The organism is Nocardioides sediminis (assembly GCF_003047295.1).
GTDB lineage: Bacteria > Actinomycetota > Actinomycetes > Propionibacteriales > Nocardioidaceae > Nocardioides > Nocardioides sediminis.
The window spans coordinates 956,779-1,004,883 of sequence record NZ_PZYZ01000001.1 but is presented as its reverse complement, the minus strand read 5'-3'; the positions used below and the strand labels follow the sequence as shown (position 1 = coordinate 1,004,883).

Below are 48,105 nucleotides of genomic sequence, written 5' to 3'. Positions count from 1 at the left end.
GCGTGTGCGATCGGCGCACCACTACACACCAGGTTGAAGAACTCCTCCTCGGTCTCAAACGAGATCCACTTCGGCATCCGCAACGCTCCTCAAAAATCAGCGTTGCTTCGACCGATCGACTACGCCCGGCCAGCAAGCGCCAGAATCACCGCTGAAGCGGTGATCGCGACACGGGGCTCCGGTCCCTCCGTCCGGACCCGGCAGGCGTCAGCCGCGCACGACCGACGCGACGTGCGCGACCGCGTCGGCCACGGGCACCTCGACGCGCTCGTCGGTGGCCCGGTCGCGGACCTCGACCACGCCGTCGGCCAGCCCGCGGCCGACGGTGACGATGGTGGGCACCCCGATCAGCTCGGCGTCCTTGAACTTCACGCCCGGGCTCACCTTGCCGGCACGGTCGTCGAACAGCACGTCGATGCCCTGCTTCGACAGCGCCGCGACCAGCTCCTCGGCGGCCTCGAAGATCGCCGCGTCCTTGCCGGCGGCCACGACGTGGACGTCGGCCGGGGCGACGTCGCGCGGCCAGCACAGGCCGCTGTCGTCCAGCGTCCCCTCGGCGATGGCGGCCACGGCACGCGAGGGACCGATGCCGTAGGAGCCCATCGTGACGGTGACCAGCTTGCCGTTCTCGTCGAGGACCTTGAGGTCGAGCGCCTCGGCGTACTTGCGGCCGAGCTGGAAGATGTGGCCCATCTCGACGCCGCGCGCCGACTCCAGCGTGCCCTCGTCACAGCTGGGGCAGGCGTCGCCGTCGCGCACGTCGGCCGCCTCGATGGTGCCGTCCGGGGTGAAGTCCCGGCCGACGACGAGGTCGAGGACGTGCGAGCCGGGGGTGTTGGCCCCGGTCACCCAGCGGGTGCCCTCGACCACGCGCGGGTCGACGAGGAAGCGGATGCCCGACTTGGAGTCCTCGCCCAGCACCTCGGGGCCGATGTAGCCCTTGACCAGCGCCGGGTGCTTGGCCATCTCGGCCTCGTCCATCGCCTCCACCTCGATGGGGTCCAGCTGGCCCTCCAGGCGCTTCTGGTCGACCTCGCGATCGCCGGGGACGCCGATGGCGAGGGGCTCGCGGGTGCCGTCGGGGTGCTTGAGGACCACGAGGACGTTCTTGAGGGTGTCCCCCGCCTCCCAGGGGCGGTCGTCACGCGGGTACGCCGCGTTGAGGTGGTCGACCAGCGTCTCGATGGTGGGCGTGTCGGGGGTGTCCTCGGCGTGGGCCGCGGGCGCGTCGTCGTACGGCGCGGGGGCGGGCGGGCGCACGGCGACGGCCTCGACGTTGGCGGCGTAGTCGCAGTGCGTGCAGCGGACGTAGGTGTCCTCGCCGACGTCGGCCTTGGCGAGGAACTCCTCGCTCGCCGAGCCGCCCATCGCGCCGGAGGTGGCCTTGACGATGACGTACTCGAAGCCGAGGCGGTCGAAGATCCGCACGTAGGCGTCGCGGTGCTTGGCGTACGACGCCTCGAGGCCGGCGTCGTCGATGTCGAAGGAGTAGGAGTCCTTCATCACGAACTCGCGACCGCGCAGCAGGCCGGCGCGGGGGCGCGCCTCGTCGCGGTACTTGTTCTGGATCTGGTAGATCGAGAGCGGCAGGTCCTTGTAGGAGCTGTAGAGGTCCTTGACGACGAGGGTGAACATCTCCTCGTGCGTGGGGCCGAGGAGGTAGTCGGCGCCCTTGCGGTCCTTGATCCGGAAGATGCTGTCGCCGTAGTCCGTCCAGCGGCCGCTCGCCTCGTAGGGCTCCTTGGGCAGCAGCGCGGGGAACAGCAGCTCCTGGGCGCCGATGGCGTCCATCTCGTCGCGGATGATGTTCTCGACGCGACGCAGGACCCGCAGGCCCAGTGGGAGCCAGGTGTAGATGCCCGGAGCGCTGCGACGGATGTAGCCCGCCCGGACCAGCAGCCGGTGGCTCGGGACCTCCGCGTCGTTGGGGTCGTCTCGGAGCGTGCGGACGAACAGGCTCGACATGCGCAGGATCATGGGCGAAGGCTACTGGCGTGCCCGCCGGCCTCGCGAACCAGATTGCTGCAACGCGACGGCCGGTCCGCGCGTCCATGTCATGAGGAGTGCGCTCGCACCCCACCACCGCCCGGAGGCGCCCGATGTCACGCAGGTCAGCCAGGTCCCGCAGGTTCCGATCCCTCACGCTCGCCCTCGCCCTGGGCACGACGGCGGCACTGCTGGCCGGTGCCCCGGCCGGCGCAAGCGTCCCCGTCACCGACCTCGACCCGGCCGACCTGCCGCGCGGCGCGGACATCGCGATCCCCCACGTCGACGGGACGACCTTCGTGGACGGGGACCGCCGGGTCCGGATCGACGCCGAGCAGGTGACACTCCTCGGCAGGTCGGGGCGGGCGTTCATCCTCGGCACCACCGACGAGGACGGCGTGGGCTCGCCACGCGTCGTACGGCTGCGTCCCGACGGCACGACGCGGACCCTGCTGCGGTCCAGCCCGTGGAGCATCACGGTCTCCGAGGACGGGCGCAAGCTGGTCAGGCTGCGCACCGGGACCCGCCGCAGCTCCCCGGTCTCCGTCCACTCGGCACGCAGCGGTCGCCGCACGGCCGAGCGCGGCTTCCGCGACTACCCCAGCGTCCTGGGCATGCGGGGCGGGCGCGTGCTCCTGACGACGTGGGAGCGCGGCGTCTTCTGGTGGAGCACCGGGACAGGGCGCACCACCACCGTCACCCGCCGTCCGGCCGGCCGGGCCGACCTCGGGAACGACCTGCTCTCGACCTACACCGCCGACCCCTACCTCGACGGCTGCACGGTGCTGAGCCGCCTCTCCCGTCCCGGCCGGGTGCTGTGGCGGTCGTGCACCGAGCGGGTGGACAGCGTCAACACCGACGGCACCCGGATCGCGACCGTGCACATCCTCAGCGACGGCGTCGGCCCGCGGGACATCACCGTGCGTGACGTCCGGGGCGAGCGGCTGGCCCGCTACCGCGCCACGCAGTGGTTCGGCACGATCCGCTGGGAGGACCCCGCGACCGTGCTCCTCGACACCAACGCCACGGAGTACGCCACAGTCCGTTGCGACCTCGCCGACTGCGAGAACGCGACCGACCCCGAACCCCCGCTCGTGCTCAGAACATCAGCGTCGAGAACCGCGCCGACTCGGTGAACCCGACGCGGTCGTAGGCCGCCCGGGCCGGGGTGTTCCACTCGTTCACGTACAGCGAGACGGTCGGCGCGATCCGCTGGCGCACCAGCTGGACGACCGCCGCCATCCCGGCGACCGAGAGCCCCTCCCCGCGCCGCTCGGGGTCGACGTAGACGCCCTGGACCTGGGCGGCGTACGGCGTCGCGCACGCCACCTCGGCCTTGAAGACGACCTGCCCGTGCTCGTCGAAGCGGGCGAAGGACCAGCCGCGGGAGATGAGCTGCTGGACGCGGGCGCGGTAGTAGTCCTTGCCGCCGCCGGCCTCGGGCGAGACCCCCACCTCCTCGGTGTACATCGCCACGCAGGCCGGGTAGAGCGCCGGGAGGTCGTCCCTCGTCGTCACGCGCACGAGCGGGTCGGGACGCACGGCCGGGTCGCTGCTGGTCTGGAGGTGGGGCTGGCGCCAGCGTGCCTCCCGGGGCTTGCCCCAGCGGTCGCCGACCTCGTCCCACAGGGCCGAGACCGGCTCGTGCGGTCCCACGATGGTGGCCGTCGAACGGACGCGGGACATCGCCTTGTCGGCGAAGGCCCGCATGTCCTCCGGCGTGCACTCCACCGGGACGAGGTTGGCCCCCATGTGGCAGCCGGCCACCAGGGTCGACCCTCGGAACCGGCCCCAGACCTCGCCGCCGAGCCAGCGCGGCTCGAGGTTGGTCACCCGAGCGCGGTAGTCGGCGAAGACGTTGACCACCGGGTCGCGGCCGGCGAGGGCGAGGAACTGGTCACGGTCCTCGGGCCCGAGCAGGCGCACCTGCGCGCTGTCCGTCCGGCTGCCCGTGCCCTGCTCGGTGACCACGTCCGCGAGCCTCCCACAGATCGGTCCCGCCTCGCTCCGCCGTCAGGGGCGGTAGGGGCCCGGACGCGGGGCCTCAGCTGACGCTGACGCTGGCCTCCGCGCCCTCGACCGGCTCCATGCCCTCCGCGATGCGCATGGCCTCCTCGATCAGGGTCTCCACGATCTGCGACTCGGGCACGGTCTTGATGACCTCGCCCTTGACGAAGATCTGGCCCTTGCCGTTGCCCGACGCGACGCCGAGGTCGGCCTCCCGGGCCTCGCCGGGGCCGTTGACGACGCAGCCCATGACGGCCACGCGCAGCGGCACCTCGAGGCCGTCGAGCCCTGCAGTGACCTCCTCGGCCAGCTTGTAGACGTCGACCTGGGCACGTCCGCACGAGGGGCAGGACACGATCTCGAGGCGGCGCGGCTTGAGGTTGAGCGACTCCAGGATCTGGAGGCCGACCTTGACCTCCTCGACCGGCGGCGCGCTGAGCGAGACGCGGATGGTGTCGCCGATGCCCTGGCCGAGGAGGTGGCCGAAGGCGACGGCCGACTTGATCGTGCCCTGGAAGGCCGGGCCGGCCTCGGTCACGCCGAGGTGCAGCGGCCAGTCGCCGGCCTCCGCGAGCAGCTCGTAGGCCCGCACCATGACCACCGGGTCGTTGTGCTTGACCGAGATCTTGAAGTCGTGGAAGTCGTGCTCCTCGAACAGGCCGGCCTCCCACACCGCGGACTCGACGAGTGCCTCGGGCGTCGCCTTGCCGTACTTGTCCAGGATCCGCTTGTCGAGCGAGCCGGCGTTGACGCCGATGCGGATCGACGTGCCGCGGTCCTTGGCGGCCCGGGCGATCTCCTTGACCTGGTCGTCGAACTTGCGGATGTTGCCCGGGTTGACGCGCACGGCCGCGCAGCCGGCGTCGATGGCCGCGAAGACGTACTTGGGCTGGAAGTGGATGTCGGCGATGACGGGTATCTGCGAGTGCTGGGCGATCTCGGGCAGCGCGTCGGCGTCGTCCTGGCTCGGGCACGCCACGCGCACGATGTCGCAGCCGGTGGCGGTGAGCTCGGCGATCTGCTGCAGGGTCGAGTTGACGTCGGAGGTCAGCGTCGTCGTCATCGACTGCACCGAGATGGGGCTCTCGCTGCCGACCCCCACCGAGCCGACCTTGATCTGGCGGGTGGGGCGCCTCGGGCTGAGGACCGGAGGGGGAAGTGCGGGCATGCCCAGACCGATGGACGTCATGGCCGTCAGCCTACTGGGACGCCCGTGGCCACCCGGACGGTGCCGTCGAGCGGGTCGCCCGGTCCCCTGCTCGGACCCCGCTCAGACGAGGGAGAGGGGCACGACGAGGTCGCCGACGATGAGCACGACGCCCATCACCAGCATCGCGGCGCCCACGACGTAGGCCACCGGCAGGAGCCGGGCGACGTCGACGTACCCCGGGTCGGGACGACCGCGCAGGCGCGCGAAGCCGCGGCGGACGGCCTCCCACAGCGCGCCGGCGATGTGGCCGCCGTCGAGCGGGAGGAGCGGGATGAAGTTGAACATCCCGATGAAGAAGTTGAAGCCCGCGACGAGCATGACCAGCGAGACGACCTTGTCCTGGAGCGGGAAGGTCTCGTGCGAGGCCACCTCGCCGGCGAGCCGGCCGCCGCCGACCACGCTGACCGGGCCGTTGGGGTCGCGCTCCTCGAGGCCGACGATGGCCTGCGCGACGTCCCACACCTTCATCGGCAGCGAGGCGAGCGCCTGGAGGGTGTCGACGGCCATGCCGCCCATCTGCTGCAGCGTGTAGACGGGACCGCCGGTCTCGTAGACGGGGGTGGCCACCGGCATCACGCCGAGGAAGCCGACCGGGGTGAGCTCCTCGGGCGACTCGGCGTCGAGGGGCCGCGGCTGGACCTGCGTGGTGGCCTGGAGCTCGACCTGCTCGCCGTCGCGCTCGACGACCATCGTGGCGGTGCGGTCGCCGTTGTCACGGATGGCCTGCTGGACCTGGTCCCAGTCGGTCACGGCGGTGCCGTTGAAGCTGACGAACCGGTCCCCCGGCTCGAGGCCGGCCGCCGCGGCCGGGCTCGGGTTGTCGCGCAGCTCCTCGGCCGTGCAGGCGCGACCGTCCTCGTCGGCCGGCACGATGCACGGGACGACCTCCGCCACGACCGGCTCGGGCTCGGCGTCCACGACCTGGCCGACGGTGGCGAACACGCCCCAGAAGAGGAAGAACGCGATGGCGATGTTGACCATCGGGCCGCCGGCCATCACCACGACCTTCTGCCACCAGCGGAACTTGTAGAACAGCCGGTCGGAGTCCTCGGGCCGGACGTGCTCCCACTCCGCCGCGCGCGCGTCGGAGATGAGCTGGGTGAACATCCCGGTGTTGGACTGGCGCACCCGGGTCTGGCCGTCCTCGTCGACGACCGTCTCCTCGCCCTGGCCGGGCGGCAGCATGCCGACGATCTTGACGTAGCCGCCGAGCGGGATCCCCTTGACGCCGTACTCGGTCTCGCCGATCCGACGGCTGAACACCGTCGGGCCGAAGCCCACGAACCACTGGGTGACCTTGCCGCCGAACTTCTTGGCGGGGATGAGGTGCCCGAACTCGTGCAGGCCGATCGACGCGAGGATCGCGACGACGAAGATCAGCACGCCGAGCGTGTAGTAGAGCGCGGTCACGGTTCTCCGTTGCGGGTCGGGCTGGTGGTGACGATGGTGCGGGCCGCCTCGTCGCGCGCCCAGGCGTCGGCCGCCAGGACGTCGTCCACGGTGAGGTGCTCCTTCGAGGGTACGTCGTGGCGGGCGAGCACGCGGCCAACCGTGTCGACGATCTCGGTGAACCCGATCCGTCCGTCGTGGAAGGCCTCGACGCACACCTCGTTGGCGGCGTTGTAGACCGCGGGGGCTGTAGAGCCGCGCTCGCCCGCCTCGCGGGCCAGCCGGACGGCCGGGAACACGTCGTCGTCCAGCGGCTCGAAGCGCCAGTCCGCGGCTCGGGTCCAGTCGATGGGGGTCTCGGCGTCGGGCACCCGGTCCGGCCAGCCCATGCCCAGGGCGATCGGGACGAGCATGGTGGGCAGCCCGAGTTGGGCCACCACGGCGCCGTCGACGAACTCGACCATCGAGTGGATGAGCTGCTGCGGGTGCACGACCACGTCGATCCGCTCGAAGGGCACGTCGAAGAGGAGGTGCGCCTCGATGACCTCGAGACCCTTGTTGACCAGGGTCGCGGAGTTGGTGGTGATCACCTTGCCCATGGCGAAGTTGGGGTGGGCGAGCGCCTGCTGCGGGGTCACCTCGGCCAGCTCGTCACGCGACCGGCCGCGGAACGGTCCGCCGCTCGCGGTCAGCACCAGGCGGCGTACCTCGTCGGCGGAGCCGGCCCGCAGGCTCTGCGCGATCGCGCTGTGCTCGGAGTCGACCGGCACGATCTGGCCCGGGCGCGCCCGGTCGCGGACAAGCGGTCCCCCGATGATGAGCGACTCCTTGTTGGCGAGCGCCAGCGTCGTGCCGGCGTCGAGGGCGGCCAGGGTCGGGCGCAGGCCGACCGCGCCGGTGATGCCGTTGAGGACGACGTCGCACTCCATCCCGGCGGCCTCGGTGGAGGCGTCCTCGCCCAGGCCGGAGTACGCCGGGGCGAGCTCGGCGACCTGCTGCTCGAAGAGCTCGGGGTTGGACCCACCGGCGGTGAGGCCCACGACCCGGAAGCGGTCCGGGTGGGCGCGCACCAGGTCGAGGGCCTGGGTGCCGATCGAGCCGGTGGAGCCGAGGACGACGACGTCACGGCGCTCGCTCACCGCTCGCCTCCCCCGTCGCGGACCCACAGGCTCAGTCCGCCCACCTCGAGCAGGGAGGCGCCCGCGGGCACGGGGACCTCGCCGGGCTCGAGCGCCGCCAGCACGCGCAGCTCGGTGGCGCCCCAGCGGGTGAGCACCGCGTCGCCGGTGACGTCGGCGCAGCCTGCGGGGTCGGTCCGGCCGGCTCGCATCACCATCGACCAGGACAGCTCGGTGCTGTCGTCGACCGTGACCACGGGCACGTCGCCGGTGTCGAGGCCCGGGTCGGTCGGGGCCACCAGCACCCGCGCGGTGGCGACGTGGGCCGCCAGGTCGTCGGTGTGCTCGACGACGGCTCCGACGCGGGCCGCCGCCAACGTCACCACGAGGCCCTCGAGCACGGGCAGGATGCCCACCGCCACCGTGTCGCCCACGGCGGTCCCGAAGGCACGCAGCACCCCCGCCAGGGCGCCCACCTCGGCCAGCAGCTCGGCGTACGTCCAGGTGCTCGCGTCCAGGGTGAGGGCGACGTCGTCGGCGCCGCCCCGGATCACGTGGCGGTCCAGGGCGTTGTAGCAGGCGTTGAGCGTGCCGTCGGCCGGTGAGTCGACGGGCTTGCGGAACCAGTCGATCGTGGTGCTGTGGTTCATGCGGGGTCCCCGCGGCGTTGTTCAGGGGAGCAGAGCGGAGGAGAAGAACGTCGTGGGGTGCTCATGCCAGTCCGTTGTCCGCGGTGCGAGCGGGCTTGGCGGGGGTCCGGAGCCAGGCGGTGAAGAACGACGTCAGGTCCTGCCCGCTGATCGAGGAGGCCAGCGCCTCGAAGTCCTGGGTCGTGGCGTTGCCGCCCGCCTCCTGCTGGAGCCAGGTGCGCAGCAGCCGCCAGAAGGGCTCCTCACCGATCCGCTGGCGCAGCGCCTGCATCGTCATCGCCCCGCGCTCGTAGACGGCGTTGTCGAAGATCCGGTCCTTGCCCGGGTCGCCGATCGTGAGGCGCCAGAAGGGGTCGCCGGCCGCGATGGTGTCGTAGGAGTCGCGCAGGATGTCGGCGGCGGTCCGGGTGCCCTTGCGCTCGGTCCAGCGCCACTCCATGAAGGTGGCAGCCCCCTCGTTGAGCCAGATGTCGCTCCATCGCGCGACGGCCACGTCGTCGCCGAACCACTGGTGGGCCAGCTCGTGGACGACGAGGCTCTCCGCCGGCCCGCCGAGCGTGGGGTAGGTCGGCCGGGTCTGGTTCTCCAGCGCGAAGCCGACCGAGAGGCCGGTGCTGATGCCCCCGGTGACCTCGAACGGGTAGGGCCCCAGGTCCTGCTCGAGGCCGCGCACCACGGCGGCGCTGGTGCGCAGCGCGCGCATCGACCCCACCCGCGTCCGCGGGTCCTGCAACCGGGACACGGCGTTGACCCACGGCAGCCCCTGCGTGGTGCCGCGCTCGACCTCGAAGTCGCCGGCGGCGAAGAACGCGAGGTAGGTCGCCATCGGGTCCTGCGCGCGCCAGCGCCAGGTGACCGTCCTGCGCGTCTTCTCCTTGCTGACCAGGACGCCGTTGCCGATGACCTCGCGACCCCTCTCGACGGTGGTGGAGACGTCGAAGGTCGCCTTGTCGCTGGGGTGGTCGTTGCCGGGGAACCACCAAGGCGCCATGTGCGGCTGGTTCATGGCCACGACCTCCCGGTCGTTGGCCAGCCAGTTGCGCTCCCCGGCGTAGGACTTGGTGCCCGGGTTGCCGGCGTAGTGGACGACCACCCGGTGCGTCGAGCCCGCCGCGAGCGGGGCGTCGGGGGTGATCCGGAGCTCGTGCTTGTCGGGGCGGGAGTGCTCGGCCCGCCGGCCGTCGACGATCACCTTCGACGCCTTGAGCAGGAAGTCGAGGTTGAAGCTGCTCAGGTCGCTGGTGGCGGTGAGAGTCAGGACCGTGCGGCCCTCGAGCCGCTGGGTGGGCAGGTCGTAGCGGTTCTTGATCCGGTACGACGCCACGTCGATGCCGCCGTTGCCGTCCAGCGGCCAGTAGGGGTCGCCGACCCCGCTGCTGCCGGCCGGCGCCGACTGCTCGCCCGAGGCGGCCTGGGCGATCAGGACGGGCGCGACCACGACGGCGGCGAGCAGCGCGGCCGAGGTGCGGCGGAGGGTTCGGGTCACGTCCAGCAAGGTACCGGCCGGCGCGGAAAACCGCTTGCTCACCGGTGACCCCGTCGATGAGGATCGGCGGCGAGGTGCCCGCGTCCGGCGGGTGCGCCGTCCGAGAGGAGCCGTGACATGACGACCACTGTCCTCGGCCTGTCCCCAGACCGACCCCCTCTCACACGGAGCACAGATGACGCACGACTTTCCTCCGGGGTTCCTCGACCCCACCACCCCTGACCCCCTCGTCGACCTCGACGAGCGGTTCGTCTTCGACTACACCGGCTACGACGACCTCGCGCCCGGCCAGCGCTGGTCCCCCTGGGACGACCTCGAGGCCCTGATGAAGGGCCCCGAGCCGCGTCCGGACTGGGTCGTCACCTCCAGCGGTGCCATCGACACCGAGCTCGGCATCCTCAAGACCGGCAAGGAGGCCGACGTCTTCCTCGTCGAGCGCGCCGACCCGCACCGGCCCGGGTCCGGGGTGGTGATGGCCGCCAAGCGCTACCGCGACACCGACCACCGCACCTTCCACCGGGCGGCGTCCTACACCGAGGGCCGCTCGATGAAGCGGTCCCGCGACAACCGCGCCCTCAAGCGCAAGTCGACGTGGGGGCGCATCGTGGCCGCGGGCGAGTGGGCGACCTCGGAGTGGGGCGCCCTGCGCCGCCTCTGGGAGCTCGGGGTGCCGGTCCCCTACCCGGTCCAGATCGACGAGACCGAGATCATGATGGAGTGGATCACCCACACCGTCGACGGCGAGGTCGAGACCGCGCCCCGGCTCGCCCAGGTCCGCCCCGACCGGGACCTGCTCCGCTCCTACTACGAGCAGCTGCGTGACGCGCTGGGCACGATGGCGCAGGCCGGGGTCGTGCACGGCGACCTCTCGCCGTACAACACGCTCGCCGCCGGCGACCGGCTCGTGGTCATCGACCTTCCGCAGATCGTCGACCTGGTCGGCAACCCGCAGGGCATGGACTTCCTGCTCCGCGACTGCGCCAACATGTGCCGGTGGTTCCGTGGCCGGGGGCTCGAGGTCGACGAGCAGGAGCTGTTCGCGGACCTGATGGCGCACGCCTTCTGACGGCACCCGCGTCTGGTTGGGTGGACCCGTGAGGCACACCCACGGGCGCATCGTCGACATCACCACCCTCTCCGACCTCGACGCCCGGCTGGCCGCGGGCGCGCGGTCGCTGGAGGGCTGGCGGGTGGTCGGGCTGGACCTCACCGGGCGCGGCAGCGTGCTGCTGTCGCGCTCGGTGGCCTCGGCCCTGTTCCTCGGCTGCGAGTTCGCCGAGGGCGACGAGGAGGAGGTACGCCGCCGCGGCGCCGTCGTGCTGCCCGACCTGCCCGGCAGCCCCGTCGACACCTACCGCACGACGCTCTACGCCCCCCGGGACCTCTACGACCGGCAGCCGTACGCCGCCTCGCTGGACGCCCGCGCCTACGCGTGGTCACAGCGGCACCCAGCCCAGGACGCGGCCTCGCAGGACGAGGTGCTGGCCCAGGCCCTCCACGACCACGCCATCGACCGGGCCCTGGTCGCCTGGGTCGCGGGACGCCGGGCGGTGGGCGTGATGGGCGGGCACGCGCTGGAGCGCGGCTCGAACGCCTACGCCGACGCGGCCCGCCTCGGCCACGCGGTCGGGTCGTCCCTCACCGTCGCCACCGGCGGCGGGCCGGGCGCGATGGAGGCCGCCAACCTGGGCGCCCTGCACTCGGCCACGGACGTCGCCGCGCTCGACGCGGCGCTCGACGTCCTCGCGACGGTGCCGTCCTTCACCCCGAGCATCGGCGCGTGGGCCGACACGGCACTGGCCGTGGTGGATGCGGTCGACCGGCCCGTGGAGTCGCTCGGGATCCCGACCTGGCACTACGGGCACGAGCCGCCCAACCCGTTCGCGACCGCGATCGCGAAGTACTTCCGCAACGCCACCCGCGAGGCCATCCTCCTCGAGGTCTGCACCGGCGGCATCGTGTTCCTCCCCGGAGCGGGCGGCACCGTCCAGGAGGTCTTCCAGGACGCGTGCGAGAACTACTACGCCGACGAGTCCTCGGTGGCGCCGATGGTGCTCGTCGGGCGGCGGCACTGGACCGAGGTGCTGCCCGCCTGGCCGCTGCTCCACGCCCTGGCGCGCGGGCGCGCGATGGAGGAGCACGTGCACCTCGTGGACTCGGTGGCCGAGGCGGCCGAGGTCGTGGCGTCGTACGCGTAGGCCACGATCAGCCGGCGCGGCGCTGCGCCGACCCGAGCCCGACGACGTCGCGGTAGTGCTCGACCAGCGTGTCGTTGACCGCCGCCCAGGTGCGGCCCTGCACGCTGCGCACGGCTGCGGCCGAGACCCGGGCCCGGAGGTCGTCGTCGCCGACCAGCCGGGTGACGTACGACGCGAGGTCGTCGCCATCGCCCGGCCGGTAGAGGAAGCCGGCCGTGCCGTCGTCCACGACGTCGATCGGGCCGCCGGCGCGCGGGGCCACGACCGGCACCCCCGAGGCGAGGGCCTCCTGGGCCGCCTGGCAGTAGGTCTCGTGGCGACCGGTGTGCACGAAGACGTCCAGGGTGGCGTAGGCCCGACCGAGGTCCTGCCCGTGCAGCACCCCGAGGAAGGCGGCGCCCGGCAGCAGCGCGCGCAGCCGCTCCTCCTCCGGGCCGCCGCCGACGACCACCACCCGCACCCCGGGGAGCCGGTCCACGTGGGCCAGCAGCCCGAGCTCCTTCTCGGGGGCGAGGCGGCCGACGTACCCGACCAGCCGCTCCCCCGCGGGCGCCAGCTCGCGGTGCACGGCCTCGTCGCGCAGGGCCGGCGAGAAGGCCTCCAGGTCCACGCCACGGGGCCAGTGCCCGAGCCCCGGGACGCCCATCTCCTCCAGCTGCGCCAGCGAGGCGGTCGAGGGGGCGAGGGTGCGGTCCACGCCGGTGTGGATGCGTCGGGTGAGCCGGGTCATCGCGGCCGCGCCGCCGGCGATGCCGTAGCGCTCGGCGAACCCGACCAGGTCCGTCTGGTAGATCGCCACGGTCGGGATCCCGAGCTCACGCGCCGCCCGTGCCGCCTGGTGGCCCAGCGTGGCCGGCGAGGCGATGTGCACCACGTCGGGCTGGAAGCGCAGCATCACCGCCCGCAGCCGTCGCCGCGTCTCCAGCCCGATCCGGAAGTCGCGGTAGAACGGCAGGCTCGCGCCCCGCGCGAGCGTCACCGGGAACCCGGCGTACCTCGCGGGGCCGGTCGGCGCCACCAGCTCGGCGACGTGTCCGCTGTCGGCCAGGTGCTCCAGGACCCGACGTACGGAGTTGGTGACCCCGTTGACCTGCGGGAGGAACGACTCGCTCACGACGAGCACGCGGAGCCGGTCCGGGTCGGTCCGAAGCCGCTGGATCGGGGTGACTCGACTGGGAGCGGGACGACGCCGCTGCACGGTGGCCATGACCCGCACGGTGCGCGCGGCACGGCAACGGGCCGGGCGTCCGGCACGGACGACACGTGAACTCTGGCCGACCGCTCGCGGACCGCGTCCACCCTCCCGTCACGCAGGGTTCAGCGTGTGCTCCGTGCGCTCAGGCTTCGGCGGCGGTTGCGAGGGCCACCTCGCACCTCGCCCACTCCGCTGGCGCTCCGTGCGCTCAGGCTTCGGCGGCGGTTGCGAGGGCCACCTCGCACCTCGCCCACTCCGCTGGCGCTCCGTGCGCTCAGGCTTCGGCGGCGAGCTGCCCGCAGGCGCCGACGATCTCGCGCCCCCGCGTGTCCCGGACCGTGGTCGGGATGCCCTTGGCCTCGAGCCGGCGGACGAACTCGCGCTCGTCCTTGGGGTCGCTGGCCGTCCACTTCGAGCCGGGCGTCGGGTTGAGCGGGATGAGGTTGACGTGGACCCAGCCCCAGTCGCCGTAGGAGTTGAGGACGTCGCCCAGCAGGTCGGCGCGCTCGGCCTGGTCGTTGATGCCGCGCATCATGGCGTACTCGATGGAGACGCGGCGCTTGGTGACGCGCGCGTAGTCCCACGCCGCCTCGACCGTCTCGGCGACCGAGAACCGGGTGTTGATCGGCACCAGCTCGTTGCGCAGCTCGTCGTCGGGCGCGTGCAGGCTCAGCGCCAGCGTGACCGGGATGCCCTCCTCGGTCAGCTGCCTGATGCGCGGCACGAGTCCCACGGTCGACACGGTGACGCCACGGGCGCTCATGCCGAGCCCGGCCGGCGACGCGTCGGTGAGGCGGCGCACGGCGCCGATGACGGCCTTGTAGTTGGCCAGCGGCTCGCCCATCCCCATGAAGACGACGTTGGAGACGCGACCGGGACCGCCGGGGACCTCGCCGCGGGCCATCGACCGCGCCCCGGCGACCACCTGCTCGACGATCTCGGCGGTGGACATGTTGCGCTGCAGGCCGCCCTGTCCGGTGGCGCAGAACGGGCAGGCCATGCCGCAGCCGGCCTGGCTGGAGACGCAGACCGTGGCGCGGTCGGGGTAGCGCATCAGCACCGACTCGACCAGGGCCCCGTCGAAGAGCTTCCACAGCGTCTTGCGGGTGGTGCCCCGGTCGGCCTCCTGCGTGCGCAGCGGGGTCATCAGCTCGGGCAGGAGGGCCGCGACCAGCTCGTCGCGCTGGCCGGCCGGGAGGTCGGTCATCTCGGCGGGGTCGTCGACGAGCCGGCCGAAGTAGTGGGTCGAGAGCTGCTTGGCCCGGAAGCCGGGCAGGCCCATCTCGGTGAGGAGGTCCTTGCGTCCCGCCTCGTCGAGGTCGGCGAGGTGCCGCGGCGGCTTCTTGCGGCCGCGCGGCTCGTTGAACACGAGGGGCAGGGTCTTGACGGGTTCGGTCTCCGGAGGCATCAGGCCGCCAGTCTCCCACCGGGCGGGTGGCCGCGGCCAATGCGCGACGACCGCCCGCGCGGATCAGGTGAGCGGCACCACGTCGGGCGCACCGAGTCGCGCGGCGTCGGCCGTCTCGTCGTCGGGCTGCTCCTGGCTCTCCCGCTCGGCGGTCACCCGGGCCCGGTAGTGCTCGATCTCGAGCTTGACCTGCCCCTCGCTCCACCCGAGGACGGGCCCCATCAGGGCGGCCGCCTCCTCCATCGCTCCGAGCCCACGGTCGAAGGTCTCGATGGAGATGCGCGTACGCCGGGTGAGGACGTCGTCGAGGTGCCGCGCGCCCTCGTGGCTGGCGGCGTACACCACCTCCACGCGCAGGTACTCGTCCGCACCGGTCAGGGGTTCGCCGAGCGACGGGTCCTCCTCGACCATCGCGAGCAGCTCGTGGACGAGCGTCCCGTAGCGCCGCAGGAGGTGCTCGATGCGCACCACGTGGAGCCCGGAGTCGCCGGCCAGCCGGTGCCGGGAGTTCCACAGGGCCTGGTAGCCGTCCGCGCCGAGCAGCGGCACCTTCTCGGTGGTCGACGGCGGGACGCGGCGGTCGAGGTCCTGGAGCCCGAAGACCGCCTCGTCGACCACGTCCTTGGCCATGACCCGGTACGTCGTGTACTTGCCGCCCGCCACCACCACGAGGCCCGGGGCGGGATGGCCCACGGCGTGCTCGCGGGAGAGCTTGGAGGTGGCCTCGGACTCGCCCTGGAGCAGCGGGCGCAGGCCGGCGTACACGCCCTCCACGTCCGCGCGGGTCAGGGGGACCTCGAGCACGTCGTTGACGTGGTCGAGCAGGTAGTCGATGTCGGCCTCGCTGGCCGCCGGGTGCGCCTTGTCCAGCTCCCAGTCGGTGTCGGTGGTGCCGATGATCCAGTGGCGACCCCACGGGATCACGAACAGGACCGACTTCTCCGTGCGCAGGATCAGGCCGGTCTCGGAGCGGATGCGGTCCTTGGGCACGACCAGGTGCACCCCCTTGCTCGCGCGCACCTTGAAGTCCCCGCGCTGGCCCGCCAACGCCTGCGTCTCGTCGGTCCACACGCCCGTGGCGTTGATGACCTGCCTGGCCCGCACGGTGATGGTGGTGCCGCTCTCGAGGTCGCGGATCACCGCGCCGGTGACCCGCTCCCCCTCGCGGGTCAGCTCCACGACCCGCGCCCGCGACGCCACGTGCGCGCCGTACGCCGCGGCGGTGCGCGACAGGAACATCGTGTGCCGGGCGTCGTCGACCTGCGCGTCGTAGTACTGCAGCGCGCCGACGAGCGCGTCCTTGCGGAGGGCCGGCACCAGGCGCCGGGCACCGCGCCGGGTGAGGTGCCGGTGGAGCGGCACCCCGGCCCGGCCGGACACCCGGGACATCGCGTCGTACAGCGCGACCCCGGCCCCGGCGTACAGGCGCTCCCACCCGCGGTGCCGCAACGGGTAGAGGAACGGGACCGGCCGCACCAGGTGCGGAGCGAGCTCCTGGATCAGCAGGCCCCGCTCCTTGAGCGCCTCCGCCACCAGGCCGAAGTCGAGCATCTCGAGGTAGCGGAGCCCGCCGTGGACGAGCTTGCTCGACCTGCTCGAGGTGCCCGAGGCGAAGTCCCGGGCCTCCACCAGGCCGACGCGCAGGCCTCTCGTCGCCGCGTCGAGCGCGGCCCCGCCGCCGACGACGCCGCCGCCGACCACCAGGACGTCGAGGTGCTCGGTGGCCATCGCGTCGAGGGACGCCTGACGGGACTGGGGGGACAACGGGACGGATCGCATGGGGGTGCCTCTCTGGGGGAGCGGGGGGAGCCGGGGTCGCGGGACGGGCCCTAGTCGACGTCCACCCAGTCCAGCGTCCGGGTGACGGCCTTCGTCCACTGTGCATGACCGGTGGAGCGCTGCTCGTCGTCCCACTGCGGGGACCAGCGCTTCCCCTCGTTCCAGTTCTGGCGCAGCTCGTCGGTGTCCTTCCAGAACCCGACCGCCAGGCCGGCCGCGTACGCCGCACCGAGGCACGTGGTCTCCGCCAGCACCGGACGGCTGACGTCCACGCCGAGGACGTCGGCCTGGATCTGCATGCACAGCTCGTTGGCGGTCACTCCCCCGTCCACCTTCAGCACCTCGAGCCGGACGCCCGAGTCCTGCTCCATCGCGTCGGCGACGTCCTTGCTCTGGTAGCAGATCGCCTCCAGGGTGGCCCGGGCCACGTGGGCGTTGGTGTTGTAGCGCGAGAGCCCGACGATCGCCCCCCGCGCGTCCGAGCGCCAGTGGGGCGCGAAGAGGCCGGAGAAGGCGGGCACGAAGTAGACGCCGCCGTTGTCCTCGACCTGGCGGGCGAGCGACTCGCTCTGCGACGCCCCGGAGATGATGCCGAGCTGGTCGCGCAGCCACTGGACGGCCGACCCGGTGACGGCGATCGAGCCCTCGAGGGCGTAGACCGGGGCGTCGTCGCCGAACCGGTAGCAGACGGTGGTCAGCAGCCCGTTCTTGGAGCGGACGAGCTCCGTGCCGGTGTTGAGCAGCATGAAGTTGCCGGTGCCGTACGTGTTCTTGGCCTCGCCCGGCTCGAAGCAGACCTGCCCGACGGTGGCCGCCTGCTGGTCGCCGAGGATGCCGGTCAGCGGCACCTCGCCGCGGAACGGCCCGTCGGCGCGGGTCGTGCCGTAGCCCTCGGGACAGCTCGACGACTTGATCTCGGGGAGCATGGCGCGCGGGACGTCGAAGAGGGCGAGCAGCTCGTCGTCCCACTCGCACGTCTCGAGGTCCATCAGCATGGTGCGGCTGGCGTTGGTCACGTCGGTGACGTGGACGCCCCCGTCGACGCCACCGGTGAGGTTCCAGATCAGCCACGAGTCGGTGGTGCCGAAGACGGCGTCCCCGTTCTCGGCGGCCTCGCGGGCGCCGTCGACGTTCTCCAAGATCCACTGGATCTTGCCGCCGGAGAAGTACGTCGCGGGCGGCAGGCCGGCGCGCTCGCGGATCAGGTCGCCGTGGCCGTCGCGCTCCAGCTTGGACGCGATCCGGTCGGTGCGGGTGTCCTGCCAGACGATCGCGTTGTAGAGGGGCCTGCCGGTGCGCCGGTCCCACACCACGGTCGTCTCGCGCTGGTTGGTGATGCCGACCGCGGCGAGGTCCTCGTGGGTCAGCCCGGCCTTGCGCAGCGCGGTCTGGATCACCGAGCTGGTCCGCTCCCAGATCTCGACCGGGTCGTGCTCGACCCACCCGGCCTGGGGCATGACCTGCTCGTGCTCGAGCTGGTGGCGCGCCACCTCCTCCCCCGCGTGGTCGAAGATCATGAAGCGGGTGCTGGTCGTTCCCTGGTCTACTGCTCCGACGTAGGTGGACATGTGCTTCTCCTCTGTGGTGCTCGGTGGTCGTGGGGTGTGCTCGGGTCGGATGGTCAGGCTCGCGGCTCCTGCGCGACGGGCTCGCTCACGACGACCTCGGGCTCGGGCTCGTCGGTCGGCGTGAGGTGCATGCCGATGAGCACCTTGAACAGCGCACCGCCGACGAGGCCGCCGATGATCGGCGCCACGATGGGGAGCCAGAAGTACAAGTTGCCGTTCTGGTCGCTCATGGCGCCGCCGTAGCCGGTGATCAGTGACGCCATCCGGGGCCCGAAGTCACGGGCCGGGTTGATCGCGTAGCCGGCGTTGGCGCCCCAGGCCATCCCGATGGCGACGACCAGCAGTCCCACGACGACCGGTCCGAGGTTGGCCAAGGGCGGGTTGTTCCACGCCGAGGTCAGCGCGAAGATCACGAAGACGAGGATCGCCGTGCCGACCACCTGGTCGAAGAAGGCCGTCTGGATGCTGACGTCGGCACCGCCGTTGCCGGGCAGCGTGGAGAAGATGCCCTGGGTCGCGATGGTGTGGCCCGGGTCGACCGCGGAGATCAGGTCGTCGTAGCCCACCCGGACGACGAGGGCGGCGACGAAGGCGCCGGCGGTCTGGGCCACCGAGTACGGCAGGACCTTGCGCCACTCGAAGTCGGTGAAGGCGGCGAGCGCGACCGTCACCGCCGGGTTGAGGTGGGCGCCCGACAGCCGAGCCGCGACGTAGACGCCGAGGGTCACGCCGAGCCCCCAGGCCCAGGCGATGGAGTCGTGGTCGCCGAGGCTGCCGTCCTCGCTCGTGACGACCTGGGCGACGACGCCGACGCCGAAGAGGATCAGGATCATCGTCCCGGCGAACTCGGCGCACAGCTCGCCCACGAGCTGTCTGTTCCTGGTGGTCATGCGACTCCTCCTGAGAAAGGAACGCGCCACGGGTGTGGCACCCGTCACAGGCTGGTGGAGCAGGTCGCCGTAGGCCACCCCGACCGTTCGGCCATGGCGAACGGAGGCACGACGATGTCGAACGCAGCCTCCCGGGGGCACTGGACAGGGCTCATAGCCTGTCGCACGTGCCCCGAGCCATCCAGTCCATCGAGCGTGCCGCCGCTGCCCTGCACGTCCTCGGCGCGGTGGCCGAGCCCGTCCCGCTCGGCGAGCTCGCACGGATCCTGGACCTCCCCAAGACCACGACCCACGGCATCGTGCGCACCCTGTGCGACGTGGGCTTCGTCGAGCAGCAGCCCGAGACCGGCGCCTACTCGCTCGGGACCGGGCTCTCGGCGCTCGGCCGGCACCTCGACCCCCACCTGCTCCGGTCCCGGGTGACCAACTGGGCCGACGGCCTCGCGGCCCGCACCGGCCTCGAGGTGCAGGTCGGCGTGCTCCGTGGACCCTCCGTGGAGCTCATCGCCCACGTCTTCCGGCCCGACGGCTCCCCGCAGAGGCTGCGGGTCGGCGAGCTGCAGCCGGCTCACGCCACCGCCCTGGGACACGCCCTGCTCGCCTGGTCCCCCAGCGCCGCCCGCATCCACGAGCTCGAGCTCACGGCGTACACGCCGAGCACGCCCACCACGGGCGTCGCGCTGGCGCGTGCGATGCGCCAGGCACGCCGGCTGGGGTGGGCGGGGGTCGACGGCGCCCTCACCCCCGGGACCGCCGGGGTCGCGGCTCCGATCTGCCAGCACGCCGGGATCGGGGTGGGGGCCATCGCCGTCGTCGGCCCCCGGGACCGCGTCCTGCAGGCCTCCGGCGCGCCCCACGACGGGCTGGTCGAGCAGGTCGTCGGCGCGGCACAGGCGACCGCCGGCACGCTGCGGGACGTGCTGTGAGCGGTCGCAGCCGCTACGTCGCGGCCCTCGACCAGGGCACCACGTCCACGCGCTGCCTGGTCTTCGACCACGGCGGCCGGATGGTCTCGGTCGCCCAGCACGAGCACGCCCAGCTCTACCCCGAGCCGGGCTGGGCCGAGCACGACCCCACCGAGATCTGGGCCAACACCCTCCGCGTGCTCCCCGAGGCCCTGGACGTGGCCGGGCTCGAGGTCGGGGACGTGGCGAGCCTGGGCATCGCCAACCAGCGGGAGACCACGATCGTGTGGGACCGGTCCACGGGACGCCCCGTCGCCCCGGCCATCACCTGGCAGGACACCCGGACCGCCGACATCGTCAGCCAGCTGCAGCACAGCCCGCAGGCCGGGCTGTTCCAGGAGGTGTGCGGCCTCGAGCCCGCCGGCTACTTCGCCGCGCCGCGGCTGCGGTGGCTGCTGGACCACGTCCCGGGCCTGCAGCGGCGCGCCCGCACCGGCGAGCTGGCCTTCGGCACCGTCGAGAGCTGGCTGATCTGGAACCTGACGGGCGGTCCCGACGGCGGCGTGCACGTCACCGACGTCACCAACGCCAGCCGCACCCTGCTGATGGACATCCACACCCTGGAGTGGGACCGCAGGCTGCTCGACGTGCTGGACATCCCCGAGGAGCTGCTGCCGGAGATCCGGCCCAACGCACAGGTCTATGGCACCTGCACCGTCGGCCTGCCGGGCGTGCCCATCGGGGGCGCCTTCGGCGACCAGCAGGCGGCGCTCTTCGGACAGACCTGCTTCGCCGAGGGCGAGGCCAAGTGCACCTACGGGACCGGCGCGTTCCTCCTGATGAACACCGGCAGCACGATCGCCCCCTCCTCCCGCGGCCTGATCTCCACCGTCGCGTTCGCGCTCGACGACCAGCCGGCGCAGTACGCCACCGAGGGGTCCATCGCGGTCGCCGGGGCGCTCGTCCAGTGGTTCCGGGACGCGCTGGAGATGATCAGCTCCGCACCGGAGATCGAGACGCTGGCGCGTCGGGTCGACGACAACGGCGGCTGCTACATCGTGCCGGCCTTCGCCGGCCTCTTCGCCCCGCACTGGCAGCCGGACGCCCGCGGCGTCGTGGTGGGGCTGACGTCGTACGTCACCCGCGCGCACCTGGCCCGCGCCGTCCTCGAGGCGACCGCCTGGCAGAGCGCGGAGGTCGTGGAGGCGATGGTGGCGGACTCCGGGATGGACTTCGCGACGTTGCGCGTGGACGGCGGGATGACGTCCAACCACCTGCTCATGCAGATGGTGGCCGACGTGCTGGACGTGCCCGTCGAGCGGCCGCTGGTCTCCGAGTCGGTCTCCCTCGGGGCGGCGTACGCCGCGGGGCTGGCGGTCGGCTACTGGCCAGACCTCGAGGGGCTGCGGGCCAACTGGCGCCGGGCCGCGATGTGGGAGCCCACGATGAGCGAGGGCTCGCGCCGCCGGGGACGGGCGGAGTGGGACCGGGCGGTGGCGCGGACGCTGGACTGGGCCGCGGAGGCCTGAGCCCCCGGGCGCTCACTCGACGTCGTACTGGACCATGAACCAGACGACCAGCGAGGCGACGCCCAGCACGACCAGCGCGGTGATCACCATGCCGATGACCATGAAGATGCCGAACCGACGGGTCTTGCGCTTGACGAGCAGCACCGCCGGCAGGACCAGGGCGACCAGCACGAAGGGGAACAGCCGCGCGGCGCGCTCGTCGGAGACGAACAGCCTCAGCAGGCCGGCGAACCCGCCGGGGAGGGCGGTCACGAACAGCATGCCTGCGAAGAAGCCGGTGATCCCGGCGAAGGTGGGGTGGCTGCGGTGCCACCAGCCGCGCTCGTCGGTCGGCTCGACCCGGTCCTGGGTCTCGGTCGTGTCCGGCGTGCTCATGGCCTCATCGTAGGACCGCGGGGACCTCGATCAGGTCGGGCATGCCGAGTGACGCCCACCTCACCAGGTCAGGCTCCCGCCCTGTCAGCTCGGACACCAGCAGCGTCCACGCAGTGCCGTGCCCGACCAGCACGACGTCCTGCGTCGCCGGGTGCACGTCGAGGATGCGGCGCACGGCGGGGAGGAGGCGCCCGCGCGTCGCGTCCAGGGGCTCCCACCCGGCAGCCGCCGGGACCGACGGGTCGGCGAACGCGGCCCGCACCCGGTCGCCGAAGTCACCGAGCCAGCCCGCTGCCCGCTCGTGCTCCCGCAGCTCGTCCACGATGCCGACCTGCCCGTCGGTGAGCAGCTGGGAGGTCTGCTGTGCCTTGGGCTCCGGCGAGGAGAACCACGCCGCGGCGGCGGGCAGGCGTCCGGACTCTCGCAGCTCCCAGACCGCGTCGAAGCCCGCCGGGTCGAGCTCCCACTCGCTGGCGGGACGGGTGGCGTCGACGAGCGAACGCCCGTGGCGTACGAGGAACAGCGTCATGGCAGGAACTCCCGGGCGCCGCGCAGGCGCGTCTCGAGGACCGACGCGGCCAGCGACGAGTCCAGGCGTACGTCGACGGGTCCGGCGGCCTTGGCGAGCGCGCGGGTGGTGCCGCGCAGGGCGGCGGCGTCCAGCCCGTCCCGCGCCGCGACGAGGCGTCCCAGCTCGAGCCGGCTCATGGCGTCGGCACCGGCCACGTGCAGCACCCCGGCCACCTCGTTGCCGGCGAGCTCCACCAGGGCGGCCGCGAGGTCGGCGACGTGGACCGGGCAGCGGCGCTCGTCCTCGAAGAGGGCTCCGTCGGCGCCTCGGGCGAGCTCGTGCACGAGCCGCTCGTGCTGGGAGCGACCGTCGCCCAGGACCAGCGAGGTGCGGGCCACCACCGCGTCCGGGCAGACGGCCAGCACGACCGTCTCGGCGGCCGCCTTGGCTGCCCCGTAGGGAGTGATCGGGTCGGGCGGGGCGGACTCGGCGTACACCCGGTCGGCACCGGAGAAGACGACGTCGCTCGAGACGAGCACCGTCCGCACCCCGTGCCGGGCCGCGGCGACGGCGAGGTGGGCGCTGCCGGTCGCGGTGACGTGCCAGTCGGACTGGACGTAGGCGGTGTGCACGACCGCGTCGGGCCGGACGGCGGCCACCATCGCGTCGACCGCGGCGGCGTCGCGCAGGTCCGCGTCCGCGGACCCCACCGGTACGACGTCGTGGCCGGCCGCCCGGGCCGCGCCGACGACGTGGCCGCCGAGGTAGCCGTGGCGGCCACCGGTGACGAGGAGGCGCACGGCGCTAGAAGACCAGGTAGTGCAGCAGCAGCCAGATGGGCGCGATGGTCGCCAGCAGCGAGTCGAGCCGGTCCATCAGCCCGCCGTGGCCGGGGATGACGTGGCTCATGTCCTTGATGCCCAGGTCGCGCTTGATGACCGACTCGCACAGGTCGCCCAGCGTGGCCATGACCACCGCGATGAGCCCCAGCGCGACGCCGACCCACCAGTCGCCGTCGAGGAGGTAGACGACCAGCGCGACGCCGGCGGCCACGCAGAAGACGAGGGAGCCGGCGAAGCCCTCCCACGACTTCTTGGGCGAGATGACGGGCGCCATGGGGTGCTTGCCGAACAGCACGCCGGCGACGTACCCCCCGATGTCGGAGGCGATGGTGACGAGGATGAAGGTGATGATCCCCTTGACGCCCTCGTCGAACCGCTCGAAGCCGGTGGCGCCGCCCTCGGCGAGCATCAGGGCGACGAACGAGCCGAGGAACGGCACGTAGACCAGGGTGAAGACCGAGGCGGTCGCGTTCTTGACGTAGCCCTCGATGCCGCGCCGCAGCAGCCACAGCATGATCACCAGCGCGGTGACCGCCGTGGCCGTCACCAGCGCCGGGGCCCCCCAGAAGTAGGCGACGACGACCATGACCACGCCGCCGACCATGAGCGGCTGCTCCGGCAGGTCGATGTCCTTGGCGAGCATCCCCTTGCGCAGCTCCCAGACCGCCACGACGACGGCGGCCGCGACGATGGCCATGAAGGCGGTCTTCCAGACCGCGAGGGACGCCGCGATGGCCCCGAGGAGGACGACCGCCGAGGCGATCGCGGCCGGCAGGTTGCGGCCGGCACGGCCGTGGTCCTTCTGCGGACCCGGGGGTGCGGGCGTGGTCGGGGACGCCATCAGACCTCGAGCAGCTCGGCTTCCTTGTTCTTGAGCATCTCGTCGATCGCGTCGGTGTGCTTCTTGGTGGTGGCGTCGAGCTTCTTCTCGGCGCCGGTGACGTCGTCCTTGCCGACCTCGCCGTCCTTCTCGAGCCTCTCGAGGCCCTGCTTGGCCGTGCGCCGCAGGTTGCGGACCGCGACGCGCCCGTCCTCGGCCTTGCCGCGCGCGAGCTTGATGTACTCCTTGCGACGCTCCTCGGTCAGCTCCGGGAAGCCGCAGCGCAGCACCTTGCCGTCGTTGGCCGGGTTGACCCCGAGGTCGGAGTCGCGGATGGCCTTCTCGATGTTGGCCATCGCACCCATGTCGTAGGGCGAGATGAGGATGGTGCGCGCGTCCTGGGAGGTGAACGACGCCAGCTGCTGGATGGGCGTCGGCGTGCCGTAGTAGTCGACCACGACCTTGTTGAACATGCTCGGGTGGGCCCGGCCGGCGCGGATCGCGGCGAACTCCTCCCGGGTCGCCTCGACCGACTTGTCCATCTTCTGGTCGGCCTCGTTGAGGACGTCGTTGATCACGTGCTTGCTCCTACCGTGTCGATGCGCTGGGTCTGGGTCACGCTGGGTCTGGTGGCCGGGCGGGTGCGGCTCGGGCCGGGTGGCGCGGGTGCGGTCAGCCGTCGCGGCTCACGAGCGTGCCAATCTTCTCACCCTGCACGGACCGGGCGATCGTGCCGGGCGTGGAGAGGTTGAAGAACACCATGGACATGTTGTTGTCGCGGGCCAGGCTGATGGCCGTCGCGTCGGCGACCTTGAGGTTGCGCGCGAGGTACTCGTCGTAGCTCAGGTCGTCGAACTTCACGGCGTCGGGGTTGTCCTTGGGGTCGGAGTCGTAGACGCCGTCCACGCCCTGCTTGCCCATGAGGATGACCTCGCACCGCGTCTCAAGGGCACGCTGCGCGGCCACCGTGTCGGTGGAGAAGAACGGCATGCCCGCACCGGCACCGAAGATCACGACGCGACCCTTCTCCATGTGCCGGATGGCCCGCCGCGGGATGTAGGGCTCGGCGACCTGACCCATCGTGATGGCGGTCTGCACGCGGGTCTCGACACCCTGCTGCTCGATCAGGTCCTGCAGCGCGAGGCAGTTCATCACCGTGCCGAGCATGCCCATGTAGTCGGCCCGGGCGCGCTCCATGCCGCGCTGCTGCAGCTCGGCGCCGCGGAAGAAGTTGCCGCCACCCACCACGATGGCGACCTGGACGCCGCTGCGGGCGACCTCGGCGATCTCCTTGGCGATCGCGCTGATCACGTCGAGGTCGAGCCCGACCTGTCCGCCTCCGAAGACCTCTCCCGAGAGCTTGAGCAGGACACGGCGGTAGGCGGTCACAGGTGTTCCCTTCGACGAGAGGTGGGTCGGGGCCAACCTACCGGTGAGTCACCCGTACCCGCGAACGAGGTGGGTGCCCCGGTGGCCGTCCTCCGTCTGGTCGCCGGGCAGCGGGGCTGCACGGGCGTCGTACGACGACGGGGCCGGTACGACGTCCGTCGTACCGGCCCCGTCGGGGTGCCGTGGGGCAGGGTGCCTGGATCAGGCGCCGACCTCGAAGCGGGCGAACCGCTTCACGGTGGTGCCGGCCTCGTCCAGGACGGCCTTGACCGACTTCTTGGACTCGGTGACCGACTCCTGCTCGAGCAGGACGATCTCCTTGAAGAACCCACCGAGGCGACCCTCGACGATCTTGGCGATCGCCTGCTCGGGCTTGCCCTCCTCGCGGGTCTTCTGCTCGGCGATCGAGCGCTCGGACTCGACGACGTCGGCCGGGACCTCGTCGCGGGTGAGGTACTGGGCCTTCATCGCCGCGATCTGCATCGCGGCGGCGCGGGCGGCAGCCTCGTCACCCTCGAACTCGACGAGCACGCCGACGGCGGGCGGCAGGTCGGCGGCACGACGGTGCATGTAGGTGACCGTGTTGCCCTCGAAGTAGGCGACCTCGCCCAGCTCGATCTTCTCGCCGATGGTGATGGCCAGGTCCTCGACGACCTCGCCGACGGTCTTGCCGTCGAGCTCGGCGGCCTTGAGGGCCTCGGTGTCGGCGGCCTTGACGGAGTCGGCGACCTCGGCGATCTGCTGCGCCTTGGCGATGAACTCCTCGTTCTTGGCGACGAAGTCGGTCTCGCTCTTGAGCTCGACCAGGGCGTTGCCCGCGGTGGCGACGAGGCCGGCAGCGGTCTCGCGCTCGGCACCGCGGGCGGCGGCCTTGGCGGCGCCCTTCACGCGGAGCAGCTCGACGGCCTTGTCGAAGTCGCCGTCCGTCTCGGTCAGCGCCTTCTTGCAGTCCATCATCCCGGCCTGGGTCAGCTCACGGAGCTTCTTGACGTCGGCGGCGGTGAAGTTGGCCATGGTCCTTCTTCCTGGAAGTAGAAGTGGGTGGTTGCCGGAGAGGAGGAGGTCAGTCCTTGGTCTCGGCGTTGACGAAGCCGGCGGCCTCGGCGGCCTCGGCGGTGCGGAACCACACGTCGGCGTTGGTGCGCTCGAACCAGGGGCTGGTGGACGCGTGGAACTTCTTGGAGTTCTCGTTGCCCTTGATCTCGAAGCCCTCGGGAGCCGAGCCGTCCTCACGCGCGGCGGCCGAGTCGGCGCCGTAGGGGGCCTCGGACTTCTCGTCGGACTTCTCCTCGGCCTTCTCCTCGGTCGCGGCCTCGGCAGGAGCCTCGGTCTTGGCCTCGGCAGCGGCGTCGGCGGCGGGCGCCTCGGACGCGGCACCGGTGGCCTCGGCAGCCGGGGTGTCGTCGGTCTTGGCGTCGCCACCGGTGGCCTCGACGGCCGCCTTCTCGGCGTCACCGGCGAGGAGCTCGCGCTCCCACTCGGCGAGCGGCTCGGCGTCGGTCGACTCGGTCGAGCCGGTCTTGGCGCCGGAGCGGGAGATGAGGCCCTCGGCGACGGCGTCGGCGACCACGCGGGTCAGCAGGCCGACGGCGCGGATGGCGTCGTCGTTGCCCGGGATCGGGAAGTCGACGAGGTCGGGGTCGCAGTTGGAGTCGAGGATGCCGATGATCGGGATCCGCAGCTTGCGGGCCTCCTCGACGGCCAGGTGCTCCTTGTTGGTGTCGACGATCCACACGGCGGAGGGCACCTTGGACATCTCGCGGATGCCGCCGAGGGTCTTGTCGAGCTTGTCGCGCTCGCGCTTGAGCTGCAGCAGCTCCTTCTTGGTGCGACCCGAGCCGGCGACGTTGTCGAAGTCGAGCTCGTCGAGCTCCTTGAGGCGGTTGATCCGCTGGTGCACGGTCTGGAAGTTGGTGAGCATGCCGCCGAGCCAGCGCTGGTTGACGTAGGGCATCCCGACGCGGGTCGCCTGCTCGGCGATGGCCTCCTGGGCCTGCTTCTTGGTGCCGACGAACATCACGACACCGCCCTTGGCGACGGTCTCCTTGACGAAGGCGTAGGACCGGTCGATGTAGGCCAGCGACTGCTGCAGGTCGATGATGTAGATGCCGTTGCGCTCGGTCATGATGAAGCGCTTCATCTTGGGGTTCCAGCGACGGGTCTGGTGACCGAAGTGGACGCCGCTCTCGAGCAGCTGGCGCATGGTGACGACTGCCATGTGATTCTCCTGTGTGGTGGAGGCGCTCACCGTGTGCCCGACCTTGTGGCAGGCCGGACCGGGATCGCTCTCCGATTGATTTCCAGTTGATGCGGCCGACGGGTGCCGGTCGCCCTGACGCTCGCGCGCGATCCGATCCGACCGGGTGGTGCTGGTGCGGAACCGAGGAGTCGCGCCCACGGGTGATCGGTCTCCACGGAGAGAGTCCGTCGCGGTCTGTGAGCGTGCGAAGTCAGCCCATGGGTGGATCCGGGTGGTGCCGGGCTGCTCCGCGAATCGTAGGCCACCCGTGGCGCGGCGAGCCAATCGAGGTGACGACGAGTCCGCGAGGACTCCACAGGGCCTTGCCCCGGTCGTCTCGTCCACAGCCTGCGACGGACCGGTCGTGCCCGGTCCGCGTCCGGCGGACCCTCGGTCCCATGACCTCGCGCGCCCCGTCCTCCCCCGCTCCCCGGAGCGAGCCATCGACCGCGCCCGGGACCGTTCCCGGACGGGGTCCGGGATCGGTCGGGTCGCCGGTCCGCGGGGTGTCGCCGGCGTGCGTGCCCCTGACGCAGACGCTCCTGGCCCTGGCGGTCCTGGCCTCGGCGGTCCTGGCCCCGGTGGTCCTGGCCCCGGTGATCCCGGCCTCGGCGGTCCCGGCGCCGGCCGCCGCCCAGCCGGACGACACTCCGCAGGGAGAGTGGCCGCTGGACCCGCGTCCGGAGGTGGAGGCAGCCTTCGACCCGCCCGACGACCCGTGGGGGGCCGGGCACCGGGGTGTCGACCTCGCCGGCCGGATCGGTCAGCCGGTGCGCTCGGCCCTGCCGGGCGAGGTGCGCTTCGCCGGCCGGATCGCCGGCAAGCCGGTGGTGACCGTCGCGCACGGCGACACCCGGACGACCTACGAGCCGGTGGTCGCCACCGTCGAGGTGGGGACCAGGGTCTCGGCGGGCGGCGTCATCGGCGCGCTCGACCTGCCCGGCAGCCACTGCTTCCCCCGGGCCTGCCTGCACTGGGGCTGGCTGCGCGGTGACACCTACCTCGATCCCCTGGACCTGGTCGGCGGCGGTCCGGTCCGGCTGCTGCCGCTGTGGCGCGACGAGCCCGTCGCGGCCGGCGGCTGGCGACCTCCGGTGCACCCCTACGCCGCGTGGCTGCCGCCGCTCCCCGCTCCGCCGGTTCCGGCGCCTGTGGTCTCGGCTCCCCCGTCAGCGGGTGGCCGCCCGGTCGGCTCGCTCCCCTGACCTGCTCCGACGTCATACGCCGCTACACCTATCGGTCACCTCCCACATGACCTCCGAGCGAACGTCGTACGTGGGTGCACGCACCGGTCGCGTCACGCATGACGTCCGACGGGACGTCGTACGCCGGCGCACCCCTGGGTCGCTCGACGTATGACGTCCCGGCGTCCGGGAGCCGGCCGGGCGCTCAGGCGCGCGGGTGCGCCTGCCGGTACGCCGCGCGCAACCGGTCGGTGGTGACGTGCGTGTAGAGCTGGGTGGTGGCCAGCGAGGCGTGGCCGAGCAGCTCCTGCACCGATCGCAGGTCGGCACCGCCCTCGAGCAGGTGGGTGGCGGCGGTGTGACGCAGGCCGTGCGGCCCGATGTCAGGGGCACCGGGCACGTCGGCGATGCGCCGGTGCACGAGCTCGCGGACCACCCGCTGGTCGATGCGTCGACCCCGGGCGCCGAGGAAGAGCGCCGGCCCCGCGCCCTGGACGACCAGGCCGGGACGGCCGAGCTCGAGCCAGAACTTCAGGGCCCGGGCCGCCGGCCGGCCGTAGGGAACGGCACGCTCCTTGCGTCCCTTGCCGAAGACCCTCACGACCTGGCGGTCGCGGTCGAGGTCGTCCACGTCGAGGCCGACGAGCTCGCCGACCCGGATGCCCGTGGCGTAGAGCAGCTCGAGCATGGCGACGTCACGCAGCCCGACCGGGCTGCCGTCGTCGGCCAGCTCGGCGGCGGCGCGGATCAGGTCGGCCGCCTCGTCGGCGCGCAGCACCGGCGGCAGGGTCTTGTGCTGCTTGGGCGATCCCAGCGAGGCGCCGGCGTCGGCCGGCGCCCGGCCGGTGCGGTGCAGCCAGGCCGTGAACACCCGCGCCGCCGTGGCGCGCCGGGCCAGGGTCGTGCGCGACTTGCCCAGCGTCTGCTGCTTGGCCAGCCAGGAGCGCAGCGCGCGCAGGTCGAGGTCGGCCAGGTCCTCGAAGCCGAGCCGATGAGCGTGGTCGAGCAGCGAGGACACGTCACCGAGGTAGGCGCGCACCGTGTGTGGGGTGAGGTCCCGCTCGGAGACGAGGTGCCGCTCGTAGTCGCCCAGCAGGCGGGCGAACCCCTCGGGGAGCCCCTCGGGCTCGGGCACGTCGACGGACTCACTCACCCACCGATCGTAGGTCGGGCGCCGGGTCCGGCCCGTGAGGCTCGTCGCGGGCCAGTCGCCAGCCCTGCTCGGTGCGGCACACCCAGCCCCCGGACGCGAGCCGCTCGAGCGCGCCCTGGACGTGCTGGAGGGCGATGCCCGCGGCGACCGCGATGCTGTCCGCGCCGGCGGGACGGCCGACCGGGACCGCGTCGAGCACCCGGCGGTCCCGGACAGGGAGGCGATCCCGCGGACGGGTCGGGGCGCGGCGCACGTCGAGGAGGTGCTCGCCCGCCGCGCCGACCAGCTCGAGCACGTCGGCGCCCTGGGTCACCAGGTGCATCGACCCCGCGCGGATCTTCTCGTGGACACCTTGCGAGGTTTCGCTGGTGACCGGGCCCGGGACGCCCATCACCACCCGGTTGAGCCCGACGGCCCACCCGGCGGAGCTGAGGGCACCGCTGCGCAGGGCGGCCTCGACCACGACGGTGCCGACCGACAGCGCCGCGATGAGCCGGTTGCGCCCCAGGAACCTCGAGCGCAGGGGTGCGCTGCCCGGCGGCACCTCGGAGACGACGAGACCCGTGGCGACGATGTGGTCGATCAGCGGTCGGTTGGCCGCGGGGTAGGCGCGCTCGGGACCGCAGGCGAGCACCGCCACCGTCGAGCCGCCGGCCGCCAGCGCCCCCCGGTGGGCGGCCTGGTCGATGCCGGCGGCGGCGCCCGAGACGACGACCATGCCGGCGCGGGCCACCGCCCCGGAGAGATCGGCGGCCACCCGCTCGCCGTAGGTCGTGGACGACCGGGCGCCGACCACCGCCACCATCGGGGGCAGCTGGTCGAGCCGCAGCGGGCCACGCAGCCAGAGGCCGACCGGGACCCCGCCGAGCCCGGACTGGTGGGCGGCTTCGGTGGCGAGGTCGTCGAGCGCCCCCGGCCACTCCGGGTCGCCGGGGACGACGAAGCGGATCCCCAGCCGTTCGGCCCGCTCGAGCTCGCGCACGGGATCCACCGACCCGAGGCGCTGGGCCAGGTCGCGCTGGGCGTCGTCCAGGGTCGCCTGGCCCAGCAGCCCGTCGAGGACCGCCGCGGCTCCGAGGTCGCGGACCAACCCGCACAGCCGCGGGTCCCCCGGCTCACCGATGCGACTCAGCACGACCCGGACGAGCCGGTCCGGCAGGCCGCTCATCCGGCCCGCCTCACGTCGGCGCCGGACAGCGGCTCGGCGGTGCGCAGGCGCAGGGCCACGTCCACCTCGTCCACTCCCGGTCTCTCGACCTCGCGGAGGTCGGCCACGGTCCACGACAGTCGCTGGACCCGGGTGACCCCGCGCCGGGTGAGGGTCCCGGCCCGCAGACGGTCCTCGAGCAGCTGCTGCCCGGCGTCCTCGAGCGGCCACTCACGAGCCAGGACCGGCCCCGGGACGAGGCCGTTGAGCAGCCAGGACCGGCCGGCGTACCGGAGTGCCTGGGCACGTCGCGCCCGCTCCACCCTGGCCCGCACCGTGGCCGAGTCGACCCGCGGGGCGAACCGGTCGTGCGCCGCCCCGGCGCTCACCGGCTCGACATCGCGCCAGATGTCGATGCGGTCGACGATCGGCCCCACCAGCTTGCGCCGGTAGCCGGCGCGCACGGGCTCGGAGCAGGTGCAGGCCACGTTGACGGAGGCGCTGAAGTTTCCGCACGGGCACGGGTTGGCCGCCAGCACGACCATGGAGCGGGCGGGGAAGGTCGCGGACTCCTCTCCCCGCGCCAGCGTCACCTCGCCGCTCTCCAGCGGCTGCCTCAGGGCGTCGATGAGGTCGGCGCGGAACAGGGGGAACTCGTCGAGGAACAGCACGCCGTGGTGGGCGCGGCTGATGCCACCGGGACGGACCCGCCCGGTGCCGCCGCCGAGCACGCTGGCCTTGCTGGCGTCGTGGTGCGGCGCGAAGTAGGGCGGGCGGCGCACCAGGCCGTCGCCGTCCCGCAGCAGCCCGGCCAGCGAGTGCAGGGCCGTCACCTCCAGGGCCTGCTCGGTGGTGAGGTCGGGAAGGATGGTCGGCAGCCGCTCGGCCAGGCTGGTCTTGCCCGCCCCGCGGGGTCCGTTGAGCATCAGGTGGTGGCCGCCGGCCGCCGCCACCTCGAGGGCGTACTTGGCGTCCTCCATCCCGTCGAGGTCGTCGAGGTCGAGCAGGTCGACCGCACCCCGCCCCGGTGGCAGCAGCGACGACCTCACCGGACCCGCGACCGGCGCCGCCTCCGGCACCTCGTCCCCGTTGAGCTGGGCGACGACCTGGGCGAGGGAGCGCATCCCGAAGACCTCCATGCCCGGGACCATCGCGGCCTCCCGGGCCTGCGACTCCGGCACGAAGACCCGGGTGATCCCCCGCGCCGAGGCGGCGATGACCATGGGCAGCACGCCGGTGACCGGACGCAGGCTGCCGGACAGGCTGAGCTCGCCGATGAAGACCGTGTCGGCCAGCGCCGCCGCGGGCACCGCACCGCAGGCGGCCCGGACGCCGACGGCGATGGCGAGGTCGAAGTGCGTGCCCGACTTGGGCAGGTCGGCCGGCGCCAGGAGCACGGTCACCCGGTAGGTGGCCGGCCACGTGTCGTCGGGCGTCGGGGCGGAGTTGTTGATCGCCATCCGGACCCGGTCGCGGGCCTCGTGCAGCGACGCGTCGGGGCGCCCGACCACGTAGGTGCCGACGGTCCCCCTGGAGACGGCCACCTGGACGTCGATGAGGTGCCCCTCGGCGCCCAGCAGCGCGATGCAGCAGGCGGTGGCGACCTGCATCAGGTCAGCCCCGGGACGTGGTCGATCTCCACCGGCCCCCGCCGTGGGCGGATGACGCACACCATGTCGAGCCGGACGTCGAGCGGCCGAACCTGGTGGGCGTGCAGCCAGCGGGCCGCCAGGGCCCGCATCCGGGCCACCTTGCGCCCGGTCACCGCCTCGTGCGGGGTGCCGAACGCGGTGCTGCTCCGGGTCTTGACCTCGCAGATCACCAGGGTCGAGCCGTCCCGCAGGACCAGGTCGATCTCCCCGATGTCGCAGCGCCAGTTGCGGTCGAGCACCGTCATGCCCAAGCGGGACAGGTGACGGGCGGCGAGCTCCTCGCCGTAGGCCCCGAGGAGCTGCCTGGGGGTGGGCGCGGGGCTCGGCCGGGGGCCGGGCGGGTGGGCTGTGGTCATGGCGGGCCTCCTTCGTGGAGACCAGCACAGCGGGGAACGCGGACAAGCGGGCGGCGGGGCCGCGACGCTGTGGACAGGCGACGGACGGACCGGACCTGGGGACGGCAGGTGGCCCGCGGCCACCCCGGCTCATCCCTTGGGAGGGTCGATCTCCTGGGGGGCGAGCTCCTCGACGTTGACGTCCTTGAAGGTCAGCACCTTGACGTTCTTGGCGAAGCGGGCCGGGCGGTACATGTCCCAGACCCAGGCGTCGGCCATCGAGACCTCGAAGAACACGTCACCGTTCTCGGTGCGTGCCTTCACGTCGACCTGGTTGCAGAGGTAGAAGCGGCGGTCGGTCTCCACGACGTACTTGAAGATGGAGACGACGTCGCGGTACTCCCGGTAGAGGGTGAGCTCCATCTCGGTCTCGTACTTCTCGAGGTCCTCCGCGCTCATGCGTCCTCCTCCGTGTCTGCCTCGTGGACCGTCCACTCACCGGCCCCGTGCTCGGCGTTCAGGTCGACAGTAGTGGCAGGCCCGAGCGTCGGCTCCAGCCCGGCCGCGCGCCGGACGTTGACGAACCGCATCCGGTGCACCGGCGACGGCCCGTGCGCGGTCAGCGCGGCGGTGTGGACGTCGGTGATGTAGCCCTTGTGCGTCTTGAAGTCGTACGCCGGGTAGTCGGCGTCCATCGCCGTCATCAGGCGGTCCCGGGTCACCTTGGCGAGCACCGAGGCGGCCGCGATGCACGCCGCGACCCGGTCCCCCTTCCAGACCGCGAGCCCCGGCACCTCGAGGCCGTCGACGGGGAAGCCGTCGGTGAGGACGTAGGACGGGCGGGTGTCCAGCAGCGCGACGGCCCGCCGCAGCGCCTCCACGTTGGCCACGTGCATCCCGAGCCGGTCGCACTCCTCGTTGCCGATGACGACCACCGACCAGGCCACGGCGCGCCGGACGACCTGGGCGTAGACCCGTTCCCGCGCGGCCTCGGTCAGCAGCTTGGAGTCCGCCAGCCCGGGCACGATGCCGGCCCGGCCCGCCGGCAGGATGCAGGCACCGGCGACCAGCGGCCCGGCGCACGCGCCGCGACCCGCCTCGTCCACCCCGGCGACCGGGTCGATCCCGGCCCGGCGCAGCGCGCGCTCGTAGCCGTAGAGCCCGGCGTCACGGCGTACGGCCGGACCGGTCGGGAGGTGCGGCACGGCGTCCAACGTGCTCACCTGCCGGCTCACGAGGCGTCGGGCACGTCCTCGAACGTGCCCGGGCGCGTCACCCAGTCGAAGCGGTCACGGGGCCACAGGAGCACGAAGACCTTGCCGACGACGAGGTCCGCGGGGACGAACTCGGGGCCGGGGACGCAGTCGGTCTCCTTGTCCGGGTTGCACATGCGCAGGCTCGAGTCGGCGGAGTGGGCGCGGTTGTCACCCATCACGAACAGGTGGCCCTCCGGCACGGGCTCGGAGGTCCAGTCCTTGCCGCACTGGTTGACCATCGGGCCCGCGCACTCGACGGACTTGTCCTGCTTGACGTAGGACTCCTCGTCGAGCGGCTCGCCGTTGACCATCAACCGGCCCTGCTCGTCGCAGCAGCTGATCACGTCGCCCTCGACGCCGATCACCCGCTTCACGAGGTGGCCGCCGGTGGGGTACAGCCCGATCTTCGACAGCATGCTGGCCAGGGTGCCGGTGGGGCCCGAGGAGTCCTGGGGAGGCAGCCAGCCGCCCGGGTCCTTGAAGACGACGACGTCGCCGCGCTGGGGCTCCCCGCCGCCCCAGTAGGACACCTTCTGCACGAGGATCCGGTCGTTGCGGACCAGGCCGGGCTCCATCGACTCCGAAGGGATGTAGAACGCCTGGAGGAAGAGCGCCTTGATGACGATCGCCAGCACCAGTGCGACGCCCAGGAGCAGGACCGTCTCCTGCCACAGCGGCAGCTGGCGACGGGACGACCGGCCCCTCCCCGCGGCAGGCTCGTCCGCCGACGACCTCCGGGCAGACGACGACCGCGGCTCCTCCTCGTCCATGTCGGTCGGGGTGGAGCCGCGGTCGGAAGATGTCACGCGCAGAGACTATCCAGAGGTTGGCTGATCTCCGCTGTCGACGACGCGGTGCGGGCGGTCTCAGCCCTCGCGGCGCTCCTTGATCTTCGCCTTCTTGCCGCGCAGGTTGCGCAGGTAGTAGAGCTTGGCGCGACGGACGTCACCGCGGGTCACGACCTCGATGGTCTCGAAGATCGGGGAGTGCAGCGGGAACGTGCGCTCGACGCCGACACCGAACGAGATCTTGCGGACGGTGAAGGTGCGGCCGATGCCCGAGCCGTGGACGCGGATGACGACGCCCTGGAACACCTGGACGCGGGAGCGGCTGCCCTCGACGACCTTGACGTGGACCTTGACGGTGTCGCCGGCGCGGAAGTCGGGGACGTCGCTGCGCAGCGTGTCGCTGACGAGCTCATTGAGAACGTTGGTCATGCTTGCTCCTCACGAGTGCCACAGGCCAACCGCGGAATCGGGTGGTTGATCGGGTGGTCCCGCCGTGCTGGCCGGCGGCGTCGCGCACCCCCTGTGGCAGGTGTTCGTCGCAGATCCCCCGCGTGCGTGCTCCGGGGCGATCCTTTGGCCGGCAGGACCGAAGGACGAGTCTGCCAGACCGGCGCGCACGCCGCGAAATCGGACCTCAGCGCCCCACGCGGGGGCGCGCCTTGGTGAGCACCACCGCCCCGGGTGGCGCCTTCAGGTCCGGCCGCAGGCGGTAGCCGGCCTTCTTGTACATCCGCTGGTTGGCCGCGCTGCGGGCCCCGGTGAAGAGCAGGTACGTCGTGGCGTCCGGCGGCGCGGCCGCCTCGGCGTGCTCGAGGAGCAGCCGGCCCAGGCCCTGTCCCTGGAGGTCGGGCGCGACCATGAGCCGGCCGATGTCCCAGCCGCCGCGGCTGGTCAGGCGGGCGCGCACCGAGCCGACCAGTCGGCCGGCCCGTCGCAGCACCCACGTCCGGTGGGTGGCGAGCCCGGCCACCACGTCGTCCAGCGTCTCGGTCAGGGCGGGAATGACCACGCCCGGGTTGGCCTCCAGCTCCTGGAGCCAGCACGCGCGCTGGAGGGTGTAGATCTCCCCCGCGTCCGCAGGCGTGGCCGCCCGCACCTCCTCGCCGCCGGGCACGGAGGACGCCGCGACGAGGTCGGGACGGCGCTCGGCCGTGCGGCGTACGGCCCGCTCGCGACGCCAGGCCGCGATCCGGCCGTGGTCACCGGAGAGCAGCACCTCGGGGACGTCGTGGCCGCGCCAGCTGGCGGGCTTGGTGTAGACGGGGTACTCCAGCAGCCCGTCCTCGTGCGACTCCTCGACCAAGGACTCGGCGTTGCCCATGAAGCCCGGGACGAGCCGCACGACCGCCTCGGTGATCGCGAGCGCGGCGACCTCTCCCCCGTTGAGCACGTAGTCGCCCAGCGAGACCTCGCGGACCTCGCCCAGCGTGGCGGCGTGCTCGATCACCCGCTGGTCGATCCCCTCGTAGCGGCCGCACGCCAGGACCAGGTGGTCCCGCGTCGACAGCTCGCGGGCCAGCGCCTGGGAGAACGGCTCGCCGCTGGGCGTCGTGAAGATGATCGTGGGCCGGTCGGTGGCGACCTCGTCGAGGGCCTCGCCCCACGGGCCGGGCTTCATCACCATCCCCGCCCCGCCGCCGTACGGCGTGTCGTCGACGGTGCGGTGCCGGTCGGACGTCCACGACCGCAGGTCGTGCACGTGCAGGTCGAGCAGTCCCTTGGCGCGGGCCTTGCCGGGCAGGCTCAGCGACAGCGGGGCGAGGTAGTCGGGGAAGATCGTGAGGACGTCGATCCTCACTGCGCCGCCTCGTCCTCGTCGGGGTACGGCGCCACGAGGCCCGGTCGGTCGGCGACCACGACCCGGCCGCCGGCGACGTCGACCTCGGGGACCAGCGCGGCCACGAACGGCACGAGCGTGTCGCGGCCGTCGGCGGTGCGGATGGCCAGCAGGTCCTGCGCGGCGCCGTGCTGGACCCCGGTCACCTCGCCGAGGAGGGTGCCGTCGAGGTCGTGCGCAGCCAGCCCGACGAGCTGGTGGTCGTAGTACTCGTCGGGGTCGTCCGGGACCTCGTCGGCGGCGATGGTCGTGTGCAGGACGATCCCCCGGGCGGCCTCGGCCGCGTTGCGGTCGGGGATCTCCTCGAAGCCGGCGAGCAGGACGTTCTGGTGCCACTTGGCGCGGGACACCGTGAGCGTCCGCAGCGGGCTGTGGGACCCCTGGGGCGGCTGCGCCCGCAACGTCGTACCGGGGGCGAACCGGCGCTCCGGCTCGTCGGTGCGCACGTCGATCGTCACGTCGCCACGGATGCCGTGCGGCTTGCCGATGCGACCAACCACGACCTCGATGTCTTCCACGGCGTCAGGGTATCGGGGGCAGTCGGAATCACCGCTTCAGCGGTGACCTTGGCGCTTGCTGGCCGAAATTTCGGCCAGCAAGCGGAGGAATCCCCGCTGAAGCGGTGATTCCGACCGGCCAGCCCGGAATGCGGCAGGCGCCCCTCCCCGGTGCGGGGAGGGGCGCCTGCATGGCTGCTGCTCAGCGTCGGCGGTCGACGTCCACGAAGTCGATCCGCGCGCCGCCGCGGCCCGCGAGGGCCGAGATGACGGTGCGGAACGCGGTGGCGGTGCGGCCGTTGCGGCCGATCACCTTGCCGAGGTCGTCGGGGTGCACCCGGACCTCGAGGATCGAACCGCGACGCAGCTGCTTGTCGCGCACCGAGACGTCGTCGGGGTTGTCGACGACGCCCCGGACCAGGTGCTCGAGCGCCTCGGCGAGCATGGTGCTCAGGCCTCGCTCTTGCCGGCGTCCTCGGCCGTGACGGTCTCGGCCGTCTCAGCGTCGGTCGCGGCACCCTCGGGGGTCTCGGAGGCGGGGACGGGAGCGGGCTCCTCGGCCTTGGGCTCCTCGGCCTTGGGCTCCTCGGCCTTGTCGGCCTTCTTCTTGGCGGTCACCGCGGCGCCCTTGGGCTCCTTGGCGGCCTCCTTGAGGGCCTCGTTGAAGATCTCGAGCTTGTCGCGCTTGGGCTCCTTGACCTTCAGGGTGCCCTCGGCGCCGGGCTCGCCCTTGAACTTCTGCAGGTCGCCGGTCACCTTGAGGATGGCGGCCACGGCGTCGCTGGGCTGCGCGCCCACGCCGAGCCAGTACTGCGCCCGCTCGGAGACGACCTCGATGTACGAGGGGTCCTCCTTGGGGTGGTACTTGCCGATCTCCTCGATCACGCGACCGTCGCGCTTCTTGCGCGAGTCGACGACGACGATGCGGTACTGCGGCACCCGGATCTTGCCCAGGCGCTTCAAACGGATCTTGACGGCCACGTCTGTGGTGTCTCCTTGCGAGTGGAAGGTGGTGAGGGGCCCGCAGACCAGGTGGGGACCGGGTCGGACTTCCTCGGGGGGCGCACCGACGACCGGGATAGAGGGTCCGTCCGTCGGCGCGACTCAGCGAGACATTGTGCCAGAGCACCGGTACGCCGCCCAATCCGGCACGAGGGAAGCGCGATCGGCGGGTGTCCGGTCAGGCGTCGAGCCCGATCGAGCGCCGGAAAGCCTCGACCCCCTCGACCTCGAGGACCTGCGGCCCACGTCGGAACGCCTCGGGGGTCAGCAGCAGCTGGGCCATGTCGGCCTGCCCGCCCCGACGGCTGTGGCGGACGGTGCCGTTGGCGACGTACCCGACCTTGGCGCTCACCCGCAGCGACGCCGGGTTGTCGGTGAACGCACCGGACGTGATCTCGGTGAAGCCGACGTGGTCGAAGAGGAAGGCACACATGACCTGGCGCATCGCGGTGCCGAGCCCGCGGCCCTGGTGGGCGCGGCCCAGCCACGAGCCGCTCTCGCCGGTGCGGGTCACCAGGAAGTCCTCGGTGCCGACGCCCTGGACGCCCACGAGCTCGCCGCGGTGCAGCACGGCCAGGTTGAGGCGCCAGGACGTCGGCGAGAAGTCGGCGCGACAGCGCCAGTGGTACTGCGCGAAGCTGCGGTGGAACTCGTCCGGCGCGGTGTCGGTCCACGGGAACGAGAACGGCATCCGCTCCGGCTCGTGCACCCCCTCCGCCGCGAGGTCGGCCAGCGCGACGACCAGGTCGTCGGTGATGCCGCGCAGCTCGAGGTCGCCGGCGCGGACGCGCAGGCCGAGGGCGGGCAGGACGTCGGCCAGGTCGGTCATGGCGTCATCCCACACGCCACACCAGTCCCGCGGCAAACCCGTTTCCCGCAATCCGTCCCCGTCCCGCCCGCGGCGCGCAGACAATGGTCCGGGCCGCCCCCGCGGCCCGTCCCCCCGCCACACCCCGAGGAGTCCCCGTGACCCACTCCCGTGCACGCCGCACCATCGCCGCCCTGGTCGGGTCGGCCGCCCTGGTCGCCGCGCCGCTGGCCGTCTCGCCGGCCGAGGCCGCCGAGCGCCCGCGGACCGAGAAGCCGGCCAAGGCTGACAAGGCCGACAAGGCGAAGGCGCCGAAGACCAAGCAGCTGCTCAGGACGGCGGCCGGCAAGGACAAGCGCCTGGCCCGGCTGAGCACCAGCAAAGCGGTCACCCGCCTCGACGACGCCTACGAGCCCGACGTCGTCGCCGGGATCGAGGCCAGCCGCGACGCGCTCGCCACCATCGCGACGGCCCTCGAGTCCGCCGACACGACCCTCGACACCCGTGCCGCGGCCAAGGAGCTGCGCACGTTCCGCGTCGAGAACCACCGCCTCGTCGTCAACGTCGTCGCGAAGGCCGACCGGGTCCTCGACGAGGCGACCGCCGCCGGTGACAGCGGGACCGCCGCCCTGGACACCAGCGCCATCGACGCCGCGCTCGCCGTCACCGCCACCTCGCCCAAGAGCGAGATCAAGGCAGCTCGCGCGGCGCTCGACGCCCTCGAGGACGAGACCGACGAGACCGAGGACGACGCCGTCCCGGCGTCCTGACCCGGCTGCCCCGCGACCGTCAGGCTGCGCGGCCGGCCACCAGCCGGCCGCGCAGCACGACGTACGACGGCTCGTGCAGGACCGTGAGGTCCGCCAGCGGGTCGCGGGGGTAGACCACGAAGTCGGCGGGCGCCCCCTCGCTGAGCACGGGGTTCCAGCCCAGCCACTCCCGCGCCCGCCACGAGGCGGCCCCCAGCGCGTAGTCGGCCGGCATCCCCAGCCCGGCCATCGCCACGACCTCCCCGGCGATGTTGCCGTGCCGGCTCACTCCCCCGCCGTCCGAGCCGGCGTAGAGCGAGACCCCCAGCTCGTGGGCCGCCATGATCGTGTCCCGCTGGCGGGCGTGCAGGTCGCTCATGTGGCCGGCGTAGCGCGGGAACTTGTCGCGGCCCGCCTCGGCGTACTGCGGGAACTTCTCGATCTGCATCACCGTGGGGACCAGCGCGATGCCGCGCTCGGCCATCGTCTGCGCGAGGTCGGTCGAGAGCCCGGTGCCGTGCTCGATGCAGTCGATCCCCGCCTCGATGAGGCCGGGCAGCACCCGCTCGCCGAAGCAGTGCGCGGTGACCTTGGCGCCGTGCTCGTGCGCGGCGGCGATCGCGGAGGCGAAGTCCTCGGCGGGGAAGCTCGGCGCCAGGTCGCCCTCGTCGCGGGAGATCCAGTCCCCGACGAGCTTGACCCAGCCGTCCCCCCGGCGCGCCTGCCGGACGACCGTCTCCACCAGGGACTCGGGCTCGACCTCGTCGGCGTAGTTGCGGATGTAGCGACGGGTGCGGGCGATGTGCCGGCCGGCGCGGATGAGGCGCGGCAGGTCGTCGCGCTCGTGGATCCAGGCGGTGTCGGCCGCGGAGCCGCAGTCGCGGATGAGCAGGGCTCCCGCGTCCCGGTCCTGGACCGCCTGCGCCTCGGTCTCGGCCTCCCCGACCGCGCCGTGGTCGTCGAGCCCGATGTGGCAGTGGGCGTCGACCAGGCCGGGGACGATCCAGCCGCGGGCCTCGGTCGTGGCGCCGGGCTGCGGCTCGTAGGTGACGGTGTCGCCGACGACGTAGAGGTCGCGCGCCTCCCCGTCGGGGAGGACAGGTCCCGAGAAGCGCAGGGCAGTCATGGGCCCGACCGTAGCGGTAGCGGACCTGCCGCCCGACGACGTGCCTTCCCATTTGGGCGATGACAACCCGGGGCGCGAGGGCGAGAGTCGAAGCGCGCTCCGTCGTCCTCCGGAGGTGTCACCCATGCACAGAAGCCGCGTCTCGCTCGCCCTTGCCCTCGCCACCGTCGCGTCCACCGCGCTGGCCACGGTCCTGTCCGCGCCGGCCCGGGCGGGGCATCCGACGGACCAGCCGACCGACCCGCCGTGGACGACCGTCGCGTCGGGGCTGGACAACCCGCGGCACCTCACGTTCGCCGGCCACTCGCTCTACGTCGCCGAGGCCGGGCGCGGCGGCACGGGGCCCTGCATCGAGGGTCCCGAGGGCCCTGACGGGCCCGAGGTCTGCTTCGGCCTGTCCGGCGCGATCACCCGGGTCAACCACTGGGGCCAGGAGCGGGTGGTCAGCGGACTGCCCTCCCTCGCCGAGGCGGAGGGGACGGCGGCGATCGGGCCGTCGGACGTCGCGGCCTTCTCGCACCACCGCTACGTCGCGACCATCGGGCTCGGCGCCCCGCCGGAGAAGCGGGCGACGTTCGGTGAGGCGGGTGCCGCCCTCGGAACGGTGGTCACCGGTCACTGGTGGAGCGGGAAGCCGCGGGTGGCGGCCGACCTCGCGGCGTACGAGGAGGAGAACGACCCGGACGGCAACGGTCCCGACTCCAACCCGACGGGCATGCTCCTCGAGCGCTGGTCCGCCGTCGTCACCGACTCGGGTGGCAACACCCTGCTGCGGGTCAAGCCCGGCGGCAAGGTCGAGACCCTCGCGGTGTTCCCCGACACGGACGTGCCCAACCCGCCGTTCCTGCCCCCGGGCACCACGTCGATGCAGGCGGTGCCGACGTCGGTGGTCCGCGGCTACGACGGCGCCTACTACGTGAGCCAGCTGACCGGCTTCCCGTTCCCGGCCGGCGGCTCGAGCATCTGGCGGGTCGTCCCGGGTGAGGAGCCGACCGTGTGGGCGACCGGGTTGACCAACGTGACCGACCTCGCGTGGTACCACGGCTCGCTGTACGCGGTGCAGATCTCGGCCGCGGGCCTGCTCAACGAGCCCGAGGGCGCGCTCCCGACGGGCTCGCTGGTGAGGATCGAGAAGGGCAAGGCACCCGAGACGGTCGCCGAGGGCCTGCCCGCGCCGTACGGCGTCGCGCTGCGCCGGGGCAACGCCTACGTCACGACCTGCGCGGTGTGCCCGGGCGGCGGATCGGTGGTGTCGATCGACCTCTGGTGACGGCGCCCGGCCAGCCGGGCCGGCCGGCTCAGCGGAGCTGGTCGAGGAGCCACGAGGGGCTCATCGCTCGGGCGCCGAGCCCCTCGCACCGGCCGCGCAGGACGTGGTCGGCGCTGATGAGGACGACGCTGTCGCCCCTCTCCCGGTGGGCGGCGACCTCCGCGATGATCGCGGAGTCGCCGTCCTTCGGCGCGTGCACGGTGCGGACGTGCTGGTCGCGGCCCGGGCGCACGCCGGCCTTGGCGCCACCCTCGAGGACGAGCACGATCAGGTCGTACGTCGTGTCGCCCACGAGCAGCTTCTCGTGCAGCCGGCGCGCGGCGCCGGCGCGGTCCTTCCACCAGCCGTCCGGCACGGAGCCGACGACGTTGGCGGCGTCGACGACGAGCACCGACCTGGCCGCGCGGGCCATCACTTGAGGAACTTGGAGAAGTCCTTGGGGAGGTCGAGCGCCGCGGCCGCCTTCTCGTAGTCGACGTCGTCGCCGGTGCCGAACGGGTTGGCGGGCGCCTGGGAGGCGGCGGCCTTCTGCGCGGCCGCCTGCTGGGCCGCCTTGGCCGGGTTGCCCGAGGTGCGCTTGCCCTTCGCCTTCTTGGGCTGTGCCTTGGCCTTGCCGCGCTTGCCGGCGCCCGGCATGCCCGGCATCCCCGGCATCCCCGGCATCCCCGGCATCCCCGGCATGCCGCCGCCCTTGGCCATCTGCTCCATCATCTTGCGGGCCTCGAAGAAGCGGTCGACGAGCTGGTTGACGTCGGAGACCTGGCGGCCCGAGCCGCGCGCGATGCGGGCCCGGCGGGACCCGTCGATGATCTTGGGGTTGTCGCGCTCGGCCGGCGTCATCGACTGGATGATCGCCTGGATCCGGTCGATCTCGCGCTCGTCGAAGTTGTCGAGCTGGTCGCGGAACTGCCCCATCCCGGGCAGCATCCCCATGATCTTGGACATCGACCCGAGCTTGCGGATCTGCTGCATCTGCTGGAGGAAGTCCTCCAGCGTGAACCCGCCCTTGGTGCCGAGCTTCTCGGCAGCCTTGAGGGCCTCCTCCTGGTCGAAGGCCTTCTCGGCCTGCTCGATCAGGGTGAGCACGTCGCCCATGTCGAGGATGCGCGAGGCCATCCGGTCGGGGTGGAAGAGGTCGAAGTCGGTCATCTTCTCGCCGGCGGAGGCGAACATGACCGGCTTGCCGGTGATCGAGGCGATCGAGAGGGCGGCACCGCCGCGGGCGTCACCGTCGAGCTTGGTCAGCACCACGCCGTCGTAGCCGACGCCGTCGAGGAACATCTGGGCCGTGGTGACGGCGTCCTGGCCGATCATCGCGTCGACGACGAAGAGCACCTCGTCGGGCTGCACGGCGTCGCGGATGTCGGCGGCCTGCTTCATCAGCTCGGCGTCGACGCCGAGGCGGCCGGCGGTGTCGATGATGACGACGTCGTGGACCTTGCGCTTGGCCTCCTCGACCGACGCGCGAGCGACGGAGACGGGGTCGCCGACGCCGTTGCCGGGCTCGGGCGCGAACACCGGCACGTTGACGCGGTCGCCGTTGACCTGCAGCTGCTGGACGGCGTTGGGTCGCTGGAGGTCGGCGGCGACGAGCATGGGGGTCTTGCCCTGCTCCTTGAGCCAGAGCGCGAGCTTGGCCGCCAGCGTCGTCTTGCCGGCGCCCTGGAGGCCCGCGAGCATGATGACGGTGGGCCCGGTCTTGGCGTAGCGCAGCCGGCGGGTCTCGCCGCCCAGGATCGCGACGAGCTCCTCGTTGACGATCTTGACGACCTGCTGGGCCGGGTTGAGCGCCCCGCTGACCTCCTCGCCGCGAGCACGCTCCTTGACGGCGGCGACGAACTCCTTGACCACCGGCAGGGCGACGTCGGCCTCGAGCAGCGCGATGCGGATCTCGCGTGCGGTGGCGTCGATGTCGGCCTCGGACAGCTTGCCCTTGCCGCGGAGGTTCTTGAAGGTGTCGGCGAGCCGGTCGGAGAGAGTGGCGAACACGTGTGGTCAGTCCTCGGGGTCGTTCACGGGTGTCGTAAGACGGAGCGCGGACGGTGCCGCACGGTCCGGCAAGCCTAACCGCCGGGAGGAGAATGGACGGATCCAGCACGACCGTGCGGGAACCGCGAGCCGACTCCGGGTGTCGTCACTGCAGGGAGCGAGACGCTCCGGGAGAGGTGGGCAGTGGGCGGACGGGACCTGATTGACGAGCTGTACGACGCGTCGTACGGACGTCTCGTCGTGCAGATGCTGGCCCTGTGCGGCAACCAGGCCGACGCGGAGGACGCGGTGCAGGAGGCTTTCGTCCGGGCCCTCCTCCACCGGGAACGGTTGGCCCACGCGGATCGTCCCGAGGCCTGGCTGCGCACCGTGGCGCTCAACCAGCTCCGCAACCACTGGCGGCACACCAAGGTGGCGCGGCGTCTGCTCGTCCAGGTGCCCGGACCGCGGGCGGGGCTGGACCTGGGCCCCGACCACGTCGCCCTGGTGGCCGCCCTGCAGCAGCTCGACGCCACCAGCCGCGAGGTCGTGGTGCTCCACCACCTGGCTGGGCTGTCGGTCAGCGAGGTCGGCCACCAGCTGGGGATGCCCGAGGGCACCGTGAAGTCGCGGCTCTCCCGTAGCCGTGCCCGACTGGCGGGCCTGCTCGACGACCAGCATGACGACAGGGAGGTCGAGCCCCGTGCCTGACGTCACCGAGCTCCTGGACTACACCGCGCAGGTCCGCCGGCCGTCGCTGGACGAGCTGGAGCGGGTCGCCGTTCGGCGTCGGCGTCGCGTCGCGACCGCGGCGACCTCGGCCGTGGTCGCCGCCGGGCTGGCGATCGTCCTGGCCACCGCCCCCCTCGGGACCCGGGGAGCCTCCCCCGCTCCGGTCGCCCCGGAGCCGTCCCTCACGCGCTCGCTGCCCCCGGATCCGCGTATTCCCACTCCGCCCCCGCCGGATCGGACGACCGGTCCGTTCCCGACCCTGACCCCGGAGGAGATCAGGAGTCATCCGGACGCGGAGGCCCCCCGCAACTCCATCCCCGTGACGGCGGCACCCGGAGTCGCCGCGCGGGTCTGGTCGGTGTGCCTGGCCGACTGCTCGCGCGACACCCTGCACCAGGAGGGTGAGCTGCAGGAGGCACTGGAGGTGAGCAGTGACAACTTCCGGACCGGCGCGCTGCACCCGATCGGTGCCACGGGGGCGAACATCAGCCACGTCATCGGTGACTGGTTCGTCACGGACGGCTTCGCCGGAGCGACCCTGGTCGGCTCGGGTGGGGAGAGCCGGACGCTGGAGCGCGGCGAACCCGTCGTCGTCACCGAGATCGCCGGACCTCTCGTGTACGGGGTCCAAGGAGTGGCATATGTCGACCTCGAGGCGCGGGTGCTGCACCCGATCGAGAGCCCGGACGGCTCCCTCTGGGACTGGTGGGGAGCGTCCGACAGCTGGTTCTGGGGAAGCGTCTCCCTCGCCGACGAGACCGGCAGGTGGACGCGCCACGGGCTCACCTGGCGCAACCCCGACGGCTCGTTCGGCGTCCGGATGCTGCCCATCGGTGGCGGGCGGTCCGGGTTCCAGATGCCGAGGACCGGGGTCCCGGGCACCATGGCAGCCATCGACTTCGGGTGGCCCCGGATGATGCACATCAGCACCGACTACGGTGCGACCTGGGAGGTGCGGGAGACCCCGCTCGACACCCTGTCGGGCAGCCGCCTGCCGCCGGACTGGCGGAGCTGGCCACGCGCGTGACGCCCCGCACGCCCCGTCGGCCATGATGTCGGGCGTGTCCCGCTCCTTCCTCGACCTGTTGTACGACGAGGCGCCGCGCTCGCAGTACGACGAGCTGCTGGCGTCGGGGACGGCCGCCGCCAGCAGCGACGCCGAGCGCGAGCGGCTGCGGGCGGACCACGACACCGCGCTGCGCCTGCGTGAGCTGATCTCCCGCCAGCGGTCGCGGGAGGCCGAGCTGTCGGCGCTCTACGAGACGGCGAGCGACCTCACCGCGATCCGCGACGTCGACGCGATCCTGGCGGCCATCGTGCGCCGCGCGCGCCAGCTCCTCCGGGCCGACATGACCTACCTGTCGCTCAACGACGAGCTCGACGGGGCGTCGTACATGAAGGTCACCGACGGCGCGCTCACCCCGGAGTTCAGGCGGTTGAGGCTGCCGCTGGGCACCGGACTGCTCGGCCTGGTGGCGCAGACCGGCGCGCCCTACTTCACCGAGGACTACCAGGCCGACGAGCGGTTCGTGCACCGCAACTACATCGACGAGGCCGTCGAGGGCGAGCGGATCCGCGCCATCCTGGGCGTCCCGCTCGTGCTGGAGGGGCGGGTGATCGGCGCCCTGCTCGCCGTCCACCGCACGGTCCGCAAGTTCCCGCCGTCGGAGGTGTCGCTCCTGACCTCCTTCGCCGCGCACGCCTCGGTGGCCCTGGAGAACGCCCGGCTCTTCGCCGAGCTGGACGCCGCCAACCGCAACCTCACCGAGCACACCCGCGCCGTCGAGGCGGCGGCCACCGCCCACGACCGGCTCACCGACCTGCTGCTGCACGGCGGTGGCACCGACGAGATCGCCCTGGTGCTCGGCGACCTGCTGCACGGCCGCGTCGCGGTCCTCGATCCCTCGGGCGACCGGGTGGCCGGGGACCCCAGGGTGGCCACCTGGCCGGAGGCGGTCGAGGAGTCGGTGGCGTCCGGGCACTGCGTGCCCACGCCGGGCGGCTACGTCGCGGCCGCCCTCGCGGGCAGCGAGCACGTCTCGACCGTCGTCCTCGAGGGCCCGCCCCTGCCGAGCGCCGAGCAGCGCACGCTGGAGCGGGGGGCGCTCGTGACGGCGCTCGTCGTGCTGCTGGCCCGGACGGTGGCCGAGGCCGAGGAACGCATCGGCGGCGAGCTGCTGAGGGACCTCCTCTCTCCCACGCCGCACGACCCGGTCCTGGTCCGCGAGCGGGCCCGACGGCACGGCGCCCAGCTCGACGGCCCGCTCACGGTCGCGGTGGCCGGCCCGGCCGACGGCGGCCGGCAGGTCACCGCCCGGGCCGCCGCCCGGCTGGCCGACTCCCTGCACGGGGTCGCCGGCGAGCACGAGGGCACGGTGGTCCTCGTCGTGCCCGACGGCGACGCGCGCGCGGTCGGCGACCAGCTTGCGGCGGCGGTGACCCGCGCGGGGTCCTCGGCCACCGTCGGCGTGGCCGGGCCGGCGCCCGCGGCGCAGGTCGCGGCGACCTATGCCGAGGCGCGGGGCTGCCTGGAGACCCTGCTGACCCTGGGCCGGGTCGGGGAGGTGACCGACCCCGCCGGGCTCGGTGTCGCCCGCCTGCTGCTGGGCGCCAACGGTCCCGCCCAGCTCGCCGAGTTCGTCGAGCGCGAGCTCGGGGCCGTCTCGGCCTACGACGACCAGCGCGGCACCAGCCTCGTGGCGACCCTGGACGCGTGGTTCGCCAGCGGCGGGAGCCTCAAGGACACCGCCGCCGCGCTGCACGTGCACCCCAACACCGTGACCCAGCGGCTCGACCGCGTGACCGGTCTCCTCGGCGACAACTGGCGTGACCCGCAGCGAGCCCTGGACCTCCAGCTGGCGCTGAGGGTGGCCCGGCTCCAGGCGTAGAGATGGCTCTCGACCACACCTCATCGTCCGTGTTGTGTGCTGGACGCCCATGTGCCGACGGTCACAGCGAGCCCTAGCGTCGGGGCCATGTCCCCCCACTCCCCTGCACCCACGCCCGGCGCCCCCGTGCCGGACGGGTCCCGACCGCTCGCCGGACGCCGCGCGCTGGTGACCGGCGGTGCGAGCGGCATCGGCGCCGCCGTCGCCGGGCACCTCGCC

General features: G+C 72.8%; 48 protein-coding genes and 1 pseudogene (1 of these 49 only partly in view). 12 read left to right on the top strand and 37 right to left on the bottom strand.

From position 1 onward, the window contains the following. Positions 1-207 precede the first annotated feature (207 nt). A complete protein-coding gene (locus DAI17_RS04820; RefSeq protein WP_107771676.1) occupies positions 208-1,977 on the bottom strand; it encodes a proline--tRNA ligase in 1,770 nt (589 codons plus the stop codon). Between the two features lie 122 nt (positions 1,978-2,099). Between DAI17_RS04820 and DAI17_RS04815 the strand changes: the two genes are divergently transcribed. After that, complete coding sequence (locus tag DAI17_RS04815; RefSeq protein WP_107771675.1) at positions 2,100-3,122, top strand: hypothetical protein; 1,023 nt, start codon at positions 2,100-2,102, stop codon at positions 3,120-3,122. Here the strand turns inward: DAI17_RS04815 and DAI17_RS04810 are convergent. The 6 genes from DAI17_RS04810 to DAI17_RS04785 all read right to left on the bottom strand — a co-directional run bounded on the left by DAI17_RS04810 (position 3,085) and on the right by DAI17_RS04785 (position 9,846). After that, a complete protein-coding gene (locus DAI17_RS04810) occupies positions 3,085-3,957 on the bottom strand; it encodes a GNAT family N-acetyltransferase (protein ID WP_107771674.1) in 873 nt (290 codons plus the stop codon). The genes DAI17_RS04815 and DAI17_RS04810 overlap by 38 nt on opposite strands. A gap of 73 nt (positions 3,958-4,030) precedes the next feature. Continuing rightward, positions 4,031-5,182 (bottom strand): flavodoxin-dependent (E)-4-hydroxy-3-methylbut-2-enyl-diphosphate synthase, encoded by a 1,152-nt coding sequence (gene ispG, locus DAI17_RS04805; RefSeq protein ID WP_107771673.1) that lies wholly within the window; start codon positions 5,180-5,182, stop codon positions 4,031-4,033. Between the two features lie 81 nt (positions 5,183-5,263). Further along, positions 5,264-6,613, bottom strand: coding sequence for a M50 family metallopeptidase (locus DAI17_RS04800; protein WP_107771672.1), 1,350 nt, complete (start codon positions 6,611-6,613; stop codon positions 5,264-5,266). Beyond that, positions 6,610-7,731, bottom strand: coding sequence for a 1-deoxy-D-xylulose-5-phosphate reductoisomerase (dxr, locus tag DAI17_RS04795; RefSeq protein ID WP_107771671.1), 1,122 nt, complete (start codon positions 7,729-7,731; stop codon positions 6,610-6,612). Before dxr ends, DAI17_RS04800 begins: the two co-directional genes overlap by 4 nt. Beyond that, on the bottom strand, positions 7,728-8,360 hold the full coding sequence (locus DAI17_RS04790; protein ID WP_107771670.1) for an AMP-binding protein: 633 nt from the start codon (positions 8,358-8,360) through the stop codon (positions 7,728-7,730). The genes dxr and DAI17_RS04790 overlap by 4 nt, the downstream gene beginning before the upstream one ends. 61 nt (positions 8,361-8,421) lie before the next feature. Next, positions 8,422-9,846: a M1 family metallopeptidase gene (locus tag DAI17_RS04785; protein ID WP_159081357.1), complete on the bottom strand. Its 1,425-nt coding sequence runs from the start codon at positions 9,844-9,846 to the stop codon at positions 8,422-8,424. Positions 9,847-10,021: 175 nt separating this feature from the next. Between DAI17_RS04785 and DAI17_RS04780 the strand changes: the two genes are divergently transcribed. Together DAI17_RS04780 and DAI17_RS04775 are read left to right on the top strand one after the other, a co-directional pair. Further along, the gene (locus DAI17_RS04780) at positions 10,022-10,912 is read left to right on the top strand and encodes a serine protein kinase RIO (protein WP_107771668.1); all 891 of its coding nucleotides are present in this window, start codon (positions 10,022-10,024) and stop codon (positions 10,910-10,912) included. Between the two features lie 28 nt (positions 10,913-10,940). Next, positions 10,941-12,044 carry an LOG family protein gene (locus tag DAI17_RS04775; RefSeq protein WP_107771667.1) on the top strand — a complete coding sequence of 368 codons (1,104 nt, stop codon included), beginning with the start codon at positions 10,941-10,943 and terminating at the stop codon, positions 12,042-12,044. A 7-nt stretch (positions 12,045-12,051) separates the two neighbouring features. Here the strand turns inward: DAI17_RS04775 and DAI17_RS04770 are convergent, their stop codons facing one another. The 5 genes from DAI17_RS04770 to DAI17_RS04750 all read right to left on the bottom strand — a co-directional run bounded on the left by DAI17_RS04770 (position 12,052) and on the right by DAI17_RS04750 (position 18,884). Beyond that, on the bottom strand, positions 12,052-13,251 hold the full coding sequence (locus DAI17_RS04770) for a glycosyltransferase family 4 protein (RefSeq protein ID WP_107771795.1): 1,200 nt from the start codon (positions 13,249-13,251) through the stop codon (positions 12,052-12,054). A gap of 262 nt (positions 13,252-13,513) precedes the next feature. Beyond that, a complete protein-coding gene (rlmN, locus tag DAI17_RS04765) occupies positions 13,514-14,647 on the bottom strand; it encodes a 23S rRNA (adenine(2503)-C(2))-methyltransferase RlmN (RefSeq protein ID WP_107771666.1) in 1,134 nt (377 codons plus the stop codon). Positions 14,648-14,710: 63 nt separating this feature from the next. Further along, the gene (locus tag DAI17_RS04760; RefSeq protein ID WP_107771665.1) at positions 14,711-16,426 is read right to left on the bottom strand and encodes a glycerol-3-phosphate dehydrogenase/oxidase; all 1,716 of its coding nucleotides are present in this window, start codon (positions 16,424-16,426) and stop codon (positions 14,711-14,713) included. Between the two features lie 50 nt (positions 16,427-16,476). Further along, positions 16,477-17,994 carry a glycerol kinase GlpK gene (gene glpK, locus DAI17_RS04755; protein ID WP_107771664.1) on the bottom strand — a complete coding sequence of 506 codons (1,518 nt, stop codon included), beginning with the start codon at positions 17,992-17,994 and terminating at the stop codon, positions 16,477-16,479. Between the two features lie 53 nt (positions 17,995-18,047). After that, positions 18,048-18,884, bottom strand: a complete 837-nt coding sequence (locus DAI17_RS04750) for an MIP/aquaporin family protein (RefSeq protein WP_107771663.1) — start codon at positions 18,882-18,884, stop codon at positions 18,048-18,050. A gap of 167 nt (positions 18,885-19,051) precedes the next feature. Between DAI17_RS04750 and DAI17_RS04745 the strand changes: the two genes are divergently transcribed. Both DAI17_RS04745 and glpK (DAI17_RS04740) read left to right on the top strand, forming a co-directional pair. Next, the gene (locus DAI17_RS04745) at positions 19,052-19,810 is read left to right on the top strand and encodes an IclR family transcriptional regulator (RefSeq protein ID WP_107771662.1); all 759 of its coding nucleotides are present in this window, start codon (positions 19,052-19,054) and stop codon (positions 19,808-19,810) included. Then, positions 19,807-21,318: a glycerol kinase GlpK gene (gene glpK / locus DAI17_RS04740; protein ID WP_107771661.1), complete on the top strand. Its 1,512-nt coding sequence runs from the start codon at positions 19,807-19,809 to the stop codon at positions 21,316-21,318. The genes DAI17_RS04745 and glpK (DAI17_RS04740) overlap by 4 nt, the downstream gene beginning before the upstream one ends. 12 nt (positions 21,319-21,330) lie before the next feature. Here the strand turns inward: glpK (DAI17_RS04740) and DAI17_RS04735 are convergent, their stop codons facing one another. From DAI17_RS04735 to rpsB, 8 genes are all read right to left on the bottom strand, one after another. After that, entirely contained in the window at positions 21,331-21,693 is a 363-nt protein-coding gene (locus tag DAI17_RS04735; RefSeq protein ID WP_107771660.1) for a hypothetical protein, read from the bottom strand. 4 nt (positions 21,694-21,697) lie between these two features. Continuing rightward, the gene (locus DAI17_RS04730) at positions 21,698-22,222 is read right to left on the bottom strand and encodes a histidine phosphatase family protein (RefSeq protein WP_107771659.1); all 525 of its coding nucleotides are present in this window, start codon (positions 22,220-22,222) and stop codon (positions 21,698-21,700) included. Further along, positions 22,219-23,004: an SDR family oxidoreductase gene (locus tag DAI17_RS04725; protein ID WP_107771658.1), complete on the bottom strand. Its 786-nt coding sequence runs from the start codon at positions 23,002-23,004 to the stop codon at positions 22,219-22,221. The genes DAI17_RS04730 and DAI17_RS04725 overlap by 4 nt, the downstream gene beginning before the upstream one ends. A gap of 4 nt (positions 23,005-23,008) precedes the next feature. Then, the gene (locus tag DAI17_RS04720; protein ID WP_107771657.1) at positions 23,009-23,887 is read right to left on the bottom strand and encodes a phosphatidate cytidylyltransferase; all 879 of its coding nucleotides are present in this window, start codon (positions 23,885-23,887) and stop codon (positions 23,009-23,011) included. Next, positions 23,887-24,441, bottom strand: coding sequence for a ribosome recycling factor (gene frr, locus DAI17_RS04715; RefSeq protein WP_199904953.1), 555 nt, complete (start codon positions 24,439-24,441; stop codon positions 23,887-23,889). Before frr ends, DAI17_RS04720 begins: the two co-directional genes overlap by 1 nt. 97 nt (positions 24,442-24,538) lie before the next feature. Continuing rightward, positions 24,539-25,255: a UMP kinase gene (gene pyrH / locus DAI17_RS04710; RefSeq protein WP_107771655.1), complete on the bottom strand. Its 717-nt coding sequence runs from the start codon at positions 25,253-25,255 to the stop codon at positions 24,539-24,541. Between the two features lie 201 nt (positions 25,256-25,456). Next, positions 25,457-26,269, bottom strand: a complete 813-nt coding sequence (gene tsf / locus DAI17_RS04705) for a translation elongation factor Ts (RefSeq protein WP_107771654.1) — start codon at positions 26,267-26,269, stop codon at positions 25,457-25,459. Positions 26,270-26,318: 49 nt separating this feature from the next. Next, positions 26,319-27,473 carry a 30S ribosomal protein S2, sunset domain variant gene (gene rpsB / locus DAI17_RS04700; RefSeq protein ID WP_107771653.1) on the bottom strand — a complete coding sequence of 385 codons (1,155 nt, stop codon included), beginning with the start codon at positions 27,471-27,473 and terminating at the stop codon, positions 26,319-26,321. Between the two features lie 542 nt (positions 27,474-28,015). Here rpsB and DAI17_RS04695 point away from each other — a divergent pair. Then, complete coding sequence (locus DAI17_RS04695) at positions 28,016-28,699, top strand: M23 family metallopeptidase (protein WP_234412196.1); 684 nt, start codon at positions 28,016-28,018, stop codon at positions 28,697-28,699. Between the two features lie 184 nt (positions 28,700-28,883). Here the strand turns inward: DAI17_RS04695 and DAI17_RS04690 are convergent, their stop codons facing one another. The 14 genes and pseudogenes from DAI17_RS04690 to DAI17_RS04630 form a co-directional block, all read right to left on the bottom strand. Further along, positions 28,884-29,831, bottom strand: coding sequence for a tyrosine recombinase XerC (locus DAI17_RS04690; protein WP_234412195.1), 948 nt, complete (start codon positions 29,829-29,831; stop codon positions 28,884-28,886). Continuing rightward, the gene (dprA, locus tag DAI17_RS04685; protein ID WP_107771651.1) at positions 29,824-30,999 is read right to left on the bottom strand and encodes a DNA-processing protein DprA; all 1,176 of its coding nucleotides are present in this window, start codon (positions 30,997-30,999) and stop codon (positions 29,824-29,826) included. The genes DAI17_RS04690 and dprA overlap by 8 nt, the downstream gene beginning before the upstream one ends. After that, positions 30,996-32,588, bottom strand: a complete 1,593-nt coding sequence (locus DAI17_RS04680) for a YifB family Mg chelatase-like AAA ATPase (protein ID WP_107771650.1) — start codon at positions 32,586-32,588, stop codon at positions 30,996-30,998. The genes dprA and DAI17_RS04680 overlap by 4 nt, the downstream gene beginning before the upstream one ends. Beyond that, complete coding sequence (locus DAI17_RS04675; RefSeq protein ID WP_107771649.1) at positions 32,588-32,986, bottom strand: YraN family protein; 399 nt, start codon at positions 32,984-32,986, stop codon at positions 32,588-32,590. Before DAI17_RS04675 ends, DAI17_RS04680 begins: the two co-directional genes overlap by 1 nt. A gap of 129 nt (positions 32,987-33,115) precedes the next feature. Beyond that, on the bottom strand, positions 33,116-33,424 hold the full coding sequence (locus DAI17_RS04670) for a DUF2469 domain-containing protein (protein ID WP_056885608.1): 309 nt from the start codon (positions 33,422-33,424) through the stop codon (positions 33,116-33,118). Next, complete coding sequence (locus DAI17_RS04665) at positions 33,421-34,170, bottom strand: ribonuclease HII (protein ID WP_107771793.1); 750 nt, start codon at positions 34,168-34,170, stop codon at positions 33,421-33,423. Before DAI17_RS04665 ends, DAI17_RS04670 begins: the two co-directional genes overlap by 4 nt. Positions 34,171-34,196: 26 nt before the next feature. Next, on the bottom strand, positions 34,197-35,027 hold the full coding sequence (gene lepB, locus DAI17_RS04660; RefSeq protein ID WP_234412193.1) for a signal peptidase I: 831 nt from the start codon (positions 35,025-35,027) through the stop codon (positions 34,197-34,199). Between the two features lie 60 nt (positions 35,028-35,087). After that, on the bottom strand, positions 35,088-35,438 hold the full coding sequence (gene rplS, locus DAI17_RS04655) for a 50S ribosomal protein L19 (RefSeq protein ID WP_107771647.1): 351 nt from the start codon (positions 35,436-35,438) through the stop codon (positions 35,088-35,090). Positions 35,439-35,643: 205 nt separating this feature from the next. Then, positions 35,644-35,979, bottom strand: coding sequence for a GNAT family N-acetyltransferase (locus DAI17_RS21495; RefSeq protein WP_267894710.1), 336 nt, complete (start codon positions 35,977-35,979; stop codon positions 35,644-35,646). 135 nt (positions 35,980-36,114) lie between these two features. Beyond that, positions 36,115-36,807 (bottom strand): annotated as a pseudogene (gene trmD / locus DAI17_RS21490) (tRNA (guanosine(37)-N1)-methyltransferase TrmD); the annotation flags it as partial. Then, positions 36,804-37,364, bottom strand: coding sequence for a ribosome maturation factor RimM (rimM, locus tag DAI17_RS04645; RefSeq protein ID WP_199904929.1), 561 nt, complete (start codon positions 37,362-37,364; stop codon positions 36,804-36,806). The pseudogene trmD and the gene rimM, both read right to left, overlap by 4 nt. A gap of 181 nt (positions 37,365-37,545) precedes the next feature. Continuing rightward, positions 37,546-37,788, bottom strand: coding sequence for an RNA-binding protein (locus tag DAI17_RS04640; RefSeq protein WP_107771645.1), 243 nt, complete (start codon positions 37,786-37,788; stop codon positions 37,546-37,548). A gap of 5 nt (positions 37,789-37,793) precedes the next feature. Next, positions 37,794-38,324 carry a 30S ribosomal protein S16 gene (gene rpsP, locus DAI17_RS04635; protein WP_107771644.1) on the bottom strand — a complete coding sequence of 177 codons (531 nt, stop codon included), beginning with the start codon at positions 38,322-38,324 and terminating at the stop codon, positions 37,794-37,796. Between the two features lie 199 nt (positions 38,325-38,523). Beyond that, on the bottom strand, positions 38,524-39,174 hold the full coding sequence (locus DAI17_RS04630; RefSeq protein ID WP_107771643.1) for a GNAT family N-acetyltransferase: 651 nt from the start codon (positions 39,172-39,174) through the stop codon (positions 38,524-38,526). A gap of 137 nt (positions 39,175-39,311) precedes the next feature. Here DAI17_RS04630 and DAI17_RS04625 point away from each other — a divergent pair, with 137 nt between their 5' ends. Further along, complete coding sequence (locus DAI17_RS04625) at positions 39,312-39,923, top strand: hypothetical protein (RefSeq protein WP_107771642.1); 612 nt, start codon at positions 39,312-39,314, stop codon at positions 39,921-39,923. Positions 39,924-39,942: 19 nt separating this feature from the next. Here DAI17_RS04625 and DAI17_RS04620 read toward each other — a convergent pair whose 3' ends face one another. Continuing rightward, complete coding sequence (locus tag DAI17_RS04620) at positions 39,943-41,028, bottom strand: amidohydrolase family protein (protein ID WP_107771641.1); 1,086 nt, start codon at positions 41,026-41,028, stop codon at positions 39,943-39,945. Positions 41,029-41,152: 124 nt separating this feature from the next. Here DAI17_RS04620 and DAI17_RS04615 point away from each other — a divergent pair, with 124 nt between their 5' ends. Beyond that, positions 41,153-42,298, top strand: coding sequence for a ScyD/ScyE family protein (locus tag DAI17_RS04615; protein WP_159081356.1), 1,146 nt, complete (start codon positions 41,153-41,155; stop codon positions 42,296-42,298). Positions 42,299-42,326: 28 nt separating this feature from the next. Here DAI17_RS04615 and DAI17_RS04610 read toward each other — a convergent pair whose 3' ends face one another. After that, positions 42,327-42,710 carry a hypothetical protein gene (locus DAI17_RS04610; RefSeq protein WP_107771639.1) on the bottom strand — a complete coding sequence of 128 codons (384 nt, stop codon included), beginning with the start codon at positions 42,708-42,710 and terminating at the stop codon, positions 42,327-42,329. Then, positions 42,710-44,287 (bottom strand): signal recognition particle protein, encoded by a 1,578-nt coding sequence (gene ffh, locus DAI17_RS04605; protein ID WP_107771638.1) that lies wholly within the window; start codon positions 44,285-44,287, stop codon positions 42,710-42,712. The genes DAI17_RS04610 and ffh overlap by 1 nt, the downstream gene beginning before the upstream one ends. 183 nt (positions 44,288-44,470) lie before the next feature. Here ffh and DAI17_RS04600 point away from each other — a divergent pair, with 183 nt between their 5' ends. The 4 genes from DAI17_RS04600 to DAI17_RS04585 form a co-directional block, all read left to right on the top strand. Beyond that, a complete protein-coding gene (locus DAI17_RS04600) occupies positions 44,471-44,977 on the top strand; it encodes an RNA polymerase sigma factor (RefSeq protein WP_199904928.1) in 507 nt (168 codons plus the stop codon). Beyond that, positions 44,970-46,025 (top strand): hypothetical protein, encoded by a 1,056-nt coding sequence (locus DAI17_RS04595; protein WP_107771637.1) that lies wholly within the window; start codon positions 44,970-44,972, stop codon positions 46,023-46,025. Before DAI17_RS04600 ends, DAI17_RS04595 begins: the two co-directional genes overlap by 8 nt. 34 nt (positions 46,026-46,059) lie before the next feature. Beyond that, positions 46,060-47,886: a helix-turn-helix domain-containing protein gene (locus tag DAI17_RS04590; RefSeq protein WP_234412191.1), complete on the top strand. Its 1,827-nt coding sequence runs from the start codon at positions 46,060-46,062 to the stop codon at positions 47,884-47,886. 87 nt (positions 47,887-47,973) lie between these two features. After that, on the top strand, positions 47,974-48,105 hold the start of the coding sequence (locus DAI17_RS04585; protein WP_107771636.1) for a 3-hydroxybutyrate dehydrogenase. 666 nt of this gene lie beyond the right edge of the window; the window shows 132 of its 798 coding nt (coding positions 1-132); the start codon lies at positions 47,974-47,976; its stop codon lies off the right edge, out of view.

Coding starts and splice junctions, on each gene's coding strand:
- DAI17_RS04820 (WP_107771676.1), bottom strand. CDS start 1,977: ATGATCCTGCGCATGTCGAGCCTGTTCGTCCGCACGCTCCGAGACGAC.
- DAI17_RS04815 (WP_107771675.1), top strand. CDS start 2,100: ATGTCACGCAGGTCAGCCAGGTCCCGCAGGTTCCGATCCCTCACGCTC.
- ispG (WP_107771673.1), bottom strand. CDS start 5,182: ATGACGTCCATCGGTCTGGGCATGCCCGCACTTCCCCCTCCGGTCCTC.
- DAI17_RS04790 (WP_107771670.1), bottom strand. CDS start 8,360: ATGAACCACAGCACCACGATCGACTGGTTCCGCAAGCCCGTCGACTCA.
- DAI17_RS04780 (WP_107771668.1), top strand. CDS start 10,022: ATGACGCACGACTTTCCTCCGGGGTTCCTCGACCCCACCACCCCTGAC.
- DAI17_RS04770 (WP_107771795.1), bottom strand. CDS start 13,251: ATGGCCACCGTGCAGCGGCGTCGTCCCGCTCCCAGTCGAGTCACCCCG.
- rlmN (WP_107771666.1), bottom strand. CDS start 14,647: ATGCCTCCGGAGACCGAACCCGTCAAGACCCTGCCCCTCGTGTTCAAC.
- DAI17_RS04760 (WP_107771665.1), bottom strand. CDS start 16,426: ATGCGATCCGTCCCGTTGTCCCCCCAGTCCCGTCAGGCGTCCCTCGAC.
- glpK (WP_107771664.1), bottom strand. CDS start 17,994: ATGTCCACCTACGTCGGAGCAGTAGACCAGGGAACGACCAGCACCCGC.
- DAI17_RS04750 (WP_107771663.1), bottom strand. CDS start 18,884: ATGACCACCAGGAACAGACAGCTCGTGGGCGAGCTGTGCGCCGAGTTC.
- DAI17_RS04735 (WP_107771660.1), bottom strand. CDS start 21,693: ATGAGCACGCCGGACACGACCGAGACCCAGGACCGGGTCGAGCCGACC.
- DAI17_RS04730 (WP_107771659.1), bottom strand. CDS start 22,222: ATGACGCTGTTCCTCGTACGCCACGGGCGTTCGCTCGTCGACGCCACC.
- DAI17_RS04720 (WP_107771657.1), bottom strand. CDS start 23,887: ATGGCGTCCCCGACCACGCCCGCACCCCCGGGTCCGCAGAAGGACCAC.
- tsf (WP_107771654.1), bottom strand. CDS start 26,269: ATGGCCAACTTCACCGCCGCCGACGTCAAGAAGCTCCGTGAGCTGACC.
- rpsB (WP_107771653.1), bottom strand. CDS start 27,473: ATGGCAGTCGTCACCATGCGCCAGCTGCTCGAGAGCGGCGTCCACTTC.
- dprA (WP_107771651.1), bottom strand. CDS start 30,999: ATGAGCGGCCTGCCGGACCGGCTCGTCCGGGTCGTGCTGAGTCGCATC.
- DAI17_RS04680 (WP_107771650.1), bottom strand. CDS start 32,588: ATGCAGGTCGCCACCGCCTGCTGCATCGCGCTGCTGGGCGCCGAGGGG.
- DAI17_RS04675 (WP_107771649.1), bottom strand. CDS start 32,986: ATGACCACAGCCCACCCGCCCGGCCCCCGGCCGAGCCCCGCGCCCACC.
- DAI17_RS04670 (WP_056885608.1), bottom strand. CDS start 33,424: ATGAGCGCGGAGGACCTCGAGAAGTACGAGACCGAGATGGAGCTCACC.
- rplS (WP_107771647.1), bottom strand. CDS start 35,438: ATGACCAACGTTCTCAATGAGCTCGTCAGCGACACGCTGCGCAGCGAC.
- DAI17_RS04640 (WP_107771645.1), bottom strand. CDS start 37,788: ATGCTCGCCGAGGCGCTCGAGCACCTGGTCCGGGGCGTCGTCGACAAC.
- DAI17_RS04630 (WP_107771643.1), bottom strand. CDS start 39,174: ATGACCGACCTGGCCGACGTCCTGCCCGCCCTCGGCCTGCGCGTCCGC.
- DAI17_RS04620 (WP_107771641.1), bottom strand. CDS start 41,028: ATGACTGCCCTGCGCTTCTCGGGACCTGTCCTCCCCGACGGGGAGGCG.
- DAI17_RS04615 (WP_159081356.1), top strand. CDS start 41,153: ATGCACAGAAGCCGCGTCTCGCTCGCCCTTGCCCTCGCCACCGTCGCG.
- DAI17_RS04610 (WP_107771639.1), bottom strand. CDS start 42,710: ATGGCCCGCGCGGCCAGGTCGGTGCTCGTCGTCGACGCCGCCAACGTC.